Raw genomic sequence first — 55,858 nt, forward strand, 5'->3', positions numbered from 1 at the left:
AGGTTCGCGCTCGTCAGCGCCGGCGCGGCGCCCGGCGTGCCGCCGCGCGGCAGCGTGCGGACCACCTGTGACGGCGGCAGCGCGGCGCCGTTCTTCAGGTGCCGCCACATCAGGTTCAGCGCCTGCAGGTTGTAGTAGTGGACCGGCACGAAGCGCGTGTCGAAGCCCGCGACGGGCAGGAACGCATCGAAGTGCTGCCCGTTCGTCACCTCGTAGAACACGAGCTGGCTGCGGCCGCCTTCACTGATGCCGTTCTGCGCGACGTACGCGCGCGACGCGTGATTCACGGGCACGAGCGCATCGCTGCGGCCCTGCACGATGATCGCCGGCTTGCCCTGCAGGTTCGCGTTCACGCGCACCGCATCGACGTTCGCCGGCATGTCGAGCATTCCGTTGGTCCACAGCTGGCGCAGGCACAGCGCGCCCGCGAAACTCGCGTCGGGCGTCGCGAGCCGGTGGTCGACACCCGCGCCGGTGTTGAACACGAGATTGACGCCTGCCGTCGGCGGCACGCCGTTGCCGAGGCCGAACACGGCCGGCATCGGCGACGCGGCGGGCGGCGCGACCGCGCCCGTCGCCGCGCTGGTGGTCGCGAAGCTGAAATTGCACAGGTTGTCGGTCACGCGCGAGCGCGTGTACGCGTTCGCATAGGTGACCGCGATCGCCGGAATCGCCTGCGAATCCCACATCGGCGCCTGCAGCAGGTCGGAATCCGCGAGATAGCCGGCCGCGTGCAGTTGCGCGAGCGCGTCGGCGGCCTGGCTCTGCGTATCGGCCCCCGACACGAACCCGGCCGCGGCGAGCGTCGCGCAGCGCTGCGTGCGGATCGACTGCGTGGTGGCGGCCGGCAGCGCGCTCAGGTACGGCGCGCCCGCGAGCGACGACGACGCGGCCGCACACGGCTCCAGCAGGTTCGCGAGCGTCGCGTAGTCGGCCAGCGGCCGGCCGAACGACGGCACCGGCTGGCCGCCCTCGCGCACGACCGCGTTCGGCGCCATCCGCACGTTGACTTGCGGCTCGCCGACCACGACCGCGGTAATCCAGCGGCGCGTGTCCTGCTCGGCCGCCGCGAGCGCCGCGCCGCCGCCGTTGCTGACGGACGCGGCGATCGTCGTGATGTCGCCCGGGCGGTAGCGCACGCCGTGATGCGAGCCGTCGACGAGCGGTCCGAACTGTTCGTTGAGCGCCCAGTACGCGAATTCGACCGCCTGCAGCGTCGCGTGCCCCCAGTCCTGCTCGGGATTCTGCTGCGAATGCGCGTGCTTGAACGCGTAGCGGTTCGGGAAGCGGCTGTTGAACGCGGCCAGGTCGCTGCTCGTCACATTGGCGGTAAAGAGACTCGCATTGCCGGCGAGCACCGCGTCGGCGAGCGTGCCGTCGATCAGCGTGATCGTGTCGGTGCCGAGCTCGTGCGCGCCGTTGCCGCCGCCCTTGTCGTTGTACGCGACTGCACAGCCGCGCTTGAGGCCCCACTCGCCGGCCGCCGAGATCGCGCCGTACACGCCGCGCGAACCGGACGACGTCGCGGTGACGATGCACGGCTGCGCGGGATCGAAGCTCGCGGGCACCTGCACGAGCAGCGTCACGTTCTTGCGGCCGCTGCCGTCGTCGGAATACGCGAGATATTCGGTGCCGGGAATCTTGCCTTCGCCGAGCGTGTCGTTGCCGTCGAGGTCGACGTTCGGTCCCCAGAAGCGGCCGTAGCCGCCGTTGGCGCTCATGTCGACGAGTGCGCGGTAGTTCGACCAGATCGCGAGCCGGCGCAGCTCGGCGCTCGTCGGCCGGGACGGATTCGCGAACGCCGGCGCGGTGGCGGTGGCGAGGCCGGTCTTGCCGAGACCGGCAGTTAGCAGGTCGTCGCTCGTACCGTCGTAGGCGGTGGTGCGCACGCTGCCGGACACGAACCCGGGCAGCCGGTTGCGTTCGGACGACTCGTCGCCGTTGCAGGCGCCGAGCAACGTGACCGCGGCCAGCGCCGCGCCGACAAGAATTCGACTGCCCCACCCGTGCGTCGTCATCGCCGCCCTCTCCGTATCGATATCGTTATCGGTCCGCCGCCGCGTCGTGCGCGGCCCGCGGCCATCGGGAACACGCCGGATCGCCCCGCGCGTTCCGCCCCGAACGAAGTGCGGTTCGGGGAAGGCCCCGTCGGGAGGCCTGGCGCGAAGCGCCAGGTCCGGGGGCACGCTTCAGTGAAAACAGTGCAAACGGGCCCCGGCATGCCGGAGCCCGCCCGACGGCGGCGGCGCTGGCGCGCCGCCGCCCGGCATCATTGCTGCTGAACCGTCAGCTTGTTCGTGACCGACGTCACGCCCTTCACGCCCTTCGCCGCCTCTTCCGCCTTGTCGATCTGTGCCTGGTCGGGCACCGTGCCCTCCAGCGAGATCGCGCCGCCCTTCGAGCGCACGACGATGTTCGCCACGTCGATGCCGCCGGCCTTCGTAATGGCCTTGCGCACCGCATAGCCGAGCTGGCGGTTGGCCTTCTTCGCGGTCTTGGCCGCCGCCTTCGGCGAGCTCGCTGCCGCGGCCGGCGCTTCGGTGGCCGCCGCATCGCTCGACTGCGCGTACACGCTGCCCGTCAGACAGGCCGCCACGGCCGCAACACCCAACGCTCTCAACACGATCGACTTCATGCTATCTCCTTGTAACTCCGGAACGGCCGTGCACAGTACGGCCGGATACCCCCAAAGGCAGCCGGCCCGCGCGCGAACGGGCGGGACGGCCGATGATTTCCACGGCGATGCGAGAGAGGCGACACGGGCCGGCGGCCGGCGCGCGCGAATGCGGGCCGGCCGGGCCGGACAGCCGCCGGCCGGGCGCGCCCGGTCTCATAACGTGCCGGGTCGTGCGCGAATCGGGCGCGGCTGCGTCGCACAATGTAATCCAGCGCCAGCCGAAGCGCAAAGCTTTTGACGCGTGGCCGCCCGCCATCCGCCCGCGCGCGCCCGTGTCCGCCGCCGCGCGACGGCGCCAGACTCGCGCACGCCGGGCGAAACCGGGTACCATCGCCGCCAGAACGCGCATCGCGTGCCTTGTCCGCGACGGCCGTCATCGCTGCGTCACGCCCGTGTCATCCGCCGACTCCATGAAGCCAGCCCGCCCCCGCCCGCCCCGCCGCATCCTCGCCCGCTTCGTCGCGGTGTCGTGGCGCGACCTCGCGCTGTCGATCGGCCCCACCGTGCTGCTCGCGGTCGCGGCGGTCTGGCTCGCGGTCAAGCTGATCCAGCCGGCGCCGCCGTCCACGCTCGTGATTTCGTCCGGCCCGCCCGGCAGCACCTACTGGAACGCCGCGCAGAAATACAAGGCGATCCTCGCGAAGAACGGCGTCACGCTCGACGTCCAGTCATCCGAAGGATCCGCGCAGAACCTCGCGCGGCTGTCGAATCCGGACGCGCCGGTCGACGTCGGCTTCGTGCAGAGCGGCATCGGCCCGAAGGAGCGCGACGAACATCTGGTCTCGCTCGGCAGCATCGGCTACGTGCCGCTCGCGATCATGTACCGCGGGCCGGTGGTCGCACGCCTGTCCGACTTCAAGGGCAAGCGGCTCGCGCTCGGCGCGGAAGGCAGCGGCGCGCGCGAATTGAGCCTGGCGCTGCTGAAGATGAACGGCATCGTGCCGGGCGGCTCGACCGAGCTGCTGCCGACCGCCGGCGAGGACGCCGCGGCCGCGCTGCTCGACGGCAAGATCGACGCCGCGTTCCTGTCCGGCGACTCGACGCAGATCCCGGTGATGGCGAAGCTGTTCCGCGCGCCCGGCGTGCACGTGTACTCGTTCACGCAAGCCGAGGCCTACGCGCGGCGCTTTCCGTACCTGACCGCGATCACGCTGCCGATGGGCGTCTACGATCTCGGCCTCAACCTGCCGCCCGCCGACATCCACACGGTCGCGCCGACGATCGAGCTGGTCGCGCGCGATACGCTGCACCCCGCGCTGTCCGACCTGCTGATCGAGGCCGCGCGCGAAGTGCACGGCCACGCGACGATCCTGCAGCACGCGGGCGAATTCCCGTCGGCCGTCACACGCGGCTTCCCGCTGTCCGACGACGCGGGGCGCTATTACAAGTCGGGCAAGTCCTTCCTGTACCGGCGGCTGCCATTCTGGGTCGCGAGTCTCGTCGACCGGCTGCTCGTCGTCGTGGTGCCGCTGATCGTCGTGCTGATCCCCGGGTTGCGGCTGGTGCCGTCGCTGTACGGCTGGCGCGTGCGTTCGCGCATCTACCGCTGGTACGGCGCGCTGATCGCGCTCGAGCGCCGCGCGCTCGGCGAGCATACGGCCGAAGAGCGCGTCCAGCTGCTCGACGAACTCGACGACATCGAGGAAGCCGTGAACCGGATGAAGATGCCGCTCGCGTACGCGGGGCAGTTCTACGTGCTGCGCGAGCACATCGGCTTCGTGCGCGAGCGGCTCACCGCGCACGATCACGACGCCGCATCGGTCACGCCGGGCACACCCGGCGCCGGCGGCCGTGCAGCGGCGCGCGGCGGCGCGGCGCCGCCGGCCGGCGAGCCCCCCCGGGCGACTCCCGGTTCCGCATGAGCGGCCGATCCGCGATCATTGCTGCATCCGCGCGGTTGCATCCGCGCGCCGCCACGTAACATGAAGGCCGCCGCCAGGCGCGCACGTCCCACCCTCTGGAGATCGCCATGACAACCGGCCTCGACACTGCCCAGCCTGCCTGGTTCTTCGACTTCGTGTCGCCGTTCTCCTACCTGCTGCTCGAACAGCACGACAAGTGGCCCGACGTGCCGTTCGACCCCGTCGCCGTGTCGCTGCCCGACCTGCAGCGCCACTGGGGGCAGCGCCCGAGCGCCGACGTGCCGGCCAAGCGCGTGTTCACGTACCGCCACGCGCTGTTTCGCGCCGAACAGCTCGGCATCCGCTTCAAGATGCCGCCCGCGCATCCGTTCGACTCCGACAAGGTGCTGCGCCTCGCGATCGCGCTGCGCGCCGACATCGCGACCGTGCTGGAAATGTTCCGCTTCATCTGGCACGACGGCAACGATCCGTCGACGCCGGACGGGTTCGCGGCGCTGTGCGAGCGCGTCGGCGTCGGGCATGGCGACGAGCTGATCGAATTCGAGGAGACGAGCGCGCAGTTGCGCCGCAACACCGACGACGCGATCGCGCTCGGCGTGTTCGGTGTACCGACCTTCTGGATGAACCAGCAGCTGTTCTGGGGCGAGGACGCGCTGCCGATGGTGCTGTACTGCGCACGCACGCCGAACTGGCTCGAGTCGCGCGAGGTCAAGCGGATCAGCGTGCTGCCGAAGGGGCGCACCTGATGGCCGGTATCACGCACGTCAACGTGCGGCTGCGGTAAGGTTACGCTTCTCCCGAATCACCGCTCGCCGATGGAAGACGATCGTACCGCCTCGCTCGATATCTGGCTCGTGCGCGTATTGCGCACGCTGCTGCTCGAGCGCAGCGTCACGCAGGCCGCGCTGCGGCTGAACCAGACCCAGCCCGCGATCAGCACCGCGCTGCGCAAGCTGCGCGAGACGCTGAACGACCCGATTCTCGTGCGCGGCAAATCCGGGATGGTGCCGACCGAGTACGGCGCGTCGCTGCTCGGTGCCGCGTCGCGCGCGCTGCGCGAGGTCGACTTCATCGCGACGCCGCACGGCGACTTCGATCCATCGTCCGCGCGGCGCACGTTCCGCGTCGCCGCGCCCGACTACCTGAACGATTTCTTCATGCCGACGCTGATCGAGCGCTTTCGCGACGCGGCGCCGCATGCGCATCTGGAAATCGACTCATTGAATCCCGCGCTCGATCACGCGGAGGCGCTCGAATCGGGCGCGCTCGATCTCGTGATCGGCAACTGGCCGAAGCCCGACCCGCGGTTCGCGCGCCAGGACCTGTTCTCCGACACGATCGTGTGCCTGATGCGCGACGCGCATCCGCTCGCCCGCGAACCGCTCACGCGCGAAGCGTACGCGTCAGCCGCGCACGTCGCGCCGACACCGTACACCGGCGACAAGCGCAACGCGATCGAGATCGGCCTCGCCCGCGCCCGTCTCACGCGACGGATCGTGACGACGCTGCCGTACTTCGGCATCGTGCCGCAGGTGCTGCTGCAGTCGGACCTGATCTTCACGACGACGCGCCGCTTCGCGACGCACTACGCGCAGCTGCTGCCGCTCGTCGTCGTCGCGCCGCCCGTGCCGTTCCCGCGCATCAAGAGCTACCTGCTCACGCACCCGCACCCCGATCGCCCGACCGACATCGCGTGGCTGTGTGCGCTGATGCAAAGCGTGTCCGACGAGCTGACTGCCGCCCGCGGCCGCAAGCGCTGAAGCGGCACCGAACCCGCACGGAATCGCCCGCGCACGATCACGCGGCGCGGCCGCTCAGGCCGTGCAGAAGGTTTCCTGCAGATGGGTCCAGCGCACGACGCCTGCCGCGTCGCGCGCGAACACGGCGGTCGCGCGACGCGCGGGCAGCTCGCCCGACGCCGCCTGCTGCGCTTCGAGATAGGTGAGCACCGCATGCGACGCGTCTGCCGCGAGCACGCGGATGTCCGACAGTGTGATGCGCAACCCCGGCTTCGCGCCGCCGAGCTTCGCGAACAGCGCGCGCGTGTCATCGCGGTCGAACGCGCGACCGTCGGTCATGATCATCGTGAATTCGGCGGAGAAAGGCGCGAGCAGCGCGTCGAGCGCCGCGGGGGAAGTATCGGCGCCGGACAGCCAGCGCTCGATGACGACGAGGCTCGCATCGAGCGCATCGAGATAGACCTGATGATCGGACATGGTGCCTGCACGAAAGGACGCGCGGCCCGCTGCCGCGCGATCCGTGCAGTGTAGGCAAAAACGCGCGGACGTGGGTCGGGCGTGCCGGCCCTCATCGTTACCGCGCGCAGCGCGCGTCGTCGCGCAAGCGCCCCGCCGCGGCTGCCTTCGCGTCGGCCACCGGCATGCCCGAGCGGGCCTGCAGCAGTTCCGCGCAGACAGCCACCGCGATCGCGCCGGGCGCCTTGTCGACGATGCCCGCGACGCCGATCGGACACACCATCTCGGTGAGCCGCGCCGGATCGACGCCGCGCGCGGCGAGCCGGCGCTCGAACTTCACGCGCTTGGTACGCGAACCGATCATCCCGAAGTACGCGAAGTCGCGCCGCCGCATGATCTGCGCGGCGAGCGAGAAGTCGAGCGCGTGGTTGTGCGTCATCACGAGGAAGTACGCGCCGGGCGGCGCCGCGTCGACGACGGCCTCGGGTATGTCGGTCGGCTCCGGCTGCACGTTCGGCGGGCATTCGTCCGGGAACAGCTCGTCGCGCGTATCGACCCACTGCACGACACACGGCAATGCACCGAGCAGCGTGACGAGCGCATGGCCGACGTGCCCCGCGCCGAACAGCACGACATGCATCGGCGCGGGCGTCCCGGTCGCGCGGTTGCGCTGGCCGGTACCCTGCGCGAATGCCGGGGTCGTCGCGGTGCGAAACGAACGTGCAGGCCCGTTCATCTCAACCTGCCTGACCGGCGCGCGCAGCACGCACCGCGGTGATCGCACGCAGGATCGACTCGCCGGTGGCCGGCGCGTCGAGCGGCGGATTCACCCGGTAGTCGCCGACCGCGGCAATCGCGTCGCGCACCGCGAAGAACACCGAGAACGGCAGCAGCAGCGGCGGTTCGCCGACGGCCTTCGAACGATGGATGCTGTCCTCGACGTTGCGGTTCTGGAACAGCCGCACGTTGAATTCGGGCGGCGTGTCGTTGACGGTCGGAATCTTGTACGTGGACGGCGCATGCGTCATCAGCTTGCCGCCCTTGTTCCACCACAGCTCCTCGGTCGTGAGCCAGCCCATTCCCTGGATGAACGCGCCTTCGACCTGGCCGATGTCGAGCGCGGGGTTCAGCGATGCGCCCACGTCGTGCAGCGCGTCGACGCGCAGCGTGCGCATCTCGCCCGTCAGCGTGTCGATCACGACCTCCGACACGGCCGCGCCGTACGAGTAGTAGTAGAACGGCCGTCCCTGCAGCTTCGACTGATCCCAGTACAGCTTCGGCGTCGCGTAGAAGCCGTCGGACCACAGCTGCACGCGCGCGAGATACGCCTTCGCGATCACCTCGCCGAACGGCACGCTCGCGCCGCCGATCCACACGAAGTCGTTGCCGAACTTCACGTCGGCCGCATCGACCTTGCCGTCGCCGAACTGCTTCGCCGCGAACGCCGCGAGGCGCTCGCGCAGCTGGCGCGCCGCATCCTGCGCGGCCTTGCCGTTCAGGTCGGAGCCCGTCGACGCAGCCGTCGCGGACGTGTTCGCGACCTTGCTCGTGTCGGTCGCCGTCACGCGGATCCGGCCGAAGCGGATGCCGAGCTCGTGCGCGACGACCTGCGCGACCTTCGTGTTGAGCCCCTGCCCCATCTCCGTGCCGCCGTGGTTCACGAGCACCGAGCCGTCGGTGTAGATGTGCACCAGCGCGCCGGCCTGGTTGAAGTGCGTGACGTTGAACGCGATACCGAACTTCACCGGCGTGAGCGCGATGCCCTTCTTCAGCACCGTGTTGCGTGCGTTGAATTCGCGCACGCCCGCGCACCGCGCGCGGTAGTCGCTCGTCGACTCGAGTTCGCCGAGCAGTTCGTGCAGCACGTTGTCCTCGACCGTCTGCCCGTAAGGCGTCACGTTGCGCTCGGTCTTGCCGTACAGGTTCGCGTAGCGCACGTCGAGCGGATCGCGGCCGAGCGCGCGCGCGACGTCGTCGAGGATGTACTCGATCGCGAACGCCCCCTGCGGGCCGCCGAAGCCGCGGAACGCGGTGTTCGACTGCGTGTTGGTCTTGCCGCAATAGCCGGCGATGTCGACGTCGCCGAGCCAGTACGCGTTGTCGAAGTGGCACACCGCGCGCGTCATCACCGGGCCCGACAGGTCGGCCGAGAAGCCGCAGCGCGACGTCATGTCGAGCGCGACGCCGTCGAGGCGGCCGTCGTCGTCGTAGCCGACGTCGAAGCGGTAATGGAAGTCGTGCCGCTTGCCGGTGATCATCATGTCGTCGTCGCGGTCCGGACGCAGCTTCACCGGGCACAGCAGCTTCCACGCGGCGAGCGCCGCGCAGCATGCGAACAGGCCCGACTGCGATTCCTTGCCGCCGAACCCGCCGCCCATCCGGCGGCATTCGACCAGCACGTTGTGCGACGCGACGCCGAGCACGTGCGCGACGAGGTGCTGCATCTCGCTCGGGTGCTGCGTCGAGCAGTACACGTGCATCCCGTCGTCGTCCTTCGGCACCGCGTACGCGATCTGCCCTTCCAGGTAGAACTGCTCCTGGCCGCCGAGCAGCATCTCGCCCGACTCGCGATGCGGCGCGGCCGCGAGCCGCGCGGCCGCGTCGCCGCGCGCGAGTTTCAGCGGCGGGATCACGTAGGTTTCGGCCTGGCGCGCTTCCTGCGCGGTCAGGATCGCGGGCAGCTCCTCGTAGTCGACCTGCGCGCGACGCGCGGCGAGCCGCGCGGTTTCGTGCGACGTCGCAACGACGATGAACATCGGCTGGCCGACGAACTGCACGATGCCCTTGGCGAGCACCGGATCGTCGTGGATGATCGGGCCGCAATCGTTGACGCCGGGGATGTCGTCGGCCGTGAACACGGCGACGACGCCGGGCGTCGCGCGCACCGCGTCGAAGTTCATCGACACGATCTTCGCGTGCGGCTTCGCGGACAACCCGAGCGCCGCGTGCAGCGTGCCCGCGACGAGCGGGATGTCGTCGGTGTAGGTCGCGCGCCCGCTCACGTGCAGGTGCGCGGATTCGTGCGCGCGCGAGACGTGCACCTGCGCGGCGTCGGCCTGCGGGTCGAGGGTGTTCAGGAACGGTTCTGCTTGCTGGTTCATGTTCGGTGTTCTCCCTCGTCAGACGCGCGCCGCGTCGTCGGCAACTTCGGCGGCCACTTCACGCACGTTCAGCGCCTGCGGCGGCAGCGGGTCGTGCGGGCGCGTCTCCAGCCAGAAGCGGTACATCAGGTTCTTCGCGGTATCGAGGCGATACGCGCTCGTCGCACGCATGTCGGTGAGCGGCTGGTAGTCGCGCTCGAGCGCCTGCATCGCGGCCTGCGCGGTGGCTTCGTGCCACTGCGCGCCGTCGAGCAGGCTTTCCGTCTGCGTCGCGCGCTTCGGCGTCGCGGCCATCCCGCCGAACGTGATGCGCGGCTCGCGGATCAGCTCGCCGTCCGCGATGAACGCGAACGCCGCGCACACCGCCGAAATGTCGGAGTCGAAGCGCTTCGACAGCTTGTAGGTGCGGAATTGCAGCTTCGCGCGCGCGCCGGTGCGGGTCGGCACCTTCAGGCCGACGACGAATTCGTGCGGCGCCATGTCCTTTTGCTGATAGCCGGTGTAGAGCGCCTCGAGCGGCAGCTCGCGCACCGTGTCGCCGCCGCGCAGCACGACCCGCGCGCCGAGCGCGATCAGGCCCGGCATCGAGTCGCCGATCGGCGAGCCGTTCGCGACGTTGCCGCCGATCGTCCCCGCGTTGCGGATCGGCAGCGACGCGAAGCGCTTCCACATTTCGGTCAGTTCCGGATACGTGCCGGCGAGTGCCGCATAGCCGTCCTCGACCGTCACGCCCGCGCCGATCTCGATCCAGTCGTCGCCGTGCGCGATGTGCTGCAGTTCGGCGACTTGACCGATGTAGATCAGGTCGTCGAGACGACGCATCTGCTTGGTGACCCACAGGCCGATGTCGGTGCTGCCGGCGAGCAGCCGTGCATCCGGGCGCTCGACCTTCAGCGCGGCCAGCGCGTCGAGCGTGCGCGGCGCGGCGAAGCGCGCGCCGTCGGGCGTCGTGTAGTCGAACGTGTCGTCACGCTCGAGCGACGCGAGCGTGCGGGCCAGCGCGGCCGTATCGACCGGTGCCGCCGGCGCCGGCGCACCGAACATCTGCACGGCCGCATCGACGATCGGGCGATAGCCGGTGCAGCGGCACAGGTTGCCGGTCAGTGCATCGGCGATCTCGGTGCGCGTCGGCACGTCCTTCGCCTTCGCGCACGTGCCGGCGCAGCCTTCGTGGCCGTGCTTCTCGTACAGCGCCCACATCGACATCACGAAACCGGGCGTGCAGAACCCGCATTGCGAGCCGTGGCAATCGACCATCGCCTGCTGCACCGGATGCAGCGAACCGTCCGGCTGGCGCAGGTCTTCCACCGTCAACAGCGCCTTGCCGTCGAGCGTGGGCAGGAACTGGATGCAGGCATTGACGGCCTTGAACGCGACCGTACCCGTGTCGGTCAGCTCGCCGACGACGACCGTGCACGCGCCGCAGTCGCCTTCCGCGCAGCCTTCCTTGGTGCCGGTGCAATGCGCATCCTCGCGCAGGTACTGCAGCACGGTGCGGGTGACGTCCGCGCCGCTGACTTCGCGGATCGCGTGACGATGGTAGAAGCGGATCGGCTCACTCATGTCTCTATCGTTCTTCCGGTGGGGGCAAGGCGGCCTGCGCGGGGCGCTCGACCGACGTTTCTCTGACAGTTTGCACGCTATCACCGTCAAATTCCGCAACCCATAGCCCATCACGCATGGGGCCCATATAACTGCCGCGATATGCGTGGCGCGGCCGCCCGGCAAGCGCCAGGCGCCTTGCCCGGCCCGGGTTCCAGCCTGCCCGCAGCGGTCCGTCAGCCATTCTTCGACGATGAAAATGGGTCGCGATTAACTAAATGGTACCTGCGTGAAAACCGGTTCCATGGGAAAATCCCGATTCCGTTTTTCGCCGCTTTCCGCTCTGTTTCGTCCATTCGATCCGACCCCATGTCAACCGATTCCGCCACACCGCAGCAGCGCAGCGGGTTTGCCGTCACGCTGCAAATCGTGTCCGTCGTCTGTTTCACGTTCATCTGCTACCTGACCATCGGCCTGCCGCTCGCGGTGCTGCCGGGCTTCGTCCATGACGACCTCGGCTTTTCCGCGATCGTCGCGGGCGGCGCGATCAGCGTCCAGTATTTCGCGACGCTCGCGTCGCGCCCGCTCGCCGGGCGCTTCGCCGATACGCTCGGGCCGAAGCAGACGGTGCTGCGCGGGCTGATCGGCTGCGGCGTGTCGGGCGTGCTGCTGCTCGTCGCGCTGCTGCTGGCCCACTGGCCGGTCGCGAGCCTCGTGCTGCTGGTCGCGAGCCGGCTCGTGCTCGGCGTCGGCGAGAGCCTGTGCGGCACCGGTGCGATCCTGTGGGGCATCGGACGGGTCGGCGTCGCGCACAACGCGAAGGTGATCTCGTGGAACGGCATCGCGACCTACGGGGCGCTCGCGCTCGGCGCGCCGGTCGGCGTCGCGATCGCGCACACGCTGAATCCGGCGCTGATCGGCGTGATCGTGATCGCGCTCGCCGCGATCGGCTTCTACCTCGCGCGCCTGATCGCTTCCGTGCCGCTCGTGCACGGCGAACGGATGTCGTATGCGAGCGTGTTCACGCGCGTGCTGCCGCACGGCCTCGGCCTCGCGCTCGGCTCGGCCGGCTTCGGCTCGATCGCGACCTTCGTCACGCTGTACTACGCGGCGCGCCACTGGCCGAACGCCGCGCTGTCGCTGACCGTGTTCGGCACGCTGTTCATCGGCGCGCGGCTGCTGTTCGCGAACACGATCAAGACCCACGGCGGCTTCCGCGTCGCGATCGTGTCGTTCGCGTTCGAATGCTCGGGCCTCGTGCTGCTGTGGCTCGCGCCCGTGCCGCACGTCGCGCTCGTCGGCGCCGCGCTGACCGGCTTCGGCTTCGCGCTGATCTTCCCGGCGCTCGGCGTCGAGGCCGTGGCGCTCGTCCCGCCGGCGAGCCGCGGCGCGGCGCTGTCCGCGTATTCGGTGTTTCTCGACCTGTCGCTCGGCATCACGGGCCCGCTCGCCGGCTATGTGGCCGGTGCGTTCGGTTATCCGCAGGTGTTCCTGTTCGCGGCGGTGGCCGCGGCGGCCGGCGTCGCGCTGTCGATGGTGCTGTACCAGCGGCAGGCGCGGCTCGCGGAGAGCGGCGCGGCGGCTTGAGTCGTGCTGCCGCACGCGCAACGCCGTTCAACGCAGCAACACGTTGAAGTCGCGCAATACGCGAACAGCTTGAGGATGACGCCGGAACGGAACGGCGTCCCGGAGCGAGAGCTTGGGTTCGGCACGATCGAAGAGCACGAGGGCTTCCGACGTGTTGAGATGGCGGGACATGTATAGAAAGCCGTCGACCCGCCGGGGATGCCGGTGGACGGCTAGCGGCCACTGCTGCGGAACGTCGTACGGCACGATCGTCGACAACGCACCGTCGCCGCCGAGGTTCTTCAGCGGCAAGCCATGCGTCGCGCTCGCGAAATGCTTCCCCGGCACCGTCAACACCCGCGCCTCCTAGCGTCCCGCAAACGCTGCGGCCGCACGCTCGACCTCGTCAAGCTTGCCGCGCGACAGCGCGACCAGCGGCGTGACGTTGCCGAGTGACGCCTTGGGTGTCGTGAAGAACTGCCATTTGCTCCATCCCGGCAGGCCGCCGAGACGCTGGGTCACCTTTCCCAGCGTCTTGCGATCGATGTCGCCCGCCAGATAGAACGCCGGGTAGTACTGCGCGGCGCCGACGTCGACCGTGAAGATGCGCCCCGACGCCACCGCCTTGCTGAGCGCCTGCCGCGTCATGCCGAGCTCCGTCCAGATCCGTGCGGCCGGCAACAGCGTGCCGTCGGCAACCAGCGCGTGTCGTTCGGCCTGCGCACGCCGCTCCAGATCGGCGACGGTGACGCCGGTGCGCGTATCGGCCGCCCCCTTCTTCCGGCCGGACGGCTTCCTGTCGCGCGTCGCGGCGGCCGCGATACCGAACGTGATCGTGCCGGCCAGATCGATGACCTGCGCGATGCCTACCTTGAACAGGTGCCCAAGTTGCTCGTCCGACAGCCTGAGCAGCGCACGGGCGCGATCCGGCCCGAGCATGGTTGCCGCGCCGACGGCGCTGCGCAGCGCTTCCTCGGTCTCGATATCGAGAATCGCCGCCGTGCCTTCGAGCGCATGAGCGCGCGTAACCATCATCACCTCCTGATGCAACCGGAGGATCAAGCCTAGTCCCGAATTGAAATCAAGTCAACCAAGTCAACTTTCCCGTGCGATATCCGGAGAGTGCCTGATGCCCCCGGTCAAGCCGTGCGCAGGAACAACCGGCGCGTCAGGTCGAACGCAACGAGATTGCCGGTCAGCACGAGCAGCAGCCCGATCACCGCGAGCGGCGACCACTGGTAGCCCTCGAAGACCGTCGACACGGCCAGCGCGACGATCGGGAACAGCACCGTGCAGTACGCCGCGCGCTCCGGCCCGATCCGGCCGACGAGCGTCAGGTACGCGGTGAACCCGATCACCGAGCCCGGCACGGCCAGATAGACGAGCGCGCCGAGATAACGCGGGCTCGGGTCGATCATGAACGGCAGCCCGGCCACCGCACTGCCGACCGTCAGGATCGCCGCGCCGATCAGCATCGCCCAGCCGTTGGTCGCGAGCGGATGCAGCCCCATCGATTGCATCCGGCTCGACAGCAGGTTGCCGGCCGAGAAGCACATCGTGCCCGCGAACGCGATCGCGAGGCCCGTCCAGGTCGCGTGATCGTCGAGGTGGCCAGCCATCTGCTGCCAGAACAGGCAGGCGATGCCGGTCAGCCCGAGCAGCGCGCCGGCAATCGCGGACGGCCGCAGCGGGCGGCCCATGAACAGCCGGCCGTTGATCGAATTCAAGAGCGGCGCGGTCGAGAAGATCACCGCGACGAGGCCGCTCGGCACGACCTGCTCCGAGTAGTAGAAGCACAGGAAATTCAGGCAGAACAACGCGAAGCCCTGCGCGACGAGGTAGCGCCACGCCTCGCGCGGCGGACGCACCGGCCGGCGCATCACGCGCAGCAGCGCGAACAGCACGGCGGCCGCGAGCCAGAAGCGCCACGCGATCGACACGGGCGGCGGCACGGCGCCGAGCTGCCATTTGATCGCGATCCAGGTGGTGCCCCAGATCAGCACGGTGACGAAATAAAGCGACAGGTTCATGGCGGCAACGAAGCGAAACGAGTGAAACGGACTCAGACTGTGCCGCCGCCCCGCCCGCGCGGATTGTCCGGAATTGCGGTCTTTTTCGGGCGGCCGCACGGCGCGTCGCGCGCGCGCTTATACTCGTCGCACCATGAGTCCGCCCCTGTACGCCCCGCCCGCCGATCACGCCGCCGCCCTTGCCGGCGGTGCGATGCCGTTCGGCCTGCAGTCGGTGTGCCGCACGCTCGCCGAGGCGAACGCGACGCTCGAGCGCTTCACGTGGCTCGGCGATCATCTCGCGATCGCCGAATGGACGCGCATCACCGACGAAAGCGAGACGATCTACGAACAGCCGGGCCACCACACGCTGTCGTGCTATCTCGACGGCGGCTACCGGACGGAGCGCGAACGCGTGCCGCGCTACGGCGCGCCGAGCCTGCTGTGCGCGCTGCCGGGTGACCATGAATCGCGCTGGTGGGTGCGCGGCGAGATGCACTTCATCCACCTGTACTTCCTGCCCGAGCACTTCACGCAGCGCGCGATCCGCGAACTCGATCGCGAGCCGCGCGAGCTGAAGCTCGCCGACCGCACCTATTTCGAGGATGCGCGCGTCGCGGCGCAGTTCCGTTCGCTTGCGCTGGAGCGCTGGGACGATGCCGACGGGCGGCTGCGCGTGAACGAGGCCGCGCACGACGTATTGAGCCTGCTGCTGCGGAGCCAGAGCACGACGCGCACCGACACCGCGTTCCGCGGCGGGCTCGCGCCGGCCGTGCGCCGCCGCGTGCGCGACTACATCGACAGCTACCTGTCGCAACCGCTGACGCTCGGCGAGCTGGCGGAGGTTGCCGCGCTGTCCGAATACCATTTCTCGCGGATGTTCCGGCTGTCGTTCGGCCGCGCGCCGCACGCGTGGGTGGCCGAGCAGCGGCTCGCGCGGGCGCGCCTGCTGCTGCGCACGACGGCGCTGCCGCTCGCGCAGGTCGCGGCCGAATGCGGCTACGCGAACGCCGGCCACTTCAGCCATCGCTTTCGCGACGCGCACGGCACGACGCCGAACGCGTACCGGCGCGCGATGCAGGGCGGCTGAGCCCCGCGCGCACCTTCAACGTGCCGGCTGGCGCAGCGCGCACCCGGCACGCATCGCCGTCTCCGTGCTTACGCGCCTCGCTGCGACAACTCCTGCTCGAGCGCGGCCACGCCGGCCGGCAGGTCCACCGGCACCTTCAGGTCCATCATCGTGCGGCCGAACGCGTGCAGCGTGCGGAACAGGTTGTGTTCGCGGCACTGTTCGCCCATCTGCCCGATCCGCACGATCGGCAGCCCGAACGAGCCCGAGATCTCGACCTGGTACTGCTTCGAGATATGGCCGCACACCATCCCGGGCGTCAGCCCTTCGGGCGTCTCGATCCCGACCACCGAGTTGAGCCGGCAGTCCTTCGGCGCATAGAGCGCGAGCCCCATCGCCTCGACGCCCGCCTGCAACGCGAGCGAGCAGCGCAGGTGGCGCGCGAAGCGGCTTTCGAGCGTCTCCGCGCAGACGAGCCGCAGCGCCTCGTGCAGCGCGAGCACGCCCGACACCGGCGCCGTGTAGTGGTAGCCCGCGTTGTGCCAGAAGTTCTCCGCGAGCGCCATGTCGAGGCACCAGTGCGCGTTCGGTTCCGGACGCTGCTTCATCCGGTCCCACGCGGCGTCCGAGAACGCGATCAGCGATACGCCGGGAATCGACGACAGCCCCTTCTGGCCGCCCGTGATCACCGCATCGATGCCCCACGCGTCCATCTCGAGCGGCATCGTCGACAGCGTGCACACCGCGTCGACGACGACCAGCGCGCCGGCCGCCTTCGCGAGCCCTGCGATGTCGCGCAGCTCGCGGTTCCACACGGTGTTCGACGTCTCGCCCTGCACGATCGTGACGATCTCGGGCCGCTCGCGCGCGATCGCGTCCGCGATCTCGTCGAGGCTCGCGACCGAGCGGTCGGCCACTTCGAGCGTGGCGACGTCGGCGCCGACGCGCGTGGCCATCTCGGCCATCCGCGCACTGAAGAAGCCGTTGCGGATCGACAGCACGCGCGTGCCGCGCCACGCGAGGTTCGAGATCGCCATCTCCATCGCGGCGGAACCGGGGCCGGCGACGCCGAGCACCCACTTCGTGCGGGTCTGGAACACGTAGCGCGCCATCTCCTTCACCTGCTCGATGATCTTCGCCATCGTCGCGCCGAGGTGGTTGATCACGATCGTGTTCGCCTTCGCGACGGCGGCCGGGATCGGGACCGGGCCGGCCCCCATCATCAGCAGCGGTTCTTCGGGCAGGATCGCGTCGAGCGGCACGACGACGGGACAGGGAATCGGCGAGTAATCGATGGACATGGCTGGTAAAAGAGGAACGGAGAAAACGCTCGGACGTCGTTCGCCGCACGGCACGGCGAACTGATCGATCATTCCGCGTTCCGCGCCCGTGCGCAAGAGGCACGCGCGCCCGGACAGCGTGACGCTGGCCCGGTCGACGGACCGGGCCAGCCTGCCGCGCCCGCGTCGCACGACCGGGTTTCGTATTGCCGCGGCATTGCCGGCCGCATGCGAAACGGTTCCAACGGACGGTCGATGCCCGCGATTTTCTCCGGCAATATTGAGACGCGCATCCTGACGCCCGAGTTCAGCATGCTGCATGCATCGACTGGAATACCGGCGATCACGATAAAAATCGCGCGACTGGCATCGGCACACGAAAACCAGACCGGCACTAAAACATCCACTATCGCAGCATCTATTGGTGAGCGATTTCACCCATTACCGCACCAGATCGCATTACATCGATCTCAACACATTGATTTATATGCCGAATATTAAAATACAAGGCAGGTTTTCCAAATACGCGCCAGGCTAACCCAGGCGCACGCCATCCTCTCCGATCCGTAAAATCGATACCCGCGATTTCGATTTTACGCAAGCCGCCCCTTTTCTCAGGTTGACGATATCGCTTCCGTAATGAACAATCGTCTGCAGAATCGAAAAACCGATTTTTCGAGACGGATGAGAACCGGTGTCGTGCGACGGTTTTCCCGGTCGTTTGACGAAAAATCCCAACCAAAATCAATCAACCGGGCCAGAAATTCGCGAGCCATGAACCAGATTCAGACCATGCGTGTGTTCGTCTGCGTCGCCGAGCAGCAGAGCTTCCGGCGCGCGGCGCACCATCTAGGCGTGTCCAACGCGCTCGTCACGCGCTCGATCGCGATGCTCGAGTCTCACCTGAACACGCGGTTGATCCACCGCACCACGCGCAACCTGTCGCTGACCGAGGCCGGCCTGCGCTACCTCGACGGCTGCCGTGCGCTGCTCGAGGAATTCGACCATCTCGAGGCATCCGTCGCGCACGCGGTGCGCGAGCCGGCCGGCACGCTGCGCGTCGTCGCATCGGGCCTGCTGTCGCCGCTCGCGCTGACGCCGCTCGTCAGCAGTTTCCGGCACCGCTACCCCGAACTGCGCGTGCAGCTCACCGTCGCCGACGGGCCGCTCGACGTGCTCGATTCGGGCTACGACGTCGGCATCGTGACCGGCAACCGGCTCGACGGCAACCCGACGCTGATCGGCCACGCGCTCGCGCCGAACCCGTTCGTCGCCTGCGCGGCGCCCGCCTATCTCGAACGGCGCGGCGAGCCGCGCGCCCCCGACGACCTGCCGGGCCACGACTGGGTCGCGCTCGCGCCGCACCAGCATGCGCCCGCGTGGCGGCTGGTCGGCCACGACGGCGTCACGCATTCGGTCACGGTGCGCCCGACCTGCACGGTCAACCAGCTGGCGCTCGTGCAGGCGGCAGCCGTCGCCGGGTCCGGCATCGCGGTACTGCCCGAGCCGAGCGTCGCCGATGCACTCGCCACCGGCACGCTGGTGCGGCTGTTGCCCGCTTACCGGATCGACGACCCGGACGCGCAGCTGTCGCTCGTCTACCCGAACCGCCAGTACGTGCCGGCCCGCACACGCAGCTTCGTCGAGCATGCGCTCGAGCATTTCGGCGCGCAGGCGGCCCGCGAACGGACCGGCTACGGCTTCCTGCGCACGCCCGATCGCGCCGAGATCGTCGCGGGCCGGCAGACGGGCCTGCAGTAAACTGCACGCGACAGCCATCGGAGGTGCAGCGTGCGTGTGATCCTGTTCAGCAGCCGGCAGTACGACGACGAATCGTTCACCGCCGCCAATCGGTCATTCGGTTATCGGCTGCACTTCCAGCCGTCGCACCTCGACGCGGAAACCGCGATCCTCGCGCACGGCTATGAGGTCGTCTGCCCGTTCGTCAACGACACCGTCGACGCGGCCGTGCTCGAACGGCTCGCCGACGGCGGCACGCGCCTGATCGCGCTGCGCTCGGCCGGCTTCAACCATGTCGACCTGGCGGCCGCCGAGCGGCTCCGCATCGCGGTCGTGCGGGTGCCCGCATATTCGCCGCATGCGGTCGCCGAACACGCGGTCGCGCTGATCCTCGCGCTCAACCGCCGGCTGCCGCGCGCGGTCGCACGCACGCGCGAAGGCGACTTCTCGCTGAACGGCCTGCTCGGCTTCGACCTGCACGGCAAGACCGTCGGCGTGATCGGCACCGGCCTGATCGGCCGCGTGTTCGCGAAGATCATGATGGGCTTCGGGATGCATGTGCTCGCACACTCGATGCCGCCGTACGACGACGAACTGATCGCGTACGGCGCGCGCTACGTCGAGCTCGACGAACTGCTGCACCATGCCGACATCATCAGCCTGCACTGCCCGCTGCTGCCGTCGACGCACCATCTGATCAACGCGCAGACGCTCGCGCGGATGAAGCACGGCGCGATGCTGATCAATACCGGCCGCGGCGGCCTGGTCGACGCGCCGGCGCTGATCGACGCGCTCAAGAGCGGCCAGCTCGGTCATCTCGGGCTCGACGTGTACGAGGAGGAGAGCGGCCTCTTCTTCGAGGATCACTCCGACCTGCCGCTGCAGGACGACGTGCTCGCGCGCCTGCTGACGTTCCCGAACGTGATCGTCACGTCGCACCAGGCGTTCTTCACGCGCGAGGCGCTCGCCGAGATCGCGCACACGACGCTGCTGAACATCGAGGCGTGGCACGCCGGCACGCCGACCAACGTCGTCACGACGGGGCGCTGAGCCGCGTCGTTCCGCACGGTGTTGGCGGAGCATTGGCGCGGCGCCTGCGCGCACGCGATCCATCAACGATTCGTCAATTTATTTCGACTGATGTAACGCCGCATGCGCGGCGTCTGCTATCGTTGCGCCGACCTCCCCCTGCTTCTGCCGCTCATGCGTTTCGACGACTCCGCCATTGCCGCGGTCTACCGCGCCATCTTCGAACGGCGCGACATGCGCCACTTCACGCCGGCACCCGTCGATCCGGCCACGCTCGCGCGGCTGCTGCGCGCCGCGCACCACGCGCCGAGCGTCGGCTTCATGCAGCCGTGGCGCTTCATCCGCATCACCGATCCCGCGCTGCGCACCGCGATCCATGCGCTGGTCGAGGCCGAGCGCCGCGCAACCGCCGACGCGCTCGGCGAGCGGCAGGACGAATTCATGCGGCTGAAGGTCGAAGGCGTGCGCGAATGCGGCGAACTGCTGGTCGTCGCGTTGACCGACGACCGCGAGCGCCACGTGTTCGGCCGCCGCACGCTGCCGGAGATGGACCTCGCGTCGGCCGCCTGCGCGATCCAGAACATGTGGCTCGCCGCGCGCGCCGAAGGGCTCGGGATGGGCTGGGTGTCGCTGTTCGATGTCGACGCGCTGCGCACGTTGCTCGGCATGCCGGCCGGCGCGAAGCCGATCGCCGTGCTGTGCGTCGGGCATGTCGACGCGTTCTATGCGAAGCCGATGCTCGAGGAAGAGCGGTGGGCCGCGCGGATGCCGATCGAGGCGTGCCTGTTCGAAAACGGCTGGGATGCGTCGGCGGCCGGGGTCGCCGAGGGCAAGGCAACCTCCGGCGCGACCTGCGGATCGTCGCCGTCGCCCGAGCTTGCCGCGCCTGACGACTGCTCCGGCTCGACACCCGCCGGCGCCCTGTCCGACCGCTGACGGGATGCACGAGGCGCGGAACGGCCGCTTCGCCGGTCTTGCTCCGACCCGATATTTCGCCTCGCCTCGCCTTGGCCTCCTTTTCGCCTCGGCTTGTCTTGCCACCACCACCGGGCGCCGAACACCGCCAAATCCCACACTTTGGGCGCACCCTGGCCGTCACCCCGTCGCACGCCGGCAACAACCATTTTGACCCCGAGCATAGGGGTTTTCACTGAAGTAGAATCGCGGCTGATATCTCCTCGCCTCGCCCCTTCCGCGCATGCCGCGCCGATCCCGGGCCGCGGCCTTTTCCGTAGCCCACCGCGATGCCATTACCTCTTTTCGCCCTTGCCGTCGCCGCATTTGGAATCGGTACCACCGAGTTCGTGATCATGGGGCTGCTGCCCAACGTCGCCCGCGACCTCGGCGTGTCGATCCCGGCCGCCGGGATGCTCGTGTCGGGCTACGCGCTCGGCGTGACGATCGGCGCGCCGATCCTCGCGATCGTCACCGCGAAGATGCCGCGCAAGCGCGCGCTGATGGGCCTGATCGGGCTGTTCATCGCGGGCAACCTGTTCTGCGCGATCGCGCCCGGCTATGCGGTGCTGATGGCCGCGCGGGTCGTCACCGCGTTCTGCCACGGCGCGTTCTTCGGGATCGGCTCGGTGGTCGCGAGCAACCTCGTCGCGCCGAACCGCCGCGCGCAGGCGATCGCGCTGATGTTCACCGGCCTCACGCTCGCGAACGTGCTCGGCGTGCCGCTCGGCACCGCGCTCGGCCAGGCGTACGGCTGGCGCGCGACGTTCTGGGCCGTCACCGGCATCGGCATCGCCGCGGCCGCCGCGCTCGCGGTGTGTCTGCCGAAGCACCTCGCGATGCCCGACACCAGCATCACGCGCGAATTCAGCGTGCTGAAGCACCCGCAGGTGCTGATGGTGCTCGGCATCAGCGTGCTCGCGTCGGCGAGCCTGTTCAGCGTGTTCACGTACATCACGCCGATCCTCGAGGACGTGACGGGCTTCTCGCCGCGCCAGGTCACCTACGTGCTGCTGCTGTTCGGTCTCGGCCTGACCGTCGGCGGCACGCTCGGCGGCAAGCTCGCCGACTGGCGCCGGATGCCGTCGCTGATCGCGACGCTCGCGCTGATCGGCATCGTCCTCGCGCTGTTCGCGGGCACGATGCACCTGCCGTTCGCGGCACTCGCGACGATCTTCGTCTGGGGCATCCTCGCGTTCGCGATCGTGCCGCCGCTGCAGATCCTGATCGTCGATCGCGCGAGCGACGCGCCGAACCTCGCGTCGACGCTGAACCAGGGCGCGTTCAACCTCGGCAACGCGACGGGCGCGTGGCTCGGCGGGATGGCGATCGGCTCCGGCGTGTCGCTCGTGAACCTGCCGTGGGTCGGTGCAGCGATGGCGGTCGCCGCGCTCGCGCTCACGCTGTGGTCGGCGTCGCTCGAGCGCCGCCCGGTGAGCGGGCCGACCGGATACGTATGACGCGCGCGCAGCGGCGACGCGCGGCGACACGGCGCGCGCCCGCGCCCGCGCGCCGCCGCGATCGTTGCGCACGCAACCCCATTCGATCCTGACGGCCTTCATGGACCTTTCAGGGGCCACGGTGTAGCATCGCGGCCGATGAAAGCCATTCTCAATCGTGATTTCCTCGCGCTGATCCTGAGCGTCGCGGTGGTCGGTCTCGGCACCGGCGCCACGATGCCGCTCACCGCGCTCGCCTTGACCGAAGCCGGACACGGCACCAACGTCGTCGGCATGCTGACCGCCGCGCAGGCCCTGGGCGGCCTCGCGATCGTCCCGTTCGTCACCGCGCTCGCACGGCGCATCGGCGCGCGCCGCGCGATCGTCGTGTCGGTCGTGCTGCTCGCCGCGGCGACCGCGCTGATGCAGTTCACGTCGAACCTGATCGTGTGGGGCGCGCTGCGCGTGCTGTGCGGCGCGGCGCTGATGCTGCTGTTCACGATCGGCGAGGCATGGGTCAACCAGCTCGCCGACGACTCGACACGCGGTCGCGTGGTCGCGATCTACGCGACCAATTTCACGCTGTTCCAGATGGCCGGCCCGGTGCTCGTCAGCCAGATCGCCGGCGCGACGCGCATCCGCTTCGCGCTGTGCGGCGCGCTGTTCCTGCTCGCGCTGCCGGCGCTCGCGACGATCCGGCGCGCGCCGCTCGCCGGCGATGACGCACATCACGCAGCGCACGACAGCTGGTTCGCCGTGCTGCCGCGCATGCCCGCGCTGATCATCGGCACGGGCTTCTTCGCGCTGTTCGATACGCTCGCGCTGTCGCTGCTGCCGCTCTATGCGATGGATCACGGCGTCGCGAGCGCGACCGCCGTGCTGCTCGCGTCGATCATGCTGTTCGGCGACACCGCGATGCAGTTCCCGATCGGCTGGCTCGCGGACAAGCTCGGCCGCGAACGCGTGCACCTCGGCGCCGGCTGGATCGTGCTCGCGGGCCTGCCGCTGCTGCCGTTCGTGATCGCGAACCCGTGGCTATGCTGGCCGCTGCTGTTCGTGCTGGGCGCGGCGGCCGGCAGCATCTACACGCTGTCGCTCGTCGCGTGCGGCGAACGCTTTCGCGGCGCGGCGCTCGTCACCGCGAGCTCGCTCGTGTCGGCGTCGTGGAGTGCCGCGAGCTTCGGCGGTCCGCTGGTCGCCGGCGCATTGATGGAGCAACTCGGCAGCAACGCGCTGATCGCCGTGCTGGTCGTCTGCGTCGCCGCGTTCGTCGCGGCAGCGCTGTGGGAACGACGCGCCGCGTTGCAGCGCGCGGTCTGACGCCGGCGTTGGCCGCGATCCGTCACGCGCTCCGCGCGGGAAGAATCTTGCCGGCACAGGTGCCGAAGCCGACGCGATAACCATCGCCCTGGCACCACCCGGCGAGCGTGAGCTCGTCGCCGTCCTCGATGAACGCGCGGCTGCCGCCGCCGTTCAGCGCGAGCGGCTCCTTGCCGTTCCACGTCAGTTCGAGCAGGCTGCCGAACGAATCCTTCGTCGGCCCGCTGATCGTGCCCGAACCCATCAGGTCGCCCACGCGCGTGTTGCAGCCCGCGACCGTGTGATGCGCGAGCTGCTGCGCCATCGTCCAGTACATGTGCCTGAAGTTGGTGCGGCAGATCGACGTCGCTTCGGCCGCACCTTCGGCGCGCAGCGTCACCTCGAGCGCGATGTCGAATGCATGCTTGCCCGCGTGCCGCAGATACGCGAGCGGCTGCGGCGACTGTTCGGGCTGCGCGACGCGAAACGGTTCGAGCGCGTCGAGCGTGACGATCCACGGCGAGATCGTCGTCGCGAAGCCCTTCGAGTTGAACGGGCCGAGCGGCACGTATTCCCACTGCTGGATGTCGCGCGCGCTCCAGTCGTTCAGCAGCACCATCCCGAAGATGTGCGCTTCGGCATCCTCGCACGCGATCGGCTCGCCGAGCGCATTGCCGCGGCCGACGATGAAGCCCGTCTCCAGTTCGATGTCGAGCTTGCGGCACGCTCCGAACACCGGACGCTCCTGGTCGGGCAGCTTCAGCTGCCCGTTCGGGCGCCGCACCGGCGTGCCGCTCACGACCACCGACGACGCGCGGCCGTTGTAGCCGATCGGCATCTCCGACCAGTTCGGCAGCAGCGCATTCTTCGGATCGCGAAACATCGAGCCGACGTTGGTCGCATGCTCCTTCGACGAATAGAAATCGGTGTAGCCGGGAATGTCGACCGGCAGGTGCAGCGTCGCGTCGCGCTGCGCGACGAGCGCTTGCGCGCGCAACGCGGCATCATCGCGCAGTCGCGCGTCGTCGCGCGAAAACAGCGTCGACAGCTGCACGCGCACGCTGCGCCATGCGTCGCGGCCGAGCGCGATGAACGCATTGAGCGTCGGCGCGGCGAACACGTCGGCGCCGGCCGGCAGCGTCACGAGGCCCGCACGCGCGAGCGCGGCGAGGTCGACGATCTGGTCGCCGAGCGCGACGCCCGCGCGGCGCGCCGGTTGCTTCGCATCGCTGAAGATCCCGAACGGCAGGTTCTGGATCGGGAAATCGCAGGCGGGATCGTTCGCCGTCTCGACCCAGCTCTTGCGAGCCGGGTCGAGCGTCGCGCGCCAGTCTTGGGTATCGCTCATCGTTGCTCCGGATTGAAGTGTTTCCTGATGCCTTGCCAGCATTCGAAGTAGTCGGCCTGCAGCTGCGCGGTGTCGAGCGCATAGCGCGTAGGCCGGATCAGCGTGCGGGTTTCGAACATGAACGCCATCGTCGCGTCGACCTTGTGCGGCTTCGTCGTGTCGCTCGCCGACGCCTTCTCGAACGTGTCCGCATCCGGCCCGTGGCCCGACATGCAGTTGTGCAGGCTCGCGCCGCCCGGCACGAAGCCTTCGGCCTTCGCGTCGTACGCGCCGTGCACGAGCCCCATGAACTCGCTCGCGACGTTGCGGTGGAACCAGGGCGGGCGGAACGTATCCTCGGCCGCGAGCCAGCGCGGCGGGAAGATCACGAAGTCGATCGTGTCGACGCCCGGCGTGTCGCTCGGCGACTGCAGCACGAGAAAGATCGACGGATCGGGATGGTCGAAGCTGATCGAGCCGATCGTGTTGAACAGGCGCAGGTCGTATTTGTACGGCGCGTAGTTGCCGTGCCACGCGACGACGTCGAACGGCGAATGGCCGATGTCCGCGCGCCACAAGCGCCCGTTCAGCTTCGCGACCAGCTCGAACGCGCCCTCGCGATCCTCGTACGCGGCCTGCGGCGTGAGGAAATCGCGCGGGTTCGCGAGCCCGTTCGAACCGATGGGGCCGAGGTCCGGCAGGCGCAGCAGCGCGCCGAAGTTCTCGCAGATGTAGCCGCGCGCATCGCCGTCCGGCAGCGCGACGGAAAAACGCACGCCGCGCGGAATCACCGCGATCTCGAACGGCTCGACGTCGAGCCGGCCGAATTCGGTCGCGATGAAGAGCCGCCCCTGCTGCGGCACGATCAGCAGCTCGCCGTCGGCGCTGTAGAAAAAGCGGTCCTGCATCGAGCGGTTCGCCGCGTACAGGTGGATCGCACAGCCGTTCATCGCGGCCGCCGAGCCGTTGCCGGCCATCGTCACGAGCCCTTCGACGAAATCGGTCGGCTCGACCGGCATCGGCAGCGGATCCCAGCGCAGCTGGTTCGGCGGCGTCGGCGGCACGTCGGCCGAGTCGCCGAATTCCGACACGAGCCGCTGCGGGCCCGTGAACGGCTCGAACGGCCGGTGCACGGCCGCCGGCCGGATCCGGTACAGCCACGAGCGGCGGTTGTGGCTGCGCGGTGCGGTAAACGCGGTGCCCGACAGCTGCTCCGCATACAGCCCGTACGGCGCGCGCTGCGGCGAGTTGCGGCCGTGCGGCAGCGCGCCCGGCAGCGCCTCGGTCGCGAATTCGTTCGCGAAACCGCTCTGGTAGCCGGCGGTTGCCGGTTTCGACAGGTCAAGCGTCATCGTTTCCTTTCTCCATCAATTCAAGGCGGCGTTCGGCGCCTGCGCCCCGCTGCGCCGCGTGACGCCGGCCAGGCCCAGCACGAACAGCGCCGAGCACAGCACGGGCACCGCGGCCGCATGGAACAGCGCGCCGTTGGTCCAGTTGAGCGCAATCAGTTGTCCGCCGACGAGCGGCCCGAGCACCGAGCCGATCCGGCCGATACCGAGGCTCCAGCCGATGCCGGTCGAGCGCAGCGACGTCGGGTAATACTGGCCCGCGAGCGCGTTCACGGCCGGCTGCCCGCCGACCACGCAGAACCCGCCCGCGAACACCACGAGCAGCAGCCACGGCAACGCATGCGCGACCGAGCCGATCAGCCCCACCGACACGGCCGCGCATGCGAAGCACGCGAACAGCACGCGCACGAAGCCGTAGCGTTCGATGAACCAGCCGAGCGACAGCGTGCCGATCACGCCGCCCGTCTGCAGCACCGTGCCGACGATCACCGCCGTGCCCGGCGAATAGCCCGCGTCGCGCATCACCGTCGGCAGCCAGTTCGACAGGAAGTACAGGTCGATCAGGTTCATGAAGCTGATCGCCCACAGCAGCAGCGTGACCGGCAGGCGGCCATGACGGAACAGCTCGGCGACCGGCGCGCCGCTCGCCGCGCGCTCGCGCACGACGAGGCGCGTGGTCGCGTCGATGCCGGCCTGCGGCGCGAAGCGCGCGAGCCAGGCGCGTGCGTGCGCGTCGCGCCCTTTCAGCACCAGGAACTGGAGCGACTCGGGCAGCCGCGCGAACATCGCGAGCGTCAGCACCAGCGGCACCGCGCCGCCGACGAAGAACACCGAGCGCCAGCCGAGCGCCGGAATCAGCGCGGCGCTGATGAAGCCGCCGAGCGCGGCGCCGAGCGTGAAGCCGCACGACACGATCATCATCCGCTTCACGCGATGGGCGGCCGGGCTGAACTCGCCGACCAGCGCCATCGCGTTCGGCATGATGCAGCCGAGGCCGAGGCCCGTGACGAAGCGCAGCGCCATCAGCACCGGGATCGAACCCGCGAACGGCGTCGCGAGCATCGTCACCGCGAAGAACAGCGTCGAGCCGATCAGCACCGGGCGCCGCCCGATCCGGTCGGCCAGCACCGACAACCCGAGCGCGCCGAGCAGCATCCCGAACAGGCTCGCGCTGAACACGGGCCCGAGCGCCTGCTTCGGCACGCCCCATTCGGCGATCACGCTCGGCGCGACATACCCCATCGCCTGCGCATCGAAGCCGTCGATCACGAGACACAGCCCGCACAACACGAGCAGCATCCAGTGAAAGCCCGGGCGATGCGTCTCGTCGATCACGCGCTCGACTTCGAGCACGCGCGCGTCGGCCGGCGCCGCGCTCATTGCGCCGCCTCGGCGGCCGGATGCACGGGCGGCGTCACGCCCTGGCGCGCGAGCGCCATCGCTTCGCGCAGCACGTCGGCGTCGCCGATCTGGTTCGCGAGCAGCAGGATCAGCTTCGCGTTGACGAGCTGGCTGTCGGCGTCCGACAGGTCGCGATGCATGTCGATCAGCGCTTCGTAGAACGCGTCCGGATCGGCCAGGCGCGGGCGGGTGTCGAGTCGGGGCATGACGGGTGTCTCCGGTATCGTTGTCGTAGTCAATGCGCGGTTGCGCGTGCGCAGGTCGCGCGCGCCAGTGCGTCGGCGATCGCCTGGCGCTCGAGCGTGCGCATCCGTGCGCAGACGTGCTGGTCGGGACGCAGCAGGTAGAACGTGCCGGGCTTCGCGTCGTAGCGTTGCGCGACGAAACCGTCGACGTCCTCCACGACGTCGACGCCGGCCACCGGTTGCGCATGCCCGGCCGGCACGACCAGCACCGGCCGCACCGGCAGCGCGAGGCCGTCGAGCGCCTGCGCGAGCGCGGCGGCGTCGCCCGGCAGCCCGAACAGCATGCCCGCGAAGCCGTCGCCCAGATGCCGCAGCAGCCAGCCGGACGCACCCTGCGCGCGCACCGGCGCATCGGCCGCCGCCGCGCCCGGCCGCATCGCGCACGCGAACGCGTCGCCGTTGCGGTCCGGCGTGTTCAGCGGCGAATCGGTCAGCACGGCAGGCACCGACAGGCGGCCGCTGTTCACGAGCTTGCGCGCGAATTCGCAGTCGCGCGCAAGCTTCAGCGTCGCGTCGCGGAACACGCGCGATACCGCGCTCTTCGGCGTGATGAAGTCGGTCGAGCGCGTCGAATTGCGGATGTTCTCGTCGGCCGCGAACTCGCGCTCGCTCGCATAGGTGTCGAGCAGGCGGTCGTGCGCGCGGCCGTCGAGCACGAGCTTCAGCTTCCACGCGAGGTTGTCCGCGTCCTGCACGCCGCTGTTCGCGCCGCGCGCACCGAACGGCGACACGCCGTGCGCGGAATCGCCCGCGAACAGCACGCGGCCATGACGGAACGTGTCCATCCGCTGGCAGCGGAACGTATAGACGCTCACCCATTCGAGCTCGAACTCGACGTCCGGCCCGAGCAGCGCGCGCACGCGCGGGATCACGCGTTCCGGCTGCTTCTCGGCGACCGGATCGGCGTCCCAGCCGAGCTGGAAGTCAATGCGCCACACGTTGTCGGGCTGGCGGTGCAGCAGCACCGACTGGTTGCGGTGGAACGGCGGATCGAACCAGAACCAGCGTTCGGTCGGGAATTCCGCCTTCATCTTCACGTCGGCGATCAGGAAGCGGTCCTTGAACGTGCGGCCGCGGCTCTCGAGGCCCATCGCCGCGCGCATCGGGCTGCGCGAGCCGTCGGCCGCGATCACGTATTGCGCACGCAGCGTCTCGATCCCTTCCGGCGTCTCGACGGTGAGCGTGGCGTGTTCCGCCGACTGCGCGACACCCGTCACCTTGTGCTTCCAGCGAATGTCGAGGTTGGGCAGCGCGAACGCGCGCTCGGCCAGATAGCCTTCGACGTAGTACTGCTGCAGGTTGATGAACGCGGGACGCGCGTGGCCTTCCTCCGGCAGCAGGTCGAACGCATACAGCTGTTCGTCCTGCAGGAACACCTTGCCCACATGCCAGCTCACGCCCTTGTCGACGAAGCGCTCGCCGCAGCCGAGCCGGTCGAAGATCTCGAGCGTGCGCTTCGCGAAGCAGATCGCGCGCGAGCCCGTCGACAGCGTGTCGTCGTCGTCGAGCAGCACGACCGGCACGCCCTGCTGCGCCAGGTCGATCGCGGCCGACAGGCCCACCGGGCCCGCGCCGACGACGATCACCGGGTGGAGGGCCGCGTCATCGCCGGCGGCGCGCGTCGCGCGCGGCCGGTAGTCGAACTTCAGCGTCTGGTAATCGATGCTCATGGTCGCCATCCGCTCCTCAGCCCTGCCGTGTGCATGCCGGCGCACGCAGCGTCGTTCCGCTCATGCCCGTTGCCCGCCGCCGCCGCGGCCCGCCCTGTTCCGTCCACTTCCTGTCAACCGCCACGTCTCGCTCCTTGCTTCCTGTTGATCCGATTCGGGAAACGGCACCGCTGCGGGCGCCCGAACGCCGCTTTTCTTGATCGGCGACACATTCTTGGATTTACGAATAGTAAAACCAATTACGAATAGTGAAATCAACGTAAACCCTAGCCACCGGTTCCGGACGGGATAACCATATGAGCGAAACGCCAAGCCGAGCCGGGCTCGCGCTGCTAATATCCAGAGATGAGGCGGCCTTTCGGCCGCCATTTTTTCCTTCCCACGCCGATGATTCCGCCCAACATTCCCGAACTGGTCGTCCGTGCCGGGCAACTGCCGTATCTGCGGGAACACCTTGCGCTCGCCGAGGGCGGCACCGCGTGCGCCAATCTGCCGGAGCGCACGCTCGCGAGCGCCTATGAGCCGATCTACGACGTGACGATGCCCGGCGCGCCGCAATCGACGTCGTTCGCGGACGCGATCGAGCGCTACGGCGACGAACTCGGCTTCCAGGCCGTCACGCTGGTCACGGGCGCGCCGCACGATCCGGTCGATTCGGCCGTCGACGACCAGACGCTCGTCGCGATCGACCGGCTGTCGCGCGCGCTGCACGCGATCAACTTCTTCGGCGCGCAACGTCACGGGCTGCTGTTCCTGCGCGTGCACGAACGGCTGCTCAAGAGCGTGAAGTACGACCACGGCAAGCATTTCTCGTCGGTGCTGCAGCGCTTCGGGCTGCCGACCGAGCGGGTCGTGATCGAGCTGCCGGCCGTCGCGGTCGCGCACAAGACCTTCCTCGGCTACCTGACGCGCAGCTACCAGCATCACGGCTTCAAGGTCGCCGACAAGCTGCCCGACCCGGGCCGGATCCTCGCGGTCGAATCGGAGATGGCACGGCCCGACTACATCAAGATGGATGCGGGCATCGCGCTGCGCGACGGGATGGTGAAGGCGCTGGTCGCGTATGCGCAGCGCGTGCGGATTCCGCTGATTTTCGACGGCGTCGTCGACGAGACGCAGTGCGAGCTGCTGCGCCAGCACGACGTGCGGTTCATGCAGGGGCCGGTGTTCGCGAAGGTCGTCACGGCCTGATCGACGGTGTGGCTGCCGGCGCGCGGGCGCAGCCGGCGCGCGGGGAGCGCCGCGCAGGATCGTGGATTCGATTCAGCGAGCGGGTTGCGGTGGGGATCGGGATGTCGGCGCGCCCGTTCGCGTGCCCGGGCGCTCCGGCGACACGCCGCGCGCAGTGCCCGTTTCAGACCGTCTGCCCGAGCCGCTGCGCGAGCGCCTTCAGCTTCGGCCCGACCTGCGTGCGGAACACGTCCTCGTCCATCGACGACGCAGGCCCGCTGCAGCTCAGGATCAGCCAGCGCCCCTCGCGCGGCTCGCGAAACGGCACGGCGGCCGCGTTCACGTCCATGTGCCACGCGCGGAACGAATAACAGCATCCGCCCGCGGAGAATTCGGCCACCGCGTCCTGGGCTGCCGCGACGAGTGCATCCGCATCGGCCGCGCCGCCCGCCGCCCGGTGCAGATCCGCGTAGAGCGCGCGGCGCACGTCCTCCGGCTGCACGGCCAGGTACGCGCGCCCCATCGAGCTCGTCAGCATCGACAGCCGCGAGCCGGGCGCCAGCCCGAGCGTCAGCGCCGTTTCGCTGCGGATCGTCTCCAGATAGATCATGTCGAGCCCGTCCCGGCAGCCGAGCGACACGGCCGCGCCGATCTCGCGCGCGAGCGCCTGCATGTGCGGCCGCGCGAGATCGAGGGTGCCCGAGCCGGACAGCAGCGCGTAGCCGAGCGACAGCACGCCGGCGTCGAGCGCATACTTTCCGAGCGTCTCGTCGTAGCGCAGGTAGCCGAGCACGGTCAGCGTGTAGGCGAGCCGGTTCACCGTCGCCTTCGGCAGCCCGGTGCGCTCCGCGAAGTCGCGATTGCCGAGCATCGTCTCGCCGGGCCGGAATGCGCGCAGCAGGTCGAGCCCGCGCGCGAGCGCAACGACGAACTTGCGTTCGTCGATCGTGGTTTCGTCGATGGTTGAAAGCGTCATCTGATGCTACACTGGGTTCGTTTTGCAAAACATTGTTCCGCACAGCGGAACCTGAGTCAAGCGAACTTTAGACATCGGGCCAGGCGGCGAAGCGCCAACCCGGGGCCGACAGGAGATGAAACGATGGCTGCTGCAACTTTTCATTGGGACGATCCGCTGCTGCTCGACCAGCAACTGACCGAAGAAGAGCGGATGGTGCGCGATGCCGCGCACGCGTACGCGCGGGACAAGCTCGCGCCGCGCGTGACCGAAGCGTTCCGCCACGAGCGCACCGACGCCGAGATCTTCCGCGAGATGGGCGAGATCGGCCTGCTCGGCCCGACGATTTCGGAAGAATACGGCGGCCCCGGCCTCAATTACGTGAGCTACGGGCTGATCGCGCGCGAAGTCGAGCGCGTCGACTCCGGCTACCGCTCGATGATGTCCGTGCAGTCGTCGCTCGTGATGGTGCCGATCCACGAATTCGGCTCGGACGCGCAGAAGCAGAAATACCTGCCGAAGCTCGCGAGCGGCGAATGGATCGGCTGCTTCGGGCTGACCGAGCCGAACCACGGCTCCGACCCGGGCAGCATGGTCACGCGCGCGAAGAAGGTGCCCGGCGGCTATTCGCTGTCCGGCGCGAAGATGTGGATCACCAACTCGCCGATCGCCGACGTGTTCGTCGTGTGGGCGAAACTGGAAGAAAACGGCAAGGACGCGATCCGCGGCTTCATTCTCGAGAAGGGCTGGAAGGGACTGTCGGCGCCGGCGATCCACGGCAAGGTCGGGCTGCGTGCGTCGATCACCGGCGAGATCGTCCTCGACGAGGTGTTCGTGCCCGAAGAGAACCTGATGCCGGACGTGAGCGGCCTGCGCGGCCCGTTCACGTGCCTGAACTCGGCGCGCTACGGGATCGCCTGGGGCGCGCTCGGCGCAGCCGAGTCCTGCTGGCACACCGCGCGCCAGTACGTGCTCGACCGCAAGCAGTTCGGCCGCCCGCTCGCCGCGAACCAGTTGATCCAGAAGAAGCTCGCCGACATGCAGACCGAAATCACGCTCGGCCTGCAAGGCGTGCTGCGTCTCGGCCGGATGAAGGACGAAGGCACGGCGGCCGTCGAGATCACGTCGATCATGAAGCGCAACTCGTGCGGCAAGGCACTCGACATCGCGCGGCTCGCGCGCGACATGCTCGGCGGCAACGGCATCTCGGACGAATTCGGCGTCGCGCGACACCTCGTGAACCTCGAAGTAGTGAATACGTACGAAGGTACGCACGACATCCATGCGCTGATCCTCGGCCGCGCCCAGACGGGCATCCAGGCATTCTTCTGATCATTCGCCTGCGCGGCGCGGCGCCCTTCGCGTCGCATCGTCGCCGCTGAAACGACACGGCCCGCCCGGCATCACTGCCGGGCGGGCCGTTTTCATCGACGCGCGTGCGTCACGCGCCGCCGATGCGGCAGCCGCTGCTTACTTGTTCGGCTGCGGCGTGAGGCGCAGGTACGGGCGCACGGCGTTGAAGCCCTTCGGGAAGCGTTTCTTCAGCTCTTCCGGATCCTGCAGCGACGGCACGATCACGACGTCGTCGCCGTCCTTCCAGTTGCCGGGCGTCGCGACCTTGTAATTATCGGTCAGCTGCAGCGAGTCGATCACGCGCAACACTTCGTCGAAGTTACGGCCGGTGCTGGCCGGATAGGTGATGGTGAGCCGCACCTTCTTGTTCGGGTCGATCACGAACAGCGAGCGCACCGTCAGCGTTTCGTTCGCGTTCGGGTGGATCATGTCGTACAGCTGCGAAACCTTGCGGTCCGCGTCGGCGATGATCGGGAAACCGACCACGGTCGACTGCGTTTCGTTGATGTCGTTGATCCAGCCCTTGTGCGATTCGACGCTGTCGACCGACAGCGCGATCACCTTCACGTTGCGTTTCTCGAATTCGCCCTTCAGCTTCGAGGTCAGCCCGAGTTCAGTCGTGCACACCGGCGTGTAATCGGCCGGGTGCGAGAACAGGACACCCCAGCTGTCGCCCAGCCACTCGTGAAACTTGATGGGGCCCAGGCTCGATTCCTGCTCGAAATCCGGTGCGATGTCGCCAAGACGCAGACTCATGATGTTCCCTCCTCGAACGATGCTGGTTGAAACCGCGCGCTGGATGGCGCGGGACAGTCCATCAGCTTACGGGAAGCAATGAGACATGCGAACGATTATTACGTTTGATATTCATACTTTTTTGTCATTTTTGCCGGGTGGCGGCGCGGCACGAATGGCGCCAGGGAAACTTTTCGTATCGTCTGAAGCTCTGTTGACGATTACGAGTCGTTTACCATGCAGTCTTGCATTGCCGCCGTTTATTTGTCCCGGCTCGCCAGCGGGCAGGCGTTTCGCTAGGATATGAACCTGCAGCATGACAGCATGAAGGGAGTTGCAATGTCGGAAATCAACAAGGAGAAACTGATGTCGGATATCAAAACCGTTCTCGCGGACGCCGAGGATCTGCTCAAGCAAGCAGCGAGCAGCACGGGCGACCGTGCGGCCGAACTGCGCGAAAAAGCCCTGTCGCGCCTGAAGCAGGCCAAGGAAAAGGCAACCGACGTCCAGGTCGTGGTGGTCGAGAAAGGCAAGAAGGCCGCGCGCGCGACCGACGACTACGTGCACGAGCATCCGTGGACGTCGATCGGCGTCGCCGCCGGCGTCGGCGTGTTGATCGGCCTGCTGATCAACCGCAAGTAACGCGCTCGGCGCCGTTCCGCCCCATGCGCCGCCCGGTGCGGCACATGGGCGCCGAAGCCGGCCGGCGGTTCGCCGCCGGCCAGCTTTGACCTAGACGCTCACTGCGCGCGCAAGCGCCTTATTCATGACGACAGACACCCACTCGCAGCCGTCCGGCCAGGGACCGTTGCGCCGCTTCGTCGGCTCCGCGATCGGCCTGCTGCAGACGCGCCTCGAACTGGTCGGCATCGAACTCGCCGAGGAGAAGGAACGCCTGATGGGCGTGCTGTTCCTCGGGCTCGCGGCCATGATGCTCGCGACGATGGCGCTCATCAGCCTGACCGTGCTCGTCACGATCGCGTTCTGGGACACCTACCGGTGGCAATCGCTCGCGGTCATCACCGCGCTGTACGCGATCGCCGGTATCGCATGTGCGCTGAAGGCGCGCACGGGCCTGCGCGAGGCGCCGACCGTGTTCGAAGCAACGCTCGCCGAGCTCGAGAAAGACCGCGAGGCTTTCCGCGGCAAGCCGTGAACGCAGTCGCGTTCACCCCTCTCACCTACTTCGCCGACGCGCCATGAGCCAGAACGTCACGGGCCACTCGCCCCGCCCCCATTCGTCGCGATCGAAGTGGAGCGCGTCGCAGCATCGCGCGCTCCGCAAGGAATTGCTGATCCTGCGATCCGAGGTCGAGCGGCTCGAGCTTGCCGAAGCCGCCGCCGAAATGCGCCACGCCGTCACGCGCTTCAGCTGGCTCAAGGTGTTCATCCCCGGCCTGTCGAGCGGCAAGTTGAGCCAGTCCGCCAAGAACCTGAACGCGAACCTCGGCCAGCTCGTCAACCAGTATCCGATGCTGAGTTCGCTCGCGTCGCTCGTGCTGGCGAAACCCATTCGATCGCTGCTGCGCGCGAGCGCGGGCCCCGCGCTGAAGTGGGGCACCGTCGGCTTCGCCGCGTGGGAGTTCTACCGGATCTGGAAACAGTCGCGCGATGAGCGCGCAATGGCCGCGAACGACGACTGATGCGCAACGACGGGCGTGCACGGCCATCCGGCGGTGTGCGTTTTCCGTACGTGATCGGATGATCGGGTAATCGGGCGATCAGCGCACGCCCCAGCATGTCCGCTCCAGTGTCTCGGACGCTGCGTCGCTCGATCCCGTATTGCCTTTCGTGCCGTCCGAACGCAGCGTGAATGCGCCGCATGCATCGGCGCGCATCGGGCCTGCCTCGAGCGGGTTCGCAACGAGTTCGTAGACGACCTGCGCATCGTCGCCGACCGATCGCTTCAGCCCCACGCGGTAAATCGCCTGCCCGTCCGGCGGTGCCTGTGCGTATGCATCCGGCAACGTCTGCGGCGCCGGGCCGTCGAGCGTTTCGAGATATTGAGCGGCGCGATACAGCGCGGCAACCGCGGACGCGCGATGCATGCGCGCGACATGTTCGCGATACGACGGGACGCCCCACGCGGCCAGCACGGCGACGATCGCAAGCACGATCATCAGTTCGAGCAACGTAAACGCCGCCGACCGGCGCAGCAATCCAGGCGCTTTCATCGATGCACCGCCGCGACGCGACGCCAGCGCTGCGCCACGATGCGTCCGTCGCGCAGCGCGACCTGGCTCTGCAGCCAGACCACGCTCGACGCATGGCCGCCGACACCACGCGCGGTGACGAGGTAAGCGCGACTCCGTTGCGGACCCACGCCTCGCCAGGCTTCGATCAGGCAACGCGGCGGCTGGGCCGCCATCGGCCAGGAGGCGAACGGCGCGAATGCATCGTCGACGCCCAGCGCGGGCGTACGCCGCCATGCATCGGGCTCGCCGGGTGATAGCGGTTCGTCCATGTACGGCGCCCCGCCGCGGAGCAATCGCGCGGTACAGGCGGCCAGTGCTGCGTCGGCCGCGTGAAATGCAATCAACCGGTCCGACAATGCACGCGTGCGGCGCGATTCCGTCAGCGCGGATTCGAACCATGTACCGGTCAGCGCGGCGACCGCTGCGCCGACCGCGATCACGGCAGGCAATGCAAGGCCCGCGTCGCGACGCCAGCCGCGGCTGGCGGATGGCAAGCGTGCGCGCGTCGTTCTTCCGCTCAGCATGAGGCCCTCACCGCATATTGCGAGTCGAAGAACGCGACGGCGCGCCCCCTTGCGCGGCCGGCCGCGATTCGCGTCGCAAGCTCGCCGACGAATCCGGTTGCATGGATCATCGCCCTACCTCGTGGTTCTGCGCCGCGCCGCGGACGGGATCCGCGAATGCGACCGCGGCATTGCGCAACGCGACGATTCGATGCAGCACCAGATGCGCGCGATCATCCCGCGAAACGGCCGTGCGGCCGTCGCAATCGACATGACGCGCGGGCCCGTCAATCGGTTCGCCACGCGCCCGCACGCATACATGCACGGCGACGACATCGCGCCAGTCGCCGGCGCCCATCGCTTCCGCGTCGACAAACCGCGCGCCTTCGCGACGCAGGTAGCGGATCCGCAGCTGATCGATGCCGGACACGACGGGTTGCGGCGTACCCGGGCGCCCGCTTCCCTCGCAGTACAACTCGGGCTCGCCCGTCGACGGGCTGACATGCGCGTCGAAACGGTTTTCCACGAGCGGCCGCTCACCGGGACCGCCGACACCCTGCCCGAGACAATCCGACACCTGTGCACCGACCGTCGGCCACGTCGACACGACATCGCCGACATACCGAACCAGCACCGCATCCGACGCTGCGCGCACGGCTTCGCAGCGCACCTGCGCGCCATCGCCTCGCACCCGCCCCGCGGAACAACCGAACACCGGCGGCAGCGATGACGCCCCTTCGACATCGAGCGGACGAAACCCGGCCATCTGGATCTGCTGGCCGATCAGCATCAGCGCGGTCGCCGCCGCATCGCGCATCCGGAACCCGTCTTCCGCGCGCCGCTGCGCGATGCGCTGGGCGTGGTACAGCGCACCGGCCGCGGCAAGCACGAGCAGGCCGACGGTCATCGCGATCAGCACTTCGAGCAGCGTATGCGCGCGGCTGCGGCGATCAGCGTTCGTCCGCATCGGCATGGGCCTCCCGAAACGGTATTCGCACGCATGACGCCGGCTTGACCGTCGCCCCCGCACCTTCACATCGCGCAGAAGTCGCCGCGTAGGCGTTGGTGTCGCGCCAGCCGACCACCACGTAGCGGACACCGGCCGGCCCATCGTCGAGCGTCATCGTGCCGCCGGGCAGCGATGCAGCCGCGAGCGCCGCGATACCGTCGTCGGCGCCCGTCGCCGCGTGCCGGCGCTCGATGCGAGCGTCGGCCAGCCACAGCGCGCGTTCACGCCAGATCGTCGCCCGCTGCGCGCGCGTCATCGCGAGCTGACTGCCGGCCACGGCCAGCATCACCGTTGCGAGCAACGCGATGGCCAGCACCGCTTCGAGCAGCGACGTGCCGCGCGTCGACTTGCGCGCGCACTTCATGCCGCGTCGCAACGACCGGCGACGACGCGTGCCCGGCCGCCCGCCGCGATCCGGATGCAGCGCGACACGCGTGCGTCGTCGCCGGGCAACGCACGCTGCGGACGTAATTCGAAACGCCGGATCCCGCCGATCACCTGGCCTGCCGACGGCGCAAATGCCAGATCGTGCGCCGCGCCCGCGATAGCGACGTCGGCATCGCGCGGATAGCGCCGCAGCACGCGCGACTGCCCGTCGAACTGCCCGCTGACGATCCAGCCGCACGACCATTCCGCCGGATCGCACCGCTCGCCGGGCCGCACGCAGTCGCCATCGCGCCCGGCCCTGCACAGCGTGACACGCACGCCGAGACGCGTCGCCTCGGTGCGCGCGAACGACAGCGCACCGAGCAGCGCGAGCGCGCGGGCCTCCACGCGTTCGCGCATGCGCCACTGATCGAATGCGGGTGCGGCGTAAAGTCCGATCGCGGCTGCCAGCGCGATCGCGATCATCAACTCGACGAGCGTGAAGCCGCCGCATCGCATGCGTTTTTCAACACCCTGCCGGTGCAGTCCCATCGCGATCGCCCTCCGTCAACGTGATGCGTCGACTGTAGCGACGCGGGCGAACGCGCGCCATTAGCCGAACGGCCGACTGGCGACATGCGATCGCAGCCGACACAATCGGCGCGAACTGAACCCACGGAGAAGACGATGAACGGACGCAGCGCGTCAGCGCTTACGCGAAGGCTTGGAGGGGGACGCGCGACGGAACTCTTCGATCACGTCGGCAAATTCGGAAACGTCCTCGAACCGGCGATAAACCGACGCGAAACGGACATAGGCGATCGTATCGAGGCCGCGCAGCTCGTTCATCACGAGTTCGCCGAGCTTCTCGCTACGCACTTCACGCTCGCCGGTTGCGAGCAGCTGATATTCGATGCGGGCGACCGCCGCGTCGATCGCGTCAGCCGCAACCGGCCGCTTGCGCAGCGCGAGTTGCATGCTGGCGACGATCTTGCGACGGTCGAATTCCGTGCGGCTGCCATCCTTCTTCACGACGGCCGGCAGGTTCAGCTCGACCCGCTCGTACGTCGTGAAGCGCTTGTCGCAAGCCGAGCAACGACGGCGCCGACGAATCGCGGCGCCATCTTCGGACACGCGCGAGTCGACGACCTGCGTGTCCTCATGCCGACAGAACGGGCAGCGCATGCCGGATCAGCGATAGACCGGGAAACGCTTGGTCAGCTCGGCCACTTGCGCGCGCACGCGCTCGATCGTCGCTGCATCTTCCGGGTTCTCGAGCACGTCGGCGATCAGGTTGCCGACCTGCTCGGCTTCCGCCGTGCCGAAGCCGCGCGTCGTCATCGCCGGCGAACCCAGGCGGATGCCGCTCGTCACGAACGGCTTTTCCGGATCGTTCGGGATCGCGTTCTTGTTCACCGTGATGTGCGCCGCGCCGAGCGCCGCTTCCGCTGCCTTGCCCGTGATGTTCTTCGCGCGCAGGTCGACCAGCATCACGTGGCTTTCGGTGCGGCCCGACACGATCCGCAGGCCACGCTTGACCAGCGTTTCAGCCAGCACGCGTGCGTTCTCGACGACCTTCTGCTGATATTCCTTGAACTCCGGCGACAGTGCTTCCTTGAACGCCACCGCCTTGCCGGCGATCACGTGCATCAGCGGGCCGCCCTGGATGCCCGGGAAGATTGCCGAGTTGATCTGCTTCTCGTACTCGGCCTTCATCAGGATCACGCCGCCGCGCGGGCCGCGCAGGCTCTTGTGCGTCGTCGTCGTCACGAAGTCCGCATGCGGCACCGGGTTCGGGTACACGCCTGCTGCGATCAGGCCGGCGTAGTGCGCCATGTCGACCATCAGGTACGCGCCGACCGACTTCGCGATCTTCGCGAGACGCTCGAAGTCGATCTTCAGCGCGAACGCCGATGCGCCCGCGACGATCAGCTTCGGCTTGTGCTCGTTTGCCAGCTTCTCGGCCGCGTCGTAGTCGATGTCTTCCTGTTCGTTCAGGCCGTAGCTGACGACGTTGAACCACTTGCCCGACATGTTCACCGGCGAGCCGTGCGTCAGGTGGCCACCATGCGCGAGGCTCATGCCCATGATCGTGTCGCCCGGCTTGAGCATCGCGAAGAACACGCCCTGGTTCGCCTGCGAACCCGAGTTCGGCTGCACGTTCGCGGCTTCCGCGCCGAACAGCTGCTTCACACGGTCGATCGCCAGCTGCTCGACCACGTCGACGTACTCGCAGCCGCCGTAGTAGCGCTTGCCCGGATAACCTTCCGCGTACTTGTTCGTGAGCTGCGAGCCCTGTGCGGCCATCACGGCCGGGCTCGTGTAGTTTTCCGACGCGATCAGCTCGATGTGGTCTTCCTGGCGGCGGTTTTCCTGCTCGATCGCTGCAAAGAGTTCGGGATCGACGTTCGCGATGGTGCTTTGGGCTCTGTCAAACATACGGTTTCCGTTAAGTGTGTACAGGTTGACCGGGGCGGCCGAGTACATTGCGCTGCTGGCGGAACCAGCTCGACGTGGCGGAAGAATCCGTATGACGCGAGACGGGACAGCCACCGGCGATGCACGCAACGGCGCACAACGGCTGCCCAGGCGAACGGCAAAAACGGCGCCCCGCGCTTCACGGTGGGATGCTCCACCTTGAACCCGAAGGGTTCTATCGCCAGTCACGCAGGGGTGATGAGCGCGTTAGTTTATTGGATGCGTCATGAATAGGCAACCGCGCGGCAGCGGCCCCGAAGCAATAAGGGCCAGACTCTATGCACCCGTGCCGACGCGCTTTGGCGCCTTGCCGCGGTGCGGCAATCTCAGTAGGCTTGCGGGATACTATCCGCTACTTTGTTACCGACCAGGAGCAGCAATGATCGTGTTCGTCACAGGCGCGTCCGCCGGCTTCGGCGCCGCCATCGCCCGAGCCTTCGTCAACGGCGGCCATCGCGTCGTCGCAACCGCGCGTCGCAAGGATCGTCTCGATGCGCTCGCGGCCGAACTCGGCGAGGCACTGCTGCCGCTCGAGCTCGACGTGCGCGACCGCGCCGCAGTCGAAGCCGTGCCGGCCGCCCTTCCCGCCGAATTCGCGGCGCTCGACGTGCTCGTCAACAACGCCGGTCTCGCGCTCGGTGTCGAGCCGGCCCACAAGGCCAGCCTCGACGAGTGGCAAACCATGATCGACACGAACTGCTCGGGCCTCGTGACCGTCACGCACGCGTTGCTGCCCGGCATGATCGAGCGCGGCCGCGGCCATATCTTCAACCTCGGTTCGGTGGCCGGCACCTACCCGTATCCGGGCGGGAACGTATACGGCGCAACCAAGGCTTTCGTCAGACAATTCAGCCTGAACCTGCGCGCCGACCTGATCGGCACACCGTTGCGCGTAACCGACATCGAGCCGGGCCTCTGCGGCGGCACGGAATTCTCGAACGTCCGCTTCCGCGGCGACGATGCGAAGGCGGCGAACGTCTACCAGAACGTCCAGCCGCTCACGGCCGAGGACATCGCCGATACGATCTACTGGATCGCGACGCGCCCCGCGCACGTCAACATCAACACGATCGAGATGATGCCGGTCGCCCAGGCGCCGGCCGGCCTCGCGATCCATCGCGGCTGACACAGCGGGCGCAGCCGCGGGCCCGCCTCCGGCCGGCCCGCGGCATGCTACGCCGTACTACATTCCGTTACGAATCGGTTACGAATCCGTCCTCGGCCTTCCGGTAAAATGCGCGCCATGACTCAGCCTACCCGCTCCCCGGACGCGCACTCCGGCTTCACCTGGCCGGTACGCGTGTACTACGAGGACACCGACGCAGGCGGCATCGTCTTCTATGCCAACTACCTGAAATTCTTCGAGCGCGCTCGCACCGAATGGCTGCGCGCGTGCGGCATCGACCAGCGTCGGCTCGCCGACGACACGGGCGCGATCTTCATCGTCCGCAGCACGTCGCTCGACTACCGCGCTCCGGCGCGACTCGACGACACGCTGACGATCACGAGCCGGCCCGGACGCATCGGCCGCGCCTCGGTGGAATTCACGCAGGAAGCATGGCGTGGCGACACGCTGCTCGTCGCCGGGCACATCCGCCTCGGCTGCGTCGAACAGATCGGCATCCGGCCCGCGGCGATCCCGCCGGTCGTGCTCGACGCGCTGCAACGCGGGCCCGTCATCGACGCCGGGCAGACTGCCGTACTGTCAACGAAGCTCGGATGAGCACCGTTTAGACAAGGCCCATGAACTTGCCTTCCTGAATCGATACTAAGCAAGGTTCGGCGCCAGGCCAGGCCGGCGCGCCGCGCCACACGCATACCGTGCGCCCTCGCCGGACACCCCCGAAGGGACGTTACCCAAACCTCTATGAACACTTCTCAAGACCTGTCGATCATTTCCCTCGTCCTCAACGCGAGCGTGCTGGCCCAGGCCGTGATGGGGCTGCTGTTGCTGCTGTCGCTGATGTCGTGGACCTTCATCTTCCGCAAGTGGTTCGCGATCCGCCGCGCACGCGCGCAGACCGAACGCTTCGAAAGGGATTTCTGGTCGGGCGGCGACCTGCAGGCGCTGTATCAGAGCGCGGCCAACAACCGTCATACGATCGGCGCGCTCGAGCGGATCTTCGAATCGGGGATGCGTGAATTCCTGAAGGCGAAGGAAAAGCGCATCAGCGACCCGGGCCTCGTGCTCGACGGGGCACGCCGCGCGATGCGCGCGTCGTTCCAGCGCGAAATGGACGTACTCGAAGCGAACCTCGCGTTCCTCGCGTCGGTCGGCTCGGTCAGCCCGTACATCGGCCTGTTCGGCACCGTCTGGGGGATCATGAACTCGTTCCGCGGCCTCGCGAACGTGCAGCAGGCGACGCTCGCGAACGTCGCGCCGGGCATCGCCGAGGCGCTCGTCGCCACCGCGATCGGCCTGTTCGCCGCGATTCCGGCGGTGGTCGCGTACAACCGCTACGCGCACGACATCGACCGCCTCGCGATCCGCTTCGAGACCTTCATCGAAGAGTTCTCGAACATCCTGCAGCGCCAGGCCCAGTAAGGAGCACGCCATGGCAGGAAGTCCCATTCGATCCAGCATGCGCGGCGGCCGCTCGCGCCGCGCGATGGCCGACATCAACGTCGTGCCGTACATCGACGTGATGCTGGTGCTGCTCGTGATCTTCATGGTCACGGCACCGCTCGTCGCGCCGTCGATCATCAATCTGCCGACCGTCGGCAACGCAGCACCGCAGGAACAGACGCCCCCCGTCGTCGTCAACATCAAGGCCGACCGCACGATGAGCGTCAAGTACAAGAGCGACGCCGGCGCGACGCAGGAAGACACGATGACCAAGGCCGAGCTCGACAGCTTCATCTCGGCCCGGCAGGCTGACCATCCCGACCAGCCCGTGGTGATCGCGGCCGACAAGACCGTGCAGTACGATGCGGTCATGACCGTGATGTCGGATCTGAAGGCGCGCGGCGTCAAGCGCGTCGGCCTCCTCGTCAAATCGCAATGAACCGGCAGCAATCCACGCGCGGCAACGCCTACCCGTCTCAGCCCCCGCGCGAGCGCGGCACCTGGCGCGCGTTCGCGCTCGCCGCGCTGATGCACGTGCTGCTCGCGCTGTTCCTCTATCACGGCGTGCAGTGGCAGAACAGCACGCCGGCCGGCTCCGAGGCCGAGCTGTGGACCGAGGTACCCGACGTGCCCGCGCCGCGGCCCGTCGTCACGCCCGCGCCGCCCGCGAAGCTCGCACCGCCCCCTCCCCCGGTCCGGGACGAGCAGGCGGACATCGCGCTGCAGCAGAAGAAACGGCAGCAGGAAGCGGCCGCGCGCGAAGCGCTGCTCGAGCAGCAGCGCCGCGCGCAGCAGCTGAAGGCCCAGCAAGAGGAAACCCGGCGCGAGCAGCTCGCGGCCCAGCAGGCTGCCGCGCTCGCCGCGCAGAAGGCCGCCGAGCGCGAACGGCAGAAGCAGGCGGACAAGCTCAAGCAACAACAGCTCGTGGAGCAGCAGAAGCTCGAACAACAGAAACTCCAGCAGCAGAAACAGCAGCAACAGAAGCAGGCGCAGCTGGAAGCGCAGCAGGCAGCGAAGGCCAAGGCCGACGCGGCATCGAAGGCGAAGGCGGAAGCCCAGGCCAAGGCGAAGGCTGAAGCGACGGCGCGCGCGAAGGCCGACGCCGCAGCGAAGGCGAAGCTCGACCGTGAGCGCAACGCGCGCCTCGCGCAGATGCAGGGCATGTCCGGCGCCGGCGAAGGCGGCGGCGAGGGCCTCGCGAAAAGCGGCACCGGCACGGGCTCCGGCGGCAATGCCGCATCGCCCGGCTATCCCGACAAGGTGCGTCGCCGCGTGAAGCCGAACATCGTCTGGGGCGGCGAGCGCGCGGGTCTGACGACCGTCGTCGCGATCCGCTGCACGCCGTCGGGCGACGTGCTGAGTGTTTCGATCCGCCGTTCGAGCGGAAATTCGGGGTGGGATCAAGCCGTGGTCAATGCGATCCAGTCGTCGGTCCCATTGCCGCCCGATTCCAACGGTCGTACCCCGTCCGACATTACGATTACCTTCAAGGCGGCGGAGTGATCGCAAATGCGCTTACACTCCGTGCGTCGCTGCCGGACGGGAACGAATCGGGTATTTTTACTGTCTCTGCGGTTGCGCAGCGATCCAAGTCACATGGGAAGCAAGAAGCATGAGTTTGATGACGAAACTAGGTTTCAGGGCACTCGTGGCCTCGTGTCTGATTGCGGCCGGCAGCGCCGCTAACGCGCAGGTCAACGTGCTGATCACCGGCGTCGGTTCGACCCAGTTCCCCATCGCCACCGCGAACTTCGCGAACGAGGCAGGCCTGCCACAGCAGGTCACGTCGATCGTCCGCTCCGACCTCGCCCGTAGCGGCAAATTCACCAACATCGACGCGGGCAGCACGCCCGTGCCCGAGACCGCATCGGTCGATCTCGGCGCATGGAAGGCCAAGGGCGCGAATGCGTTCGTCGCCGGCAGCGTGAACCGCGAAGCGAACGGCCAGTACAAGGTGAACTTCATCCTGTACGACACCGTGAAGCAGCAAAGCCTCGGCGGCCTGTCGCTGACGGCCACCGACACCACGCTGCGCACGGCCGGTCACAAGATCGCCGACTACATCTACCAGAAGCTGCTCGGCGTGCGCGGCGTGTTCGCCACGCGCCTGTCGTACGTGATCAAGACGGGCAACCGCTACCAGCTGCAGATCTCGGATTCGGACGGCCAGAACCCGCGCATCGCGCTGTCGAGCACCGAGCCGATCATCTCGCCGTCGTGGTCGCCGAGCGGCACGAAGGTCGCGTACGTGTCGTTCGAGCGCAAGAAGCCGATCGTCTACATCCACGACCTGCCGACCGGCCGCCGCTACATCGTCTCGGACCAGAAGGGCAACAACAGCGCGCCGGCGTGGTCGCCGGACAGCAACACGCTGGCCGTCGCGCTGTCGCTGACGGGCAATACGCAAATCTATACGGTCAATGCAACCGGTGGCGGTCTGCGCCGGCTCACGCAGAGCAGCTCGATCGATACCGAGCCGTTCTACTCGCCGGACGGCCGCTGGATCTATTTCACGAGCGATCGCGGCGGCGCGCCGCAGATCTACCGGATGCCCGCGCAAGGCGAAAGCGCCGGCGCGGCGCAACGCGTGACCTTCACCGGCAGCTACAACACCAGCCCGCGCATCAGCCCGGACGGCAAGCTGCTCGCCTACATCTCCCGCACGGGTGGGGGGTTCAAGCTCTACGTTCAGGATCTGCAATCCGGCGCGGCGAACGCCGTCACGAATACCAATCGCGACGAATCGCCGAGCTTCGCGGCAAACGGCCAGTACCTTCTCTACGCGACCCAGTCGGGTGGTCGTAACGTGCTGGCAGCAGTGCCCTCCGACGGCAGCGCGCCGCCGCAAATCCTGTCCGTCCAGGGCGGCTCCGTTCGTGAGCCGTCGTGGGGGCCCTTCATGCAATGACCACAAGGAGAGTAACCATGATGTCGAATAAAGCTCGTCTGGCCCTGGCCGTGATGATGATCAGCGCGCTCGCAGCGTGCAAGTCGGGTGTGAAGCTCGACGACAAGGCCAACGCAGGTGCGATGAGCACGCAGCCGAGCGCCGACAACGTCGCGCAAGTGAACGTCGATCCGCTGAACGATCCGAACAGCCCGCTCGCAAAGCGCAGCATCTACTTCGACTTCGACAGCTATTCGGTGAAGGACGAGTACCAGCCGCTGATGCAGCAACACGCTCAGTACCTGAAGAGCCATCCGCAGCGTCACGTGCTGATCCAGGGCAACACCGACGAGCGCGGCACGAGCGAGTACAACCTCGCGCTGGGCCAGAAGCGTGCGGAAGCCGTCCGCCGCGCGATGGCACTGCTCGGCGTGAACGACTCGCAGATGGAAGCCGTGAGCCTCGGCAAGGAAAAGCCGCAAGCAGCGGGTCACGACGAAGCATCGTGGGCGCAGAACCGTCGCGCCGACCTCGTCTACCAACAGTAAGTAACGGAAGAGTTGCCGTATGACGCACCGTGTATCCTGGCTGCGCATCGCCGCAGCGTTCTGCGTCGTCGGCGCGGCGTGGTCGGCCGCGCCGGCGCACGCCGGCATGTTCGACGACAACGAGGCGCGCCGCGCCGTGCTCGATCTGCGCAGCAAGAGCGACAACCTGTCCAGCCAGTTGTCGGCCGCCCAGCGTACGATCCTCGATCAATCCGGCCGTATCGACCAGCTGAACCAGCAGGTCGCGACGCTGCGCGGCGAGAACGAGGATCTGACGAACCGGCTGACGACGCTCGAGCGGCAGCAGAAGGAGTACTACCAGGATCTCGACACGCGGCTCAAGAAGTTCGAGCCGCAGCAGGCGACGATCGATGGTGTCGAAGGCACCGTTCAGCCGGGTGAAACGGATGCGCTCAGCGCGGCGCAGCAGCAATTCCGCAACGGCAACTTCAAGGCTGCCGCGGCCTCGTTCCGCAGCTTCATCGCGAAGTATCCGCAGAGCCCGTACCAGCCGACCGCGCAGTACTGGCTCGGCAATGCGCAATACGCGCTGCGCGACTACCGCGGCTCGACCGCGACGTGGCAAGCGATCGTGAGCAAGTATCCGCAACATCCGCGCGCGGCCGACGCGCTCGTCGCGATCGGGACGAACCAGCTCGAGCAAGGCCAGAAGGCGGCCGCGAAGAAGACGTTCGAGCAGGTCGTGTCGCAGTACGCCGGATCGAACGCTGCGCAGACTGCGCAGGGCAAGATCGAGAGCATCAAATAAATTACCGTGTCGAATTGTTGACAGCACTTCAATTCGCCGATATAATTTTTTGCTCTTTGGGTCGTTGAGCAAGTTGTTAGCGCAACGGACCAACCGGTTTCAAGAACGTGGGGTGGTAACTCAGTTGGTTAGAGTATCTGACTTTTAATCAGAGAGTCGAGGGTTCGAGTCCCTCCCACCCTACCAACTATCTTTGATAGTGCAATAAAAGCCTCCCGAGTGGAGGCTTTTTTGCGTCTGCTTCCAGCAGTATTGCGCGCTGCCGGTCTTACGTGCCCCGCTGCGCGCGCCGCCAGCGCCCCGGCGTCGTGCCGAGCACCGCACGAAACGCCTTGCCGAACGCCGCCTCGGACTGATAGCCGACCGCCTGCCCGATCTCCGCCTGGCCGCGCTGCGTGTCCTGCAGCAGCGCGCATGCATGCATCATCCGGATCTGCGCGACGAACGCGCCGACGCTCATCCCGGCCTTCTCGCGGAAATGCCGCGCATAGGTCGCGCGCGACATCGCGGATGCCGCGCCGAGCGATTCGACCGTCCACGCTTGCGCCGGCGCCTGCAGCACGGCCTGGACCGACGGGCCGAGCCGCGCATCGGCAGCCAGCGCGAGCCAGCCGGCCGGCACGCGCGCATCGCGGCCGTACGCACGCAACGCGTAGGCGAGCAATGCCTGCCCCAGCGCATTCACGATCGCGCGCGCACCCGGCTGCGCGCTCGATGCCTCGGCACGCAGCACGCTCGTCAGCAGTTGCAGCGACGCCGGCCCCGACGCCGCGCGCAGCCCGACATGCAGCACCCGCGGCAACGTACGCATCAGCAATTCACCGGCGCCGCGCGCATAAATGAAACGCCCGCAGAGCAGGTCGACGCTCGCATCGGCCGGATCCGCGGGATCGCGATTCGACTTGACCGGCAGCACCGCGCCGCCGGCCGCGTCCGGTTCGCGCAGCGACGCAACCGGCGGCCGCGCGCCGCCACCGCCGACATCGGACAAATCGTGCGCGTCGCCCGCCGGCAGCAGCACGAAGTCGCCGTCGGCCAGCCGCAGCGTGCGCCCGTCGGCCGTGCGCAGCCGGCACGTTCCGGACAGCAGCAGGTGAAACGCCGCTTCGCCGGGCGGCAACGGATCGTGCGGCATCGCGAACGGGCCGTCGAGCAGGCAGCGCACGTCGAGCTCGACATGGCTGCGGCCCAGCGACAATAGTTGACTCAGCGCGTCCATGAGACGTTTGCGCTAAAAATTGACACTCTAGCGTATCGAAACCCTCAGCGCGAACGCTCAGAATAAGTCCTGCATCGCCCGAGATCGCGGCATCCGCCGCCTGATCCACCTCTTCTCGAAAGGACGCATCATGCTGAACTGGAACGAATACCGGAAGGAACTCACGACGCGCATCGGCGACATCGCGAAGCTCTCGCCCGACACGCTGGCCGGCTACCAGGCACTGGCCGGCGCCGGCGCCAAGACGGGGCATCTCGACGCGAAGACGCGCGAACTGATCGCGCTCGCGGTGGCCGTCACGACGCGCTGCGACGGCTGTATCGCGGTGCACACGGCCGAAGCCACGAAGCATGGCGCAACCAAGGAGGAAGTGGCCGAGGCGCTCGGCGTCGCGATCGCGCTGAATGCGGGCGCGGCGCTCGTCTATTCGGCCCGCGTGATGGACGCGCTCGGCGAGTGACGCGCACCTGAAGGGTGCGGCGCCCGCCGCATCCTTCGCGGACGATCGCCGGCGCAGCCGGCCAGCCGGCGGACGCGGCGCGGTCGCGTACGCCGGCGCCGCGAAGTCGGCTACCATGCGCGAGAAGATTCATCGCGAAGGAGCGCTCCATGTGCCGCTGGCTCGCCTATACGGGTAATCCGATCCATCTCGAGACCGTCCTGTTTCGCGCGAAGCATTCGCTGATCGACCAGAGCCTGCATTCGGAGCTGGGCGCCACGACCACCAACGGCGACGGGTTCGGCATCGGCTGGTACGGCCGCCCCGAGGAACTGCCGTTCCGCTATCGCTCCGTGCATCCCGCATGGAACGACCGCAACCTGCGCGAAGCCGCGCGCGCGATCCGCTCGCGGATGTTCATCGCACATATCCGCGCGGCAACCGACACGCCCGTCCAGGAAACCAACTGCCATCCGTTCCGCCACGGCCGCTGGCTGTTCGCGCACAACGGGCTGATTCGCGATTTCCACAAGCTGCGCCGCGACCTGACGATGAAGGTCGACCCGGCACTGTTCCCGACGCTCGAAGGGACGACCGACTCCGAGCTGATGTTCCGTCTCGCGCTGACCTTCGGCCTCGAGCAGACGCCGCTGCCGGCGCTCGAGCGGATGGTCGGCATGGTCGAGGAAACCGCCGCGCGATACCGCGTTGCCGAGCCGCTCAACATGACGATCTGCGCGACGGACGGTGAGCGGATCATCGCGGTGCGCTACTCGAGCGAACGGCAATCGCGCTCGCTGTTCCACAGCACGTCGTTCAAGCATCTGCACGAACTCTATCCGCACAATCCGCGCATCGCGGAAGCGGGTGACGACGCGTTCATGGTCGTGTCGGAGCCGCTCGTCGACTTGCGCGGCGCATGGGAGGAAGCCGGAAAGCATGGCGATCGTCGCGCAGGGGGCGGATGTGCAGCAGCGGCCGTTCAATCCGCGGCATAAGTAGGTCGCGACGGCGGGTGCACCGTCAGCCGCGGCGCGTGAGCCGCATGCGGACCGAATCGAGTTCGGCGGGCAGCCGGCGCGAGCGCTGACGCGATCGCGTCAGCACGGCAAAGCCGAGCCGCTCGTACAGTTCGCGGGCACGTACATTCCGGGCCAGCACGTCGAGCACGATGTCGCGGCTGCCGTCGTCCGGCAACGCACCGGTCTCGAGCGCGTCGCGCAGCAGTGCGGTGAAGATGCCCGCGCCGCGCTGCCGCTCGTCCGTCGCGCAATGCGCGATGAGGATCTGCGCACGTTTCGGCGCCGGAATCTCCGTTTCGAGCACCAGTCCGCGCAGCAACTGGCCGATCGCGCGGCGCACGCCGAAAAAGCGCGCCAGGGCCCACACGACGTGAAGGTCGTCGAACATCGTCCGGCGCCCGTCATGGATGGCCATCACGGCCTGCACCGTGCCGTCGGCGCCGACCGCGACCCGATGTCGGCGCCATGAGAACCGGCCGTGACGCGAGCGGAACGCCTGTTGCAGGAACGCAATGCAGCGCGCGTCGCTTTCACCGAGGAAGAAGCCGAATTCGCCGACACCGGATGCGAACACGAGCGGCGCGCATGCCGCCGCATCGTCCGCGCAAGCGGCGCGAAACGGTGTCGACGCATCGGCATGCGGCGCGTCGACGGACGGTGCGAGCGCCGCGGCGGGCATCACGTTGCCCGCCCCGCCAGGCGGGCCAGCACGGCGACGGTCCGGCTGATCTGCGCCGGCTCGTGCGTCGAGCAGATGAAGAAACGCAGGCGCGCGGCCTTCTCCTCGACGGCCGGATAGAAGATCGGCTGCACGTTGATCCCTTCGTCGAACATCGCGTTGGCCCACTGCGCGGCTTTCAGCGAACTGCCGGTGATCACCGGCACGACCGCATAGCCGGCGCTCGTGCCGGTGTCGAGCCCGGCGGCGCGCGCCTCGGTCAGGAACTGCCGGCCGCGCGCCTGCAGTTGCGCGACCCACTGCGGTTCGGCCTGCAGGCGTTCGAGCGCGGCCAGCGACGCTTCTGCGAGCGTCGGCGCGAGTCCGACGCTGTAGAGAAAGCCCGGCGCCAGATGGCGCAGCATGTCAACGAGCGGCTGGCAGCCGGCGATGAAACCACCGCAACCGGCCAGCGTCTTGCTCATCGTGCCCATCCACATGTCGACCTGGTCGGGCGCGACCGTGCAATGCTCGCGGATGCCCTTGCCCGTCGCACCGAGCACGCCGAGCGAATGCGCTTCGTCGACCAGCAGGAACGCGCCGTGGCGCGTCTTCACGTCGACGAAACGCTGCAGGTCCGGAAAATCGCCATCCATGCTGTACAGCCCTTCGATCGCGATCAGCACGTGCCGGTATTCGCGACGCACGCGCGACAGCAGTGCGTCGAGCGCCTGCCAGTCGTTGTGCGCGAAGCTCAACCGCTTCGCGCCGCTCAGCTGCGCGCCCTGCACGATGCTGTTGTGCGCGAGCGCGTCGTGGACGATCAGGTCGCCGGGGCCGAACAGCGCACCGATCACGGTCACGTTGGTCGCGTGGCCGCTCACGAACGCGACGCAATCGTCGGTCTCGTAGAACGCAGCCAGCGCGCGCTCGAGGTCGCGCTGCACCGGACGCTCGCCCGCGACCATCCGGCTCGCGGACGCCGACGTGCCATAGCGATCGATCGCGGCCTTCGCCCGCTCGGATACGGCCGGATCGCCGGCGAGACCGAGATAGTTGTAGTTCGCGAAGTTCACGTATTCGCGACCGCCGATCTGCGTGGTCGCGCCGGCGATGCCGTCATGCACGCGGAAGAACGGCGAGTCGACGCGCAGCTTCTCGCCCATCTCGCGCATGATCCTGACCTGCTGATACTGCGGCATCGATTCGAAACGGCTGCGCGCCGACGCGGCCTGTGCCGCCGGTGCAGCGGGCACACCGGGCGCCGCGACGGCTTCCGTCGCGCGCTCCAGCTGCCGTTTCAGGGCTTTCGCCGCCAGTTGCTGGCGAAGGTGTTCTCCGAGTGCCATGGGTTCGTTCGGTGTATGTCGCGAATCCGTTATGAGGTGTCGCTTGTCTTTTCAAAAAGCGCCGATTCAGGCTTCGGCGAACTCGACCCACTGCCAGGCATTCCTGTCGGTGAGCAACGCATCGATCAGCCGGAAATTCATTTCGTGGCTCGGCCGCACCGCGCTCACGCGCGCAAGCAGCGGTGCCCCGGCCAGCGCGAGATCGCCGACCAGATCGAGCACCCGATGCCGGACGAACTCCTCCGGCAGCCGCATTCCACCAAGCACGCGATTGCCGACGATCGACGCCGTACATGACGGCCGTGCGCCTCGCAGAATCGGCACGCCGCGCAGATAGCCGGCGATAATCGCCGGCACGGCCCATTTCACACGCCCGTACGAGCGCGACGGTGCGATTTCGGTCGCAAACGCATCCGGCGTCAGCGCGCCATCCCAGTGCATGTCGCCGAAGCCGCGCAAGTCGTTCCGCACGCTCAGCTCGTAGCGCGCGGCCGGCTCGATCCGCATCTCGCGTCGCTGATCGCCTGCGCCGTCTGCGACTACGACGGGCCGCAGCACACGGATGAAGCGCTTCGGCGCATCGAGCGCGAGACGGCCGCATGCGCGAATCGCGTCGACCCACGGCGCGGCGCTGCCATCGAGAATCGGCACTTCCTCCGCATCGAGTTCGACGATCGCGTGATCGATCTCGCATGCGAGCAGCGACGCGAGCAGATGCTCGATCGTGCGCACGCCAACCCCGTCGGCGTTGCGCAGCATCGTGCAAAGCGGTTGAGCGCGACGCAGCGCGGGATCGACTGCGAGCACACCGAGTTCGCGTCCGTTGCGCATCCGTCGAAACACGATCCCGTGCCGACCGTCCGCCGGCGTGACCGGATGAATCCGCACCTGCACGCGGCGCCCGGTATGCAGACCGTGGCCCGACAACCCGAGCGGCCACGCCAGCGTTCCCGCGCTCGGCTGCCAACCCGATGGCAGCTTGACTCGAGCGGTCTCCGCGTCGACCGACCCGCCTGCGCCTCTTGATTCGTTCAATTTGAACCCCGCTCGAGCTCGGCCCGCGCTTCGTCACCCAACGCATGCCGCGCGACCAGCGCTTCCGCCAGATCGTCCGCTGCCGCGACGTCCTCGTCGCCGTTCTGCGCATCGAGCAACTCGACGATGCGCTGGGCCAGCGTATGCACCGTCGCGCCTTCCGCGATCGCCATGATCGACAGCTTGACGCCGAAGGTCTCCTCGACGGCCATGCCGAGCTCCATGCCCATCAGCGAGTCCATCCCGAGATCCAGCACCGACCGGCCGGCATCGACGCGCTCCGGCGACATGTGCAGAATCCGCGCGATCTGGCCGCGCAGCGCCGTCTCGACGAGCGCGACGGCCTCGGCCGCCGGCAACGTTCGCAATTGCTCCAGCAACACGCGATCCTCGCTCGACGTCTCGGCCGCCCCACCCGTTTGCAATGCCGCGTAACGGCGCGCGTGCGCGGCCGGCATGCCGCGCGAGATGGCGCCCCAGTCGAGACGCACGACCGCTTCGCCGGCGCTCCCTTGCACAAGCGCGCGTTCGAGCGCGGCCATCGCTTCGTCCGACGTGATCGACGCACCGCCGATCCGCGACTGCAACGCCTCGCGCGTGCCGGCGTTGCGGGCCAGGAAGCCGACGTCCTCGATCGGCCCCCACGCCATGAACATGGCCGGCTGGCCGGCCGCACGACGATGCGCGACCAGCGCCTCGAGGAAGCCGTTGGCGGCGACGTACGCGCCCTGCCCCGGATTGCCGAGATAGGTCGTCGCCGACGAATACATGACGAAGAAATCGAGCGCGCAACGCTGCGTCGCGCGATGCAGGTTCCATGCGCCCGCCACCTTCGGTTCGAGCACGGCAGCGAAGCGCGCGTCATCGACGTTGCGCAGCAGACCGTCGTCGATCTGCATTGCCGAATGCAGTACACCCTTGATCGGCGTCCCGCGACGCTCGATCTCTTCGACGAGGGTTTCCAGCGCCGCGCTGTCGGTCACGTCGCATCGTGCGACCGACACGTGCGCGCCGAGCGTGTCGCGCCAGCGATCGGCTTCCGCCTGCATCGCGGCGCCCAGTGCGCCGCCGCGACTCGCGAGTGTCAGATGCCGTGCGCCGCGCTCGATCATCCAGCGCGCGGTCGCGAAGCCCAGCCCGCCGGTGCCGCCGACGATCAGGTACGCCGCCTGCGGGTCGAGCCGCAGGGTCGGCACCGCGACGCCGCGCGTCGGTACCGGCGTGCCCGCCGGATAGGTGATCAGCACCTTGCCGATCTGGCGCGCCTGCTGCATGTAGCGGAACGCTTCCTCCGCACGCGCGGCCGGGAACGCGCGGTACGGCAGCGGATGCAGCACGCCGCCCGAGAACAGGTCCATCACTTCCTCGAACAGCCGCGTCGTCAGCGACGGCAGCACGCCCATCAGCTGATCGGCGTCGATACCGAAATAGCTGATGTTGTTGCGGAACGGCCGCAGGCCGATCTGGCTGTTCTCGTAGAAGTCGCGCTTGCCGAGTTCGAGGAAACGGCCGAACGGACGCAGCGTATCGATGCTGCGCACCATCGCTTCGCCGGCGAGCGAATTGAGCACGATGTCGACGCCTTCGCCGTGCGTGCGCGCGAGGATCTCGTCGGCGAACGCGAGGCTGCGCGAATCGAACACGCGGTCGACGCCAAGCAGGCGAATGAACTCGCGCTTCTCGTCGCTGCCGGCGGTCGCGAAGACCTCCGCGCCAAGATGTCGCGCGATCTGGATCGCCGCGATGCCGACTCCGCCCGCACCGCCGTGCACGAGCACGCGCTCGCCGCGTCGCAGCCGCGCCAGTTCGCACAATGCGTAGTATGCGGTGAAGAATGTCGTCGGGACCGTGGCGGCCTCCTCGAACGACATCGCGTCGGGCTTGCGTGCAATCGCGGTTGCGCGCGTGACCACGCGCGTCGCGAACGACGCCGGCGCGAAGCCGAGCACGGCGTCGCCCGGTACGAAACCGTCAACGCCCGGGCCGCCCCGGACCACGCGCCCCGACATCTCCATGCCGATCGTCGCGCCCGCGAAGCCCGTCTCGACGGCCTCGTCGGACAGCAGCCCCATCGCGTACATCACGTCGCGGAAATTGAGCCCGGTCGCCATCGGCTCGATCTCGACCTCGCCGGCGGCGAGATCGTGTGCCGGCATCGCGAACCATTCAAGGTTGCGCAACGAGCCCGGCATGTCGAACGCGAGTCGGGCGCCCGGCGGGGCCGACGCAGCCGACGACGTGTCGTCGCGCTCGGCCGCCTGCGCGGCCGGCAGCATGCGCGGCACGTAGCGGCCCTGCGGCGCCAGCAGCACTTCCTCTTCGCCATCGTCGCCGAGCAGCGCCATCGCAAGCTGCAGCGCCGGTTGTTCGACGGCCTGATCGACGTCGATCAGACGGATCGGCAGCGTCGGATACTCGTTCGCGATCACGCGGCCGAGGCCCCACAACGTTCCGTGCTCGGGATGCGCCGACGCACCGGCCGCGAACGGCGCACCGCCGCGCGTCACGACGCACAGCCGACCGCGTTCCGCCGCGCCTGCCGCATCGAGATCGCGCACGAGCGATGCCAGTGCGAGCGCGCCGTCGTGCTGTGCGCGCATCACGGCCGCACCGTCGGCCGTGTCGAGCGATGCAAGCGGCGCCACAAACACGACATGCGCCGGATGCTCTGCCGGCTGACGCGCCGACCATCCAGCGGCGCCACGCACCGCTGCCGACTCGACGCGGCAACCCAGTCGCTCGAGTTCGCCCGCCAGGGCGATGCCGAACGCATCGTCATTCTCCTGAACGATCAGCCAGTGCGTGCCGTCACGCTCCGCCATGCAACGCATGCGATCCTCGTCCCGCG

54 protein-coding genes, 1 tRNA gene, 1 pseudogene and 1 riboswitch (2 of these 57 cut by a window edge) are annotated in these 55,858 nt (G+C 68.3%); of the genes and pseudogenes, 27 read left to right on the plus strand and 29 right to left on the minus strand.

Translation table 11 applies throughout. From position 1 onward, the window contains the following. Both NQV17_RS01870 and NQV17_RS01875 read right to left on the minus strand, forming a co-directional pair. Positions 1–2,018, minus strand: partial view of a D-(-)-3-hydroxybutyrate oligomer hydrolase gene (locus tag NQV17_RS01870; RefSeq protein WP_257768264.1) — the 5' portion only. Its footprint begins 73 nt before the window's first position; 2,018 of the gene's 2,091 nt are visible here — the first part of the coding sequence; its start codon is at positions 2,016–2,018; its stop codon lies beyond the left edge, outside the window. A gap of 251 nt (positions 2,019–2,269) precedes the next feature. Next, complete coding sequence (locus NQV17_RS01875) at positions 2,270–2,635, minus strand: BON domain-containing protein (RefSeq protein ID WP_044844127.1); 366 nt, start codon at positions 2,633–2,635, stop codon at positions 2,270–2,272. A 452-nt stretch (positions 2,636–3,087) separates the two neighbouring features. Between NQV17_RS01875 and NQV17_RS01880 the strand changes: the two genes are divergently transcribed. From NQV17_RS01880 to NQV17_RS01890, 3 genes are all read left to right on the plus strand, one after another. Next, a complete protein-coding gene (locus NQV17_RS01880) occupies positions 3,088–4,539 on the plus strand; it encodes a TAXI family TRAP transporter solute-binding subunit (protein WP_257768268.1) in 1,452 nt (483 codons plus the stop codon). 107 nt (positions 4,540–4,646) lie between these two features. Further along, on the plus strand, positions 4,647–5,285 hold the full coding sequence (locus NQV17_RS01885; protein WP_044844125.1) for a 2-hydroxychromene-2-carboxylate isomerase: 639 nt from the start codon (positions 4,647–4,649) through the stop codon (positions 5,283–5,285). 69 nt (positions 5,286–5,354) lie between these two features. Beyond that, positions 5,355–6,299: a LysR family transcriptional regulator gene (locus NQV17_RS01890; protein WP_257768271.1), complete on the plus strand. Its 945-nt coding sequence runs from the start codon at positions 5,355–5,357 to the stop codon at positions 6,297–6,299. 54 nt (positions 6,300–6,353) lie between these two features. Here the strand turns inward: NQV17_RS01890 and NQV17_RS01895 are convergent, their stop codons facing one another. From NQV17_RS01895 to xdhA, 4 genes are all read right to left on the minus strand, one after another. After that, positions 6,354–6,755: a polyketide cyclase gene (locus NQV17_RS01895; RefSeq protein WP_044844123.1), complete on the minus strand. Its 402-nt coding sequence runs from the start codon at positions 6,753–6,755 to the stop codon at positions 6,354–6,356. A 97-nt stretch (positions 6,756–6,852) separates the two neighbouring features. Then, entirely contained in the window at positions 6,853–7,470 is a 618-nt protein-coding gene (gene xdhC / locus NQV17_RS01900; RefSeq protein ID WP_257768273.1) for a xanthine dehydrogenase accessory protein XdhC, read from the minus strand. 1 nt (position 7,471) lies between these two features. Next, positions 7,472–9,835 carry a xanthine dehydrogenase molybdopterin binding subunit gene (gene xdhB, locus NQV17_RS01905; RefSeq protein WP_257768275.1) on the minus strand — a complete coding sequence of 788 codons (2,364 nt, stop codon included), beginning with the start codon at positions 9,833–9,835 and terminating at the stop codon, positions 7,472–7,474. Positions 9,836–9,853: 18 nt separating this feature from the next. Further along, positions 9,854–11,398, minus strand: coding sequence for a xanthine dehydrogenase small subunit (xdhA, locus tag NQV17_RS01910; RefSeq protein ID WP_257768277.1), 1,545 nt, complete (start codon positions 11,396–11,398; stop codon positions 9,854–9,856). A 348-nt stretch (positions 11,399–11,746) separates the two neighbouring features. Between xdhA and NQV17_RS01915 the strand changes: the two genes are divergently transcribed. After that, positions 11,747–12,964, plus strand: a complete 1,218-nt coding sequence (locus NQV17_RS01915; protein WP_257768279.1) for an MFS transporter — start codon at positions 11,747–11,749, stop codon at positions 12,962–12,964. A 27-nt stretch (positions 12,965–12,991) separates the two neighbouring features. Here the strand turns inward: NQV17_RS01915 and NQV17_RS01920 are convergent, their stop codons facing one another. From NQV17_RS01920 to NQV17_RS01930, 3 genes are all read right to left on the minus strand, one after another. Further along, positions 12,992–13,300, minus strand: a complete 309-nt coding sequence (locus NQV17_RS01920) for an RES domain-containing protein (RefSeq protein ID WP_257768281.1) — start codon at positions 13,298–13,300, stop codon at positions 12,992–12,994. Between the two features lie 9 nt (positions 13,301–13,309). Further along, positions 13,310–13,975 (minus strand): hypothetical protein, encoded by a 666-nt coding sequence (locus NQV17_RS01925; RefSeq protein ID WP_257768283.1) that lies wholly within the window; start codon positions 13,973–13,975, stop codon positions 13,310–13,312. 107 nt (positions 13,976–14,082) lie between these two features. Further along, positions 14,083–14,973, minus strand: coding sequence for a DMT family transporter (locus NQV17_RS01930; protein ID WP_257768285.1), 891 nt, complete (start codon positions 14,971–14,973; stop codon positions 14,083–14,085). 133 nt (positions 14,974–15,106) lie between these two features. Between NQV17_RS01930 and NQV17_RS01935 the strand changes: the two genes are divergently transcribed. Further along, positions 15,107–16,042 (plus strand): AraC family transcriptional regulator, encoded by a 936-nt coding sequence (locus NQV17_RS01935; RefSeq protein ID WP_257768287.1) that lies wholly within the window; start codon positions 15,107–15,109, stop codon positions 16,040–16,042. Between the two features lie 68 nt (positions 16,043–16,110). On the opposite strand, the gene NQV17_RS01940 is transcribed toward NQV17_RS01935, so the two are convergent. Next, the gene (locus tag NQV17_RS01940) at positions 16,111–17,322 is read right to left on the minus strand and encodes an alanine--glyoxylate aminotransferase family protein (RefSeq protein WP_257768289.1); all 1,212 of its coding nucleotides are present in this window, start codon (positions 17,320–17,322) and stop codon (positions 16,111–16,113) included. A gap of 234 nt (positions 17,323–17,556) precedes the next feature. On the opposite strand from NQV17_RS01940, the gene NQV17_RS01945 reads away from it, so the two are divergent. The 6 genes from NQV17_RS01945 to NQV17_RS01970 all read left to right on the plus strand — a co-directional run bounded on the left by NQV17_RS01945 (position 17,557) and on the right by NQV17_RS01970 (position 23,783). Continuing rightward, complete coding sequence (locus NQV17_RS01945; protein ID WP_257768291.1) at positions 17,557–17,802, plus strand: hypothetical protein; 246 nt, start codon at positions 17,557–17,559, stop codon at positions 17,800–17,802. A 273-nt stretch (positions 17,803–18,075) separates the two neighbouring features. Then, entirely contained in the window at positions 18,076–19,062 is a 987-nt protein-coding gene (locus NQV17_RS01950; protein ID WP_257768293.1) for a LysR family transcriptional regulator, read from the plus strand. Positions 19,063–19,092: 30 nt separating this feature from the next. After that, positions 19,093–20,091 (plus strand): 2-hydroxyacid dehydrogenase, encoded by a 999-nt coding sequence (locus tag NQV17_RS01955; protein WP_257768295.1) that lies wholly within the window; start codon positions 19,093–19,095, stop codon positions 20,089–20,091. Positions 20,092–20,244: 153 nt separating this feature from the next. Continuing rightward, positions 20,245–21,006, plus strand: coding sequence for a 5,6-dimethylbenzimidazole synthase (gene bluB / locus NQV17_RS01960; protein WP_257768297.1), 762 nt, complete (start codon positions 20,245–20,247; stop codon positions 21,004–21,006). A 308-nt stretch (positions 21,007–21,314) separates the two neighbouring features. Further along, a complete protein-coding gene (locus tag NQV17_RS01965; protein WP_124551394.1) occupies positions 21,315–22,484 on the plus strand; it encodes an MFS transporter in 1,170 nt (389 codons plus the stop codon). A 138-nt stretch (positions 22,485–22,622) separates the two neighbouring features. After that, positions 22,623–23,783, plus strand: coding sequence for an MFS transporter (locus tag NQV17_RS01970; protein WP_257768302.1), 1,161 nt, complete (start codon positions 22,623–22,625; stop codon positions 23,781–23,783). A gap of 22 nt (positions 23,784–23,805) precedes the next feature. Here NQV17_RS01970 and fahA read toward each other — a convergent pair whose 3' ends face one another. The 5 genes from fahA to NQV17_RS01995 are packed head-to-tail and all read right to left on the minus strand — an operon-like array spanning position 23,806 to position 29,763. Next, on the minus strand, positions 23,806–25,110 hold the full coding sequence (fahA, locus tag NQV17_RS01975) for a fumarylacetoacetase (protein WP_257768304.1): 1,305 nt from the start codon (positions 25,108–25,110) through the stop codon (positions 23,806–23,808). Beyond that, a complete protein-coding gene (hmgA, locus tag NQV17_RS01980; RefSeq protein ID WP_257768306.1) occupies positions 25,107–26,441 on the minus strand; it encodes a homogentisate 1,2-dioxygenase in 1,335 nt (444 codons plus the stop codon). The genes fahA and hmgA overlap by 4 nt, the downstream gene beginning before the upstream one ends. Positions 26,442–26,456: 15 nt before the next feature. After that, positions 26,457–27,818, minus strand: a complete 1,362-nt coding sequence (locus tag NQV17_RS01985; protein WP_257768308.1) for an MFS transporter — start codon at positions 27,816–27,818, stop codon at positions 26,457–26,459. Continuing rightward, positions 27,815–28,045 (minus strand): DUF2783 domain-containing protein, encoded by a 231-nt coding sequence (locus NQV17_RS01990; RefSeq protein WP_044844106.1) that lies wholly within the window; start codon positions 28,043–28,045, stop codon positions 27,815–27,817. Before NQV17_RS01990 ends, NQV17_RS01985 begins: the two co-directional genes overlap by 4 nt. A gap of 29 nt (positions 28,046–28,074) precedes the next feature. Continuing rightward, entirely contained in the window at positions 28,075–29,763 is a 1,689-nt protein-coding gene (locus NQV17_RS01995) for an FAD-dependent oxidoreductase (protein ID WP_257768311.1), read from the minus strand. 378 nt (positions 29,764–30,141) lie between these two features. Between NQV17_RS01995 and NQV17_RS02000 the strand changes: the two genes are divergently transcribed. Next, the gene (locus tag NQV17_RS02000) at positions 30,142–30,945 is read left to right on the plus strand and encodes an EAL domain-containing protein (protein WP_257768313.1); all 804 of its coding nucleotides are present in this window, start codon (positions 30,142–30,144) and stop codon (positions 30,943–30,945) included. A gap of 163 nt (positions 30,946–31,108) precedes the next feature. On the opposite strand, the gene NQV17_RS02005 is transcribed toward NQV17_RS02000, so the two are convergent. After that, complete coding sequence (locus NQV17_RS02005; RefSeq protein ID WP_044844103.1) at positions 31,109–31,900, minus strand: IclR family transcriptional regulator; 792 nt, start codon at positions 31,898–31,900, stop codon at positions 31,109–31,111. Between the two features lie 123 nt (positions 31,901–32,023). Between NQV17_RS02005 and NQV17_RS02010 the strand changes: the two genes are divergently transcribed. Further along, positions 32,024–33,211, plus strand: coding sequence for an acyl-CoA dehydrogenase (locus NQV17_RS02010; RefSeq protein ID WP_257768316.1), 1,188 nt, complete (start codon positions 32,024–32,026; stop codon positions 33,209–33,211). Positions 33,212–33,349: 138 nt separating this feature from the next. Here the strand turns inward: NQV17_RS02010 and NQV17_RS02015 are convergent, their stop codons facing one another. Further along, positions 33,350–33,988, minus strand: a complete 639-nt coding sequence (locus tag NQV17_RS02015; protein ID WP_257768318.1) for a peroxiredoxin — start codon at positions 33,986–33,988, stop codon at positions 33,350–33,352. A 318-nt stretch (positions 33,989–34,306) separates the two neighbouring features. Between NQV17_RS02015 and NQV17_RS02020 the strand changes: the two genes are divergently transcribed. The 3 genes from NQV17_RS02020 to NQV17_RS02030 all read left to right on the plus strand — a co-directional run bounded on the left by NQV17_RS02020 (position 34,307) and on the right by NQV17_RS02030 (position 35,610). Next, entirely contained in the window at positions 34,307–34,609 is a 303-nt protein-coding gene (locus NQV17_RS02020; RefSeq protein WP_044844101.1) for a YqjD family protein, read from the plus strand. Between the two features lie 124 nt (positions 34,610–34,733). Next, positions 34,734–35,123, plus strand: coding sequence for a phage holin family protein (locus NQV17_RS02025; RefSeq protein WP_044844100.1), 390 nt, complete (start codon positions 34,734–34,736; stop codon positions 35,121–35,123). 43 nt (positions 35,124–35,166) lie between these two features. After that, positions 35,167–35,610 carry a DUF3318 domain-containing protein gene (locus NQV17_RS02030; protein WP_124488708.1) on the plus strand — a complete coding sequence of 148 codons (444 nt, stop codon included), beginning with the start codon at positions 35,167–35,169 and terminating at the stop codon, positions 35,608–35,610. 78 nt (positions 35,611–35,688) lie between these two features. Here NQV17_RS02030 and NQV17_RS02035 read toward each other — a convergent pair whose 3' ends face one another. From NQV17_RS02035 to glyA, 7 genes are all read right to left on the minus strand, one after another. Then, positions 35,689–36,141, minus strand: a complete 453-nt coding sequence (locus NQV17_RS02035) for a type IV pilin protein (protein ID WP_257768325.1) — start codon at positions 36,139–36,141, stop codon at positions 35,689–35,691. Further along, a complete protein-coding gene (locus tag NQV17_RS02040; RefSeq protein ID WP_257768327.1) occupies positions 36,138–36,686 on the minus strand; it encodes a pilus assembly protein in 549 nt (182 codons plus the stop codon). The genes NQV17_RS02035 and NQV17_RS02040 overlap by 4 nt, the downstream gene beginning before the upstream one ends. Before the next feature lie 106 nt (positions 36,687–36,792). Continuing rightward, complete coding sequence (locus NQV17_RS02045; RefSeq protein ID WP_257768330.1) at positions 36,793–37,632, minus strand: PilW family protein; 840 nt, start codon at positions 37,630–37,632, stop codon at positions 36,793–36,795. Further along, positions 37,616–38,038, minus strand: coding sequence for a hypothetical protein (locus NQV17_RS02050; protein WP_257768332.1), 423 nt, complete (start codon positions 38,036–38,038; stop codon positions 37,616–37,618). Before NQV17_RS02050 ends, NQV17_RS02045 begins: the two co-directional genes overlap by 17 nt. After that, complete coding sequence (locus tag NQV17_RS02055) at positions 38,035–38,592, minus strand: GspH/FimT family pseudopilin (RefSeq protein WP_257768334.1); 558 nt, start codon at positions 38,590–38,592, stop codon at positions 38,035–38,037. Before NQV17_RS02055 ends, NQV17_RS02050 begins: the two co-directional genes overlap by 4 nt. A gap of 153 nt (positions 38,593–38,745) precedes the next feature. Beyond that, positions 38,746–39,225, minus strand: a complete 480-nt coding sequence (gene nrdR, locus NQV17_RS02060; RefSeq protein WP_006754597.1) for a transcriptional regulator NrdR — start codon at positions 39,223–39,225, stop codon at positions 38,746–38,748. 6 nt (positions 39,226–39,231) lie between these two features. After that, positions 39,232–40,479 carry a serine hydroxymethyltransferase gene (gene glyA, locus NQV17_RS02065; protein ID WP_044844095.1) on the minus strand — a complete coding sequence of 416 codons (1,248 nt, stop codon included), beginning with the start codon at positions 40,477–40,479 and terminating at the stop codon, positions 39,232–39,234. A 137-nt stretch (positions 40,480–40,616) separates the two neighbouring features. Then, positions 40,617–40,717: riboswitch (ZMP/ZTP riboswitch) on the minus strand. A gap of 180 nt (positions 40,718–40,897) precedes the next feature. Between glyA and NQV17_RS02070 the strand changes: the two genes are divergently transcribed. From NQV17_RS02070 to NQV17_RS02110, 9 genes are all read left to right on the plus strand, one after another. Further along, positions 40,898–41,644 carry an SDR family NAD(P)-dependent oxidoreductase gene (locus NQV17_RS02070; RefSeq protein WP_124551582.1) on the plus strand — a complete coding sequence of 249 codons (747 nt, stop codon included), beginning with the start codon at positions 40,898–40,900 and terminating at the stop codon, positions 41,642–41,644. Positions 41,645–41,752: 108 nt separating this feature from the next. Beyond that, the gene (gene ybgC / locus NQV17_RS02075; RefSeq protein WP_044844093.1) at positions 41,753–42,241 is read left to right on the plus strand and encodes a tol-pal system-associated acyl-CoA thioesterase; all 489 of its coding nucleotides are present in this window, start codon (positions 41,753–41,755) and stop codon (positions 42,239–42,241) included. A 144-nt stretch (positions 42,242–42,385) separates the two neighbouring features. After that, positions 42,386–43,063, plus strand: coding sequence for a protein TolQ (gene tolQ / locus NQV17_RS02080; protein WP_010091489.1), 678 nt, complete (start codon positions 42,386–42,388; stop codon positions 43,061–43,063). Between the two features lie 10 nt (positions 43,064–43,073). Next, on the plus strand, positions 43,074–43,523 hold the full coding sequence (gene tolR, locus NQV17_RS02085) for a protein TolR (protein ID WP_124487921.1): 450 nt from the start codon (positions 43,074–43,076) through the stop codon (positions 43,521–43,523). Next, positions 43,520–44,587 carry a cell envelope integrity protein TolA gene (gene tolA, locus NQV17_RS02090; RefSeq protein ID WP_257768356.1) on the plus strand — a complete coding sequence of 356 codons (1,068 nt, stop codon included), beginning with the start codon at positions 43,520–43,522 and terminating at the stop codon, positions 44,585–44,587. Before tolR ends, tolA begins: the two co-directional genes overlap by 4 nt. A 109-nt stretch (positions 44,588–44,696) precedes the next feature. Further along, positions 44,697–45,992, plus strand: a complete 1,296-nt coding sequence (tolB, locus tag NQV17_RS02095; protein WP_257768358.1) for a Tol-Pal system beta propeller repeat protein TolB — start codon at positions 44,697–44,699, stop codon at positions 45,990–45,992. 17 nt (positions 45,993–46,009) lie between these two features. Beyond that, positions 46,010–46,519 carry a peptidoglycan-associated lipoprotein Pal gene (gene pal / locus NQV17_RS02100; protein ID WP_044844089.1) on the plus strand — a complete coding sequence of 170 codons (510 nt, stop codon included), beginning with the start codon at positions 46,010–46,012 and terminating at the stop codon, positions 46,517–46,519. A 19-nt stretch (positions 46,520–46,538) separates the two neighbouring features. Next, positions 46,539–47,288 carry a tol-pal system protein YbgF gene (gene ybgF, locus NQV17_RS02105; protein WP_124487923.1) on the plus strand — a complete coding sequence of 250 codons (750 nt, stop codon included), beginning with the start codon at positions 46,539–46,541 and terminating at the stop codon, positions 47,286–47,288. Positions 47,289–47,397: 109 nt separating this feature from the next. Further along, a tRNA-Lys gene (locus NQV17_RS02110) sits at positions 47,398–47,474 on the plus strand. An 82-nt stretch (positions 47,475–47,556) separates the two neighbouring features. Here NQV17_RS02110 and NQV17_RS02115 read toward each other — a convergent pair. Then, positions 47,557–48,507, minus strand: coding sequence for an AraC family transcriptional regulator (locus tag NQV17_RS02115; protein WP_257768362.1), 951 nt, complete (start codon positions 48,505–48,507; stop codon positions 47,557–47,559). Positions 48,508–48,637: 130 nt separating this feature from the next. On the opposite strand from NQV17_RS02115, the gene NQV17_RS02120 reads away from it, so the two are divergent. Together NQV17_RS02120 and NQV17_RS02125 are read left to right on the plus strand one after the other, a co-directional pair. Beyond that, the gene (locus NQV17_RS02120; protein ID WP_257768364.1) at positions 48,638–48,967 is read left to right on the plus strand and encodes a carboxymuconolactone decarboxylase family protein; all 330 of its coding nucleotides are present in this window, start codon (positions 48,638–48,640) and stop codon (positions 48,965–48,967) included. 149 nt (positions 48,968–49,116) lie between these two features. After that, positions 49,117–49,948, plus strand: a pseudogene (locus NQV17_RS02125) (class II glutamine amidotransferase). Positions 49,949–49,969: 21 nt separating this feature from the next. Here the strand turns inward: NQV17_RS02125 and NQV17_RS02130 are convergent. The 4 genes from NQV17_RS02130 to NQV17_RS02145 all read right to left on the minus strand — a co-directional run. Beyond that, complete coding sequence (locus tag NQV17_RS02130) at positions 49,970–50,647, minus strand: N-acetyltransferase (RefSeq protein WP_257768805.1); 678 nt, start codon at positions 50,645–50,647, stop codon at positions 49,970–49,972. After that, the gene (locus NQV17_RS02135) at positions 50,647–51,975 is read right to left on the minus strand and encodes an aminotransferase class I/II-fold pyridoxal phosphate-dependent enzyme (protein ID WP_257768366.1); all 1,329 of its coding nucleotides are present in this window, start codon (positions 51,973–51,975) and stop codon (positions 50,647–50,649) included. Before NQV17_RS02135 ends, NQV17_RS02130 begins: the two co-directional genes overlap by 1 nt. A 66-nt stretch (positions 51,976–52,041) precedes the next feature. Further along, on the minus strand, positions 52,042–53,010 hold the full coding sequence (locus NQV17_RS02140) for a UDP-3-O-acyl N-acetylglycosamine deacetylase (RefSeq protein ID WP_257768368.1): 969 nt from the start codon (positions 53,008–53,010) through the stop codon (positions 52,042–52,044). Next, a protein-coding gene (locus NQV17_RS02145) for a type I polyketide synthase (RefSeq protein ID WP_257768370.1) crosses the window boundary here: on the minus strand, positions 53,007–55,858 show its end. 4,711 nt of this gene lie beyond the right edge of the window; only the last 2,852 of its 7,563 coding nucleotides appear in the window; the start codon falls outside the window, past its right edge — the gene reads right to left on this strand; it ends in the stop codon at positions 53,007–53,009. Before NQV17_RS02145 ends, NQV17_RS02140 begins: the two co-directional genes overlap by 4 nt.

Source organism: Burkholderia sp. SCN-KJ (genome assembly GCF_024656005.1).
GTDB lineage: Bacteria > Pseudomonadota > Gammaproteobacteria > Burkholderiales > Burkholderiaceae > Burkholderia.

Bases quoted from the DNA above. Each gene is read 5' to 3' on its own strand.
- NQV17_RS01875 (WP_044844127.1), bottom strand. From the start codon at position 2,635: ATGAAGTCGATCGTGTTGAGAGCGTTGGGTGTTGCGGCCGTGGCGGCC.
- NQV17_RS01880 (WP_257768268.1), top strand. From the start codon at position 3,088: ATGAAGCCAGCCCGCCCCCGCCCGCCCCGCCGCATCCTCGCCCGCTTC.
- NQV17_RS01885 (WP_044844125.1), top strand. From the start codon at position 4,647: ATGACAACCGGCCTCGACACTGCCCAGCCTGCCTGGTTCTTCGACTTC.
- NQV17_RS01890 (WP_257768271.1), top strand. From the start codon at position 5,355: ATGGAAGACGATCGTACCGCCTCGCTCGATATCTGGCTCGTGCGCGTA.
- NQV17_RS01895 (WP_044844123.1), bottom strand. From the start codon at position 6,755: ATGTCCGATCATCAGGTCTATCTCGATGCGCTCGATGCGAGCCTCGTC.
- xdhC (WP_257768273.1), bottom strand. From the start codon at position 7,470: ATGAACGGGCCTGCACGTTCGTTTCGCACCGCGACGACCCCGGCATTC.
- xdhB (WP_257768275.1), bottom strand. From the start codon at position 9,835: ATGAACCAGCAAGCAGAACCGTTCCTGAACACCCTCGACCCGCAGGCC.
- xdhA (WP_257768277.1), bottom strand. From the start codon at position 11,398: ATGAGTGAGCCGATCCGCTTCTACCATCGTCACGCGATCCGCGAAGTC.
- NQV17_RS01915 (WP_257768279.1), top strand. From the start codon at position 11,747: ATGTCAACCGATTCCGCCACACCGCAGCAGCGCAGCGGGTTTGCCGTC.
- NQV17_RS01925 (WP_257768283.1), bottom strand. From the start codon at position 13,975: ATGGTTACGCGCGCTCATGCGCTCGAAGGCACGGCGGCGATTCTCGAT.
- NQV17_RS01930 (WP_257768285.1), bottom strand. From the start codon at position 14,973: ATGAACCTGTCGCTTTATTTCGTCACCGTGCTGATCTGGGGCACCACC.
- NQV17_RS01935 (WP_257768287.1), top strand. From the start codon at position 15,107: ATGAGTCCGCCCCTGTACGCCCCGCCCGCCGATCACGCCGCCGCCCTT.
- NQV17_RS01940 (WP_257768289.1), bottom strand. From the start codon at position 17,322: ATGTCCATCGATTACTCGCCGATTCCCTGTCCCGTCGTCGTGCCGCTC.
- NQV17_RS01945 (WP_257768291.1), top strand. From the start codon at position 17,557: ATGCCCGCGATTTTCTCCGGCAATATTGAGACGCGCATCCTGACGCCC.
- NQV17_RS01950 (WP_257768293.1), top strand. From the start codon at position 18,076: ATGAACCAGATTCAGACCATGCGTGTGTTCGTCTGCGTCGCCGAGCAG.
- bluB (WP_257768297.1), top strand. From the start codon at position 20,245: ATGCGTTTCGACGACTCCGCCATTGCCGCGGTCTACCGCGCCATCTTC.
- NQV17_RS01965 (WP_124551394.1), top strand. From the start codon at position 21,315: ATGCCATTACCTCTTTTCGCCCTTGCCGTCGCCGCATTTGGAATCGGT.
- NQV17_RS01970 (WP_257768302.1), top strand. From the start codon at position 22,623: ATGAAAGCCATTCTCAATCGTGATTTCCTCGCGCTGATCCTGAGCGTC.
- fahA (WP_257768304.1), bottom strand. From the start codon at position 25,110: ATGAGCGATACCCAAGACTGGCGCGCGACGCTCGACCCGGCTCGCAAG.
- hmgA (WP_257768306.1), bottom strand. From the start codon at position 26,441: ATGACGCTTGACCTGTCGAAACCGGCAACCGCCGGCTACCAGAGCGGT.
- NQV17_RS01985 (WP_257768308.1), bottom strand. From the start codon at position 27,818: ATGAGCGCGGCGCCGGCCGACGCGCGCGTGCTCGAAGTCGAGCGCGTG.
- NQV17_RS01990 (WP_044844106.1), bottom strand. From the start codon at position 28,045: ATGCCCCGACTCGACACCCGCCCGCGCCTGGCCGATCCGGACGCGTTC.
- NQV17_RS01995 (WP_257768311.1), bottom strand. From the start codon at position 29,763: ATGGCGACCATGAGCATCGATTACCAGACGCTGAAGTTCGACTACCGG.
- NQV17_RS02000 (WP_257768313.1), top strand. From the start codon at position 30,142: ATGATTCCGCCCAACATTCCCGAACTGGTCGTCCGTGCCGGGCAACTG.
- NQV17_RS02005 (WP_044844103.1), bottom strand. From the start codon at position 31,900: ATGACGCTTTCAACCATCGACGAAACCACGATCGACGAACGCAAGTTC.
- NQV17_RS02010 (WP_257768316.1), top strand. From the start codon at position 32,024: ATGGCTGCTGCAACTTTTCATTGGGACGATCCGCTGCTGCTCGACCAG.
- NQV17_RS02015 (WP_257768318.1), bottom strand. From the start codon at position 33,988: ATGAGTCTGCGTCTTGGCGACATCGCACCGGATTTCGAGCAGGAATCG.
- NQV17_RS02020 (WP_044844101.1), top strand. From the start codon at position 34,307: ATGTCGGAAATCAACAAGGAGAAACTGATGTCGGATATCAAAACCGTT.
- NQV17_RS02025 (WP_044844100.1), top strand. From the start codon at position 34,734: ATGACGACAGACACCCACTCGCAGCCGTCCGGCCAGGGACCGTTGCGC.
- NQV17_RS02030 (WP_124488708.1), top strand. From the start codon at position 35,167: ATGAGCCAGAACGTCACGGGCCACTCGCCCCGCCCCCATTCGTCGCGA.
- NQV17_RS02035 (WP_257768325.1), bottom strand. From the start codon at position 36,141: ATGAAAGCGCCTGGATTGCTGCGCCGGTCGGCGGCGTTTACGTTGCTC.
- NQV17_RS02040 (WP_257768327.1), bottom strand. From the start codon at position 36,686: ATGCTGAGCGGAAGAACGACGCGCGCACGCTTGCCATCCGCCAGCCGC.
- NQV17_RS02045 (WP_257768330.1), bottom strand. From the start codon at position 37,632: ATGCGGACGAACGCTGATCGCCGCAGCCGCGCGCATACGCTGCTCGAA.
- NQV17_RS02050 (WP_257768332.1), bottom strand. From the start codon at position 38,038: ATGAAGTGCGCGCGCAAGTCGACGCGCGGCACGTCGCTGCTCGAAGCG.
- NQV17_RS02055 (WP_257768334.1), bottom strand. From the start codon at position 38,592: ATGGGACTGCACCGGCAGGGTGTTGAAAAACGCATGCGATGCGGCGGC.
- nrdR (WP_006754597.1), bottom strand. From the start codon at position 39,225: ATGCGCTGCCCGTTCTGTCGGCATGAGGACACGCAGGTCGTCGACTCG.
- glyA (WP_044844095.1), bottom strand. From the start codon at position 40,479: ATGTTTGACAGAGCCCAAAGCACCATCGCGAACGTCGATCCCGAACTC.
- NQV17_RS02070 (WP_124551582.1), top strand. From the start codon at position 40,898: ATGATCGTGTTCGTCACAGGCGCGTCCGCCGGCTTCGGCGCCGCCATC.
- ybgC (WP_044844093.1), top strand. From the start codon at position 41,753: ATGCGCGCCATGACTCAGCCTACCCGCTCCCCGGACGCGCACTCCGGC.
- tolQ (WP_010091489.1), top strand. From the start codon at position 42,386: ATGAACACTTCTCAAGACCTGTCGATCATTTCCCTCGTCCTCAACGCG.
- tolR (WP_124487921.1), top strand. From the start codon at position 43,074: ATGGCAGGAAGTCCCATTCGATCCAGCATGCGCGGCGGCCGCTCGCGC.
- tolA (WP_257768356.1), top strand. From the start codon at position 43,520: ATGAACCGGCAGCAATCCACGCGCGGCAACGCCTACCCGTCTCAGCCC.
- tolB (WP_257768358.1), top strand. From the start codon at position 44,697: ATGAGTTTGATGACGAAACTAGGTTTCAGGGCACTCGTGGCCTCGTGT.
- pal (WP_044844089.1), top strand. From the start codon at position 46,010: ATGATGTCGAATAAAGCTCGTCTGGCCCTGGCCGTGATGATGATCAGC.
- ybgF (WP_124487923.1), top strand. From the start codon at position 46,539: ATGACGCACCGTGTATCCTGGCTGCGCATCGCCGCAGCGTTCTGCGTC.
- NQV17_RS02115 (WP_257768362.1), bottom strand. From the start codon at position 48,507: ATGGACGCGCTGAGTCAACTATTGTCGCTGGGCCGCAGCCATGTCGAG.
- NQV17_RS02120 (WP_257768364.1), top strand. From the start codon at position 48,638: ATGCTGAACTGGAACGAATACCGGAAGGAACTCACGACGCGCATCGGC.
- NQV17_RS02130 (WP_257768805.1), bottom strand. From the start codon at position 50,647: ATGCCCGCCGCGGCGCTCGCACCGTCCGTCGACGCGCCGCATGCCGAT.
- NQV17_RS02135 (WP_257768366.1), bottom strand. From the start codon at position 51,975: ATGGCACTCGGAGAACACCTTCGCCAGCAACTGGCGGCGAAAGCCCTG.